We start from the raw sequence: 57,430 nt of genomic DNA on the forward strand, positions 1-57,430 counted from the left end.
ACGGCGTCAGGGGCGTGATCAACGGCAAAGCCCGCGCGACACAGGGCGTCTATGACGGCCTCTGCCAACGAAGGGTGATCCTCAACCAATAAAATTCGCATACGCTTTGCTCGAATCGAGTTTTGGAAAAGTCAGGTTACTGTGCCCCTGCTGTTATCATGCGTTGTTACTGATGTCAGGGCGATAGTCAGGCCGCAATAATATGCAGTTTATTGGCTTGGTGGGACAGAGTGAGCTTGCTGCGACGCTCTGCGGCAAGACTGCCCCTTAGTTAAAGGTAATAGATACGTGTGGGTATAAGACTGATAACTAGCCTGCGTCCGCCTTTCCTGTTGCTGGCGCTGGTCACCGTGCTGTTGGCCGCCGCCCTGGCGGGCGACTTTGCCTGGTTGACCTTTGCACTGGTGCTGATCGTGGCGCTGGCCGCCCATGGCGCGGTCAATGCGCTGAATGAATACGCCGACTTCCAAAGCGGGCTTGATCAAGGCACCGCGCGCACGCCCTTCAGTGGTGGCAGCGGCTACCTGCCAGCCCATCCCGCTGCCGCCAGGCAGGTGCTCTGCCTGGGCCTTGGTTTGTTGCTGCTGTGTTGCCTGCTCGGTCTGTATCTGGCTTGGCAGGCTGGCCCGGCCTTGCTCTGGATCGGACTTCCCGGTGTCGCTCTGGTAGCCGGATACACCCCCTGGATCACCCGTAACCGCTGGCTCAGTCTGGTTGCGCCGGGTATTGGTTTTGGCCTGCTGATGCTCTGCGGTGCCGAACGGGTCTTGGGCGGGCAGTATTCCACGGCCGGCTGGCTGACCGGTTTGATGCTGGCGTTGCTGGTCAATAACCTGTTGCTGCTTAATCAGTTGCCGGACCGTGAAGCCGACCGCAACGTAGGCCGCGACAATATCCCCCTGCGTTACGGTCTGGCTGTCAGCCGCCGGTTTTACGCGTTGCAGTGGCTGCTTGCACTGGGCTGCTATGCGCTGGCCCTGCTGCAGAACAGCGTCCCCATGCTGGCCCTCTTGGCACTGCCCGGCTTCGCCCTTGGCCTGCATGCCTGGCTGACCGTCTCAACCAACCTGCACGCCGCCCTGCGCAGCAACGTGCTGCAAACCCTGCTGGTGCCCGCGCTGATGGCCTTGGGGATTGGGCTTGGCTGAGTAACAAACCGCCTCGACAGCTCGGTGCTCAATTTTTTTCATCGCCGTTAAATTTTTTTTGAACCCATTACAAACTCGCCTCGACTCACTTGATGGAAACACCCACATCAACGATGGAGATCGACCCCATGAAAAATGCAAAACTGATTCCTGCCCTGTTTGCCGCCGTAATGGGCTTTTCTGGTTTGGCCATGGCCAACTGTGCTGATGACGCCATTGCCGTCTGCAATGAAAAGCACCCCAACCCCGATGCCAACTATGGCGCTTACAACCTGTGCATTCAGGCCCAGCTGGGTCAGAAGTGCCCGCATAGCGCCGTTGGTAACTCAGCGGCTACCCAGTTCCAGGCCGCGCAGCCAAGACCTTCAGTGCCAATGCAGCCGGTTCGCCGGGTAGAGATGCAGCAGGTCGCGCCTGAGCGTACTGGACGCTAAAGTAACCAGGCCGGGCTGCATAGCCTGGCCTGTTGTTGAGATGATCAAGGATGAACGAACCGGACAGCCGAAGAAACAAACACTTGGGCCAAGCAACACGGTGCGCTGACTAACGCCATCAGATCGCGTTGGTTTGCGGCGCTTCAGTGGGGTTGGGTTCATTGGTCGCCTGCTCGGTTTCCTGCGCTTGCTCCTCGGCCGGGGTCAGGGCCTCGTCAAGCCCTTCCTGCATGCCATCAATCTGTTCGTTGAGCTGTTGCATGGTCTCACCCACGGTCTCGTTCACCAGCTCACGGGCGGCTTCGGCGGTCTTTTCCATGGTCTCGTCCAACAGTTTCTGGGCCGATTCTTCTGCAGCATCACAGCCGGAAAGCAGGGCTAACGCCAGGCCCAGGCCCAGCAGCGATGCGTTACGTGTTTTACGCGTCATAGTGTCACCTCGTGGTTAGTTGAAATCGCAAGGCTCACCCGTCACCGAGCAAGCGTTAAAATTATTTGGCTGATACTCCAGTGGACAGAGCTTGGTTTGAGCTTTAAAGCCCGTCAGCAGCACGATACCTCAGCAACGACTGGCTCATGTTCAATTTCGGTGGGGAAAAACAACTGAGGGGGACCAGCCACAATGGGTTAGCTGGAACCAGAAAATTAGGACGTGGGAATATTTCCAGGGAATTCATGAGCCCCTCCTGACAGTCAAGTTGAACAGACTGTGATTCCGACATCGCGGTGTTAACCGCCAGAGGGGCCCGGCATCACGGGGCTAAATTAGCAGGTCATTCATGCCGCACAAGCAGCCATATGATACGGCGTGTGTCAGTCAGATCATGACGTCGCAGCTGGACAACACGCTGTATGGCTCAGGCTAATTTCACATTCATGGTGATGAGCGCAGTAGTGTTGATGAAAAACACTGCACTTATTGATATTAAAAATCATGTCACACACTGAGATGTTTTCTGTCCTAACCTGTTATGTTTAACCAAGCCGCTCTGCCAGTTTGCATCGGTGACTGATCAGTTTCATCACATCAACAGGGAAGTGATTTATGGCCTTAAGCGATTATTGGAATGGTCCTGCGCATCGGCAGCGGGCAGATGATCTGGATATCCAGCTGTCGGAACTTCAAGTACGTCATGCTCAGTTGCAAGCCCTAAACAAGAAGATTGGCGCAATGGATGTGCTTGAAGTCCAGAAGCTGATCGAGCAAGAGAAAAGCAGGCTGGCAGCCATTCGGAACTCGATCCAGCTCGCCGAGCAGGACAACAGCAATCTTGAAAAGCGCTCAATTGAACTTCATTCGCAAATCCTTGTTTGGGAGGAGGCGCTTCTATTGGAGAGTTTTGCGCTGTATGAACCCAAATTCAAGCTAAGTGCAAGTACTGAATACAAAGCTCGACTGGACAAAGTGCGTGAGCAGCAGAAGGCGATGATCAAGAGCGGCGATGCGGCCACTGGCAACAAGGACTGGTCTGTCAATGGTAGTAAGGCTCAAGGGAGAAAACTTGTTAACGACATGATCAAACTAGTTATTCGGTCGTTCAATAACGAAGCTGATTACTGTGTAGACAACGTAAAGTTCAACAACGTAGAGCTTGGTGAAAAACGTATTCTCAAATCCTTCGAGGCATGCAACCGCCTTGGCAAAATGATGAGTGTGGAACTATCAAGCAAATATTTAAACCTTAAGCTCGATGAGCTTCATCTTACGCATGAGTTTCAACTCAAAAAGCAAGAGGAAAAGGAAGAAGCAAAGCGCGCTAGAGAGGAACTTCGGGAGCAACAGAAACTTGAACAAGAGATTCGCGCCGCCCGGGAGAAGATAGCCAAAGAGCGCAAGCATTTCGATACTGCCCTGCGCGAGCTTCAGTCACGCCTGGACAAAGCAGAGACTGAAGACGAGCGCACTCTTCTTTCAATAAAACTGGCAGAGATTGAGCTTGGTCGGGCCGAGTTGGAAGGGGAAGAAAAACTCATCGATTATCGCGAGCAAAATGCTAAGGCGGGCTATGTATACGTCATTTCAAACGTCGGGGCATTCGGAAAGGATGTATACAAAATAGGCATGACCCGCCGTCTGGAACCAATGGACCGTATTGCAGAGCTCGGCGATGCGTCGGTGCCATTTTGGTTTGACGTGCATGCGATGGTTTTCTCAGACAATGCCCCCGCGCTGGAAGCCAAGCTGCACGAGAGATTTGCAGCAGGCCGGCTCAACAAAGTTAACGGACGAAAGGAGTTTTTCCGTGCCCGCATTGCTGAGATTGAGTCTGTAATCAGAGAGAGCTACGACGCTGCTGTTGAGGTCATCCACGAAGCACCAGCCGAACAGTACCGTGAAAGTCTGCGTATGGTTCTGCCTGCTGACCCTATCCAGCAATCAGAACGATCTCTGGCATCCAGTTAATGTTATTTACTAGTGACCTATTCAAATCGTTCGTGTTTGGATAGGTCACCAGAAAATAAATCCGAACAGTTTTTTTTGCTAAAAAAATTGTTAAGCCTGCTTGTCGATTAGGAATATGAATTCGCGGTTTGGCTCTTCTGCATCTCGCAACCACTCATTCGTCCATTTCATATCTGCCATCACATTTTTTTTGTAATCAATCTCTATTGTTTTAATCAATTTTCCATGGCGACTTAATATTCCGTTGAGTTCTTCTGCAGTGGCTTTTCCTCCAGAACTATAAGAGAGAGCCACATATTTTGCATTCGCGTTCTGAATAAGTCGTTCAATTGCTTTTACGGAAATGAAATGGCCATCGTTATCCTTGCGAAACTCTTCAAAAACTGTAGCGGCCACTCGATCCGATGTGTCCTCTCTACGAAGAGCTGCGCCGAAAACAGGAGGTTTATCATTTTTGCAGATAGTTGCCCACACATGATAGTAGGAGGCATAACGTACCCTTGAAGGAGGCATTTTTTCGTTATTGGAGCCATAGGGTGGATCAAAATACGCAAAGTCGACCGCAATATCTTTCATTGAATCAAAAATATCACCTTTTAGAACGACATTTTCTTCTGTGTTCTCAAAAATCTTCGGCACCTTAAGCCGCATTTCCTTATAGGAGCGTGAAGACCAATTCTTTAGATAAGAAGTGAAATGCCCAAGAGTGCTGTCAACCTCGTCCATTGCAAGAATAAGACTGGTTAAAGCAACTGCTTTTTCTATTTCTGGCAAACATAACGCATCAATTTCATCTCGTATTCCATCAAGTTTCTTCGTGTTATGGACTTGCCAAGGTTTTTTGGTGCCGTCTGGTTGTATTGCGCTACCTGAAAAATCTTGTCCACCATAATTTTCGGTGAACCAACCATCGTAACCCTTGATTGAATTCAAGTGCTCTATCAGCTCTTTATACTCGGATACTTTCTTCTTATTTTTTAAGTAGCATAACCCGAATACATATGACCATTCAGAAATATCGTTGCTTGTGACTTTGAATCCAGACTTTGCTAGCGCCTGAGATACACGAGTGGTTCCAGAGAATCCGTCGAAAACTGTTTTAACTTCAAGTTCATCAAATAGCGACAAAATGTGTGGAATTAGCTTCAGCTTAGAACCGGCGTACTTAACCCCTTGGGTTTCTGGAGTGTCAAGTATTGCGCCGCCAAATAAAGATAATGTTGATTTATGCATTTATTCCACTCGCCTGCTTTAACCTGGCTATGTCAGTTTTAATTTCTTCAAGTGCCGTTTCATGCCCTTTAGCGCTGGACACAAGCGCATGTGAAAAGAGTTTAACTAAAACCAAATTATGAGAATAGTCGACCCATCCGTTTGTTACACTGTCGAAAAATGGAGTTGCATTTTTTGTGTTTGTCCAAAGCCCGCGCTGTAGAGCGTTAGCTGTAGCGCTTCCGTATCTTACTTCACAAATATAACAGTCATTCTTATCGAAGAACCTATATGCAGGATGCTTGCGGCCAGCGCCCTCGGTCTCTTTCCTTATATAAGAAGTTTCGTTTCTTGCGCGCTCTGCGTCGAAAACCAAAATATTGCAGCGCTGTTTTTTTTCGTTGTAAATCAGAGGAAGAACGTTAATCTCGCTGAAGCATGAAAATGCCTCATTTTCAAATATACTTGATATTTGATCTTTATCTGTAATGAGCTCTCCAATACGTTCAAGTAAAGGGTACATCTGGAAATTTTTGTCCGTAGATAACTGAAGAGGTCCATCGCCATAGGCTTTAAGGCTAATAGGGAATTTTTCGTTTGTTATCTCGTTCTCAACAGTTATGTCTTCTTCTTTTGACTTGGCTCGGTAAAGATCTTTTCCTACGTGAATAGATTTGAAATCATACATATATTGGTTAATGAACTCAGAGATTGCAATTTCTGCAAGATCTCCATGTGTTTTATTGCCAATAAGACGCATAGTGAAAATATTGCTCAGAGTCATGGTTATAAGGGTTGGATGCTTCTTAATCAGAAGCCCAAAGCGTTTTGTGAAATCTTTATATGCGTCTTTACTCATAATTCCCTCAATGATTTCTTTATTCTTTTGCCAAGAGCAAGATCGTTAGTTTACACGGAGTCATATGGATGCGGGAACAACATCGTATTAGATAGTCGGCTGTATTTTCATATATCAGTAAGTTTTGTATGATCATGTTTTTGCCGGTTATGGACAAATAATCTTTATCTATAAAAATCAATTTGTTGCCTTTCTGGTAGCGACCTGCCCTAAGATCGCTTGACTTTTTTATTTTTTCACTCAATAAACTGTGTATCCAGTCAGTGCATTAGAATTTCAGTGCTTTCCAATCAAAATCCTGTGGTCTGGCTTGCAGATGCTCCTTTCGGTGATCAATCTCCAGACGCGCTACCCCTCGATCCTGATTTTGGACAAGTCGCGGTTTACTGTTCGGGTTGTACGGGGGAGGGCAGACTATCCGTGTCTTGCTTGGGGCTGACTGCAATCCCTTTCTGTTATTGAGAGTAAGTCAGGGTTGCTGGGCTGTCCAAGGCTTTTTGTCGCGCCAGAATTCAAGCAGCCCCCGGCAGCGTCTGTTGCCCCCCATCCACCCCAACAATACCCCCACATACGCTTTGGTAACTCAACTGGTCCCCGTGACCGGTGAGTTCTACACTGGTGCGACTTTGCTGAACGCCATGGAGCACCACTATGTCTTATGAAACCCTCGACTATCAGGTACAGGACGGCATTCTGACGCTGACCCTGAACCGCCCTGACCGCATGAATGCCTTTAACGGGCAGATGCGCCGTGAGTTGCTGGCGGCCTTTGATGCTGCAGATGCCGATGATGCGGTGCGGGTCATTATCATGACCGGCGCGGGCAGGGCCTTTTGTGCGGGTGCGGATCTGGAGAAGGGCGGTGACACTTTCAACCGCCATAAGCGTCAGGACCAGCCCGAAGGCGATGAGCTGCGTGATGGTGGCGGCACCGTGTCGCTGCGTATCTACGAATGCACCAAGCCGATAATTGGCGCGTTCAATGGTGCGGCGGTGGGTGTGGGCGTGACCATGACCCTGCCGATGGATATTCGGATGGCCTCGACCAACGCCAAGTTCGGTTTTGTCTTTGCCCGTCGCGGTATCACTATGGAGGCCTGTTCGAGCTGGTTCCTGCCGCGTCTGGTTGGCCCCATGCAGACCGCTGAATGGGTGCATACCGGACGGGTATTCGGCGCTGAAGAGGCGCTCAAGGGCGGGTTGATTCGCAGTATCCACGAGCCGGAAGAACTGATGCCGGCGGCCTATGCCCTGGCGCGTGAGATTGCGGATAACACCTCGGGTATGTCGGCCCTGCTGAACCGTCAGTTGATGTGGCGCATGCTTGGTGCCGATCACCCGATGGAGGCGCATATTGTTGATTCACGGGCGATTGCCTATATGGGCGAATCCGCCGATGCCAAGGAGGGGGTGAGTTCCTTCCTGGAGAAGCGCGCGCCGCAGTTCAAGCTCAGCCCGAGCAAGGATCGCCCGCCGTTCTATCCCTGGTGGGATGAGCGTAAATTTCGCTAAGGTATCCACGTCGATAGTCATCGGGAGCATGTCATGAGCCGCCATTTTGAATCTGCTACAGGACTGTGTGAGCAGCGTGATCCGGCTACGGAAGGCTTTGTATTCAATCAGACCATGCTGCGCATCAAGTCGCCGCAGGCGTCACTGGATTTCTATACCCGGATCATGGGTATGACGCTGGTGAAGAAGCTGGATTTTCCGGGCATGAAGTTCAGTCTGTATTTTCTCGCGGCGATTGACAGCCGTGATCTGGGTAACTGGTCAGATGATGCACAGGAACGGCTGGTGCAGACCTTTGGTCGACCGGCGATGCTGGAACTGACGCACAACTGGGGTACCGAGGACGAGCCTGATTTTGCCTATCACAACGGTAACGATGAGCCCAAGGGCTTTGGCCATATCGGTTTTGCCGTGCCGGATCTGGAGGCGGCCTGTGCGCGTTTTGAGGAGCTGGGTGTGAGTTTTGTCAAACGTCCGCAGGACGGCAAGATGAAGACCCTGGCCTTTATCCGTGACCCGGACGGGTACTGGATCGAGCTGTTCAGTCCGGGTGCGATGCGTGGCAGCTTCAGTTGATCTGACGTGACCAGAAACAACAAGGGCGCCAAATAGGCGCCCTTGTTGTTTTACTCACCTGCTGGCAAATCAGGCCAGATCGAAGCGATCGGCATTCATTACCTTGACCCAAGCGTTGACGAAGTCGCGCACAAACTTCTCGCGGTTGTCGTCCTGAGCATAGACCTCAGCGTAGGCACGCAGGATCGAATTGGAACCGAACACCAGATCTACCCGGGTGGCAGTCCACTTGGTCTTGCCGGTCTTGCGCTCGACGATGTCATACAGGTTGTTGCCTGTGGGCTTCCAGGTATTGGACATGTCGGTCAGGTTGACGAAGAAGTCCGTGCTCAGCACGCCTTCACGCTCGGTAAATACCCCGTGTTTAGTGCCACCATGGTTGGTCCCCAGCACGCGCATACCGCCAACCAGTGCTGTCATTTCGGGAGCGGTCAGCCCCATCAGCTGGGTACGGTCGAGCATCATCTCCTCAGGGGTGACAACGTAGTCTTTCTTGACCCAGTTACGGAAGCCGTCATGCAGTGGCTCAAGGACCTCGAAGGACTCAACGTCGGTCATCTCCTGACTGGCATCGCCACGGCCAGCCGCAAAGGGTACGGTGATGTTGACACCGGCATCCTTGGCCGCTTTTTCAACACCCGCAGTACCTGCAAGGACGATCAGGTCAGCCAGACTGACTTTTTTGCTCAGACCGGCCTGGATGCCTTCCAGCACCTTGAGTACTTTTTGCAGGCGGGCGGGTTCGTTGCCTTCCCAGTCTTTCTGTGGAGCCAGGCGTATGCGTGCACCGTTAGCGCCACCACGGCAGTCAGAGCCTCGGAAGGTGCGGGCGCTGTCCCAGGCGGTAGAGACCAGTTCGGAAACGCTCAGGCCACTGGCAAGGATTTTCGCCTTGATTTCAGCTACCTCTGAATCGCTCAGGGTGTAGTCGACACTGGGTACCGGATCTTGCCAGATCAGATCTTCAGACGGCACATCAGCACCCAAATAGCGGCTCTTGGGGCCCAGGTCGCGGTGTGTCAGCTTGAACCAGGCGCGGGCGAATACATCGTCAAAGTAGGCCGGATCCTTGTAGAACCGCTCGGAGATCTTGCGGTATTCCGGATCCATCTTCATGGCCATATCGGCATCGGTCATGATTGGATTAAGGCGGATCGAAGGATCTTCGACATCAACTGGCTTGTCTTCTTCCTTGATGTTGATCGGTTCCCATTGCCAGGCTCCGGCCGGGCTCTTTTTCAGTTCCCAGTCGTAGTTAAGCAGCAGATGAAAATAGCCGTTGTCCCACTGAGTCGGGTTGGTGGTCCAGGCCCCTTCGATACCACTGGTCATGGTGTCGCGACCAATACCCCTAGTTTTGTGGTTGTTCCAGCCCAGGCCCTGTTCTTCCAGCCCAGCAGCTTCCGGCTCAGGGCCGAGGTTGGCCGCGCTACCGTTACCGTGGCACTTGCCTACCGTGTGTCCGCCGGCGGTCAGTGCTACGGTTTCTTCATCGTTCATGGCCATGCGCTCAAAGGTAATGCGCACGTCATGGGCGGTTTTCAGTGGGTCGGGCTTGCCATCTACCCCTTCAGGATTGACGTAGATAAGACCCATCATCACGGCGGCCAAAGGGTTGGCCAGGTCGCGCTCACCGGAGTAGCGGCTGTTTTCGCTACCGGAAGGTGCAAGCCACTCCTTTTCAGAGCCCCAATAAGTGTCTTTTTCCGGATGCCAGATATCTTCGCGGCCACCGGCAAAGCCGAAGGTCTTGAAGCCCATGGACTCATAGGCCATGTTACCAGCCAGAATCATCAGGTCAGCCCAGGAGAGTTTGTTGCCATACTTTTTCTTGATCGGCCAGAGCAGGCGACGGGCTTTATCAAGGTTAGCGTTGTCAGGCCAGGAATTGATCGGCGCGAAGCGCTGGTTACCAGTACCGGCACCACCACGTCCGTCTGCAATCCGATAGGTACCAGCGGAGTGCCAGGCCATACGGATCATCAATCCACCATAGTGACCCCAGTCGGCGGGCCACCAGTCCTGGCTGTCGGTCATCAGTGCTTTGAGGTCAGTCTTGACGGCTTCAAGGTCAAGCTTTTTGAATTCATCCGCGTAGTTGAAGTGCTCTCCAAGCGGGTTGGTCTTGCGGTCATGCTGATGCAGGATGTCAAGATTAAGATTTTTTGGCCACCAGTCCATATTTGCATTGCCGGTGGCAGTATTGCCGCCGTGCATTACGGGGCACTTACCCTTGTTATCACTCATATCAGTCTCCAATGCCATCTGCGTAAACTCAGGCGGCGGATAGCCGCCTCAGGGTCATGTGTGGCCGGATCACAGCCACGTTTCACGATTCATTAATCAATTACTGCAGAAGGGTTAAATACCTCTGCCAGTATTGAGTCATTTAGTTTTAGCAACGATGTTTGATTACCGCCAGTAGGATTTTGACAGAACTCTGATAGATTTTTTATATAGATCAGGGCTGACAGGCTTGCGTAGCCTTGGTGTGAAACATCGCAAGCCCGGTAGTGAGGTGTTATTCGACCATCAGACGTTGCAGTGCATGTCGTGGTCCGGCCGGTATGGCACAGGACTGGTTGCTGCTGCGCTCAACAAAGACATGCACAAAGCGGCCGAGCGCACAGGCGTCATCTGTGCCTGACTTGAATACGGCCAGTTCATAGTGCACTGAGCTGTTACCCAGTTTGGTCACGCGCACGCCAATTTCAATGGCATCGGGGAAGGCAATCGGGGCGAAGTAATCGCAGCCGGAGCTGACCACAAAGGCGATCTGCTCGCCCTGATGAATATCCAGCCCACCCTGTTCGATCAACCAGCTGTTCACGGCACTGTCGAAGTAGTTGTAATACACCACGTTGTTGACATGGCCGTAGACGTCATTGTCGTGCCAGCGGGTGGTAATGGGGTGCAGGTAGGGGTAGGCGCTGCGTTGGGGTTTGTTGCTCATGTTCTGACGTGCTCTCTTTTGGTCGTATCGTGGGTACGCATTGGCAGATAGTGGTTATGGACACGCTGCAAGTACATCCCTGTAAGCTCGCTATGCCCATCCGACCGCCATGGATGGCGGAAGTGTCGAAAATGCAGGAGCAATTTTCGACCAGGGCATAGACGGTCCAGAACCGCTATCTGCCAATGCGTAGCCTCGGATTTGGTGGTTTTTGGTTCGGCATCGGCGGCCTTGGGCGACACCCTCCGTAGACACGCCGTAAACCCATCCCTGGGGGCTCGACTGCGCCCGTCCTGGGCGCAGACGGTCTACTGCGGGTATCACCCAAGGCCGCCTGGCATCGGTGTTGTCTGATGGAAAAAACTCAAAACGCTGCGCGATAAATCGCCAGTGCATCGGCTTCGGTCATGTCTCTTGGGTTATTGACCAGCAGGCGCTGTTGCAGCATTGCGTCCTTGGCCAGTTGCGGCAGACTGTCTTCCGGTACGCCTGCATCCCGCAGACGCGAGGGCAGGTTGCAGCGTGGGCTCAGATCGGCCAGTGCGGCGACCAGTTGTTCGGTCAGGCTGGCGGCGTTGCCAGGCTTGAGATCGGCGACCAGCAGCGGTGCCAGCTCGGCATACAGATGCTCGGCAGCGGGCGCGTTGAAGCCGATTACCGTGGGCAGTACCAGCGCATTGGACAGACCATGGGGGATATGGAAATGGCCACCCAGCGGATAAGCCAGGGCATGGACCGCCGCGACCGGGGCGTTGGCAAAGGCCTGACCGGCCAACAGGGCGCCGAGCAGCATGGCCTGGCGTGCTTCGCGGTTGCTGCCGTTGTGCACGGCTCCGTCCAGATTAGCAGCCAGCAGACGCAGGGCCTCGCGAGCGAGCATGTCGGACAGCGGGTTTTTCTTGATCTTGCTGGTATAGGCCTCGATGGCGTGGACCATGGCGTCAATGCCGGTGGCGGCGGTGACGGCGGGCGGCAGACCCAGGGTCAGGTCGGCGTCCAGCAGCGCCATATCCGGCAGCAAGATCGGTGAAACCACACCCATCTTGGTGGTTTCGCCGGTGGTGATAATGGAGATCTGCGTCACTTCCGACCCGGTACCGGCGGTGGTCGGCACCTGAATCAATGGCAGGCGCTGGCCCTTGGCATTACCGACGCCATAGATGTCACTGAGCTGTTGTGTGCAGTTGGGGTGGGCCAGAAAGGCGACCAGTTTGGCCACATCCATGGAGCTACCGCCACCAAAACCGACAACAAAGTCGGCCTGCATGGCCCGGCCCTGTTCTACCGCCGCCATGACCACCGCTTCCGGCGGATCAGCCTGCACGGCGTCGAAGATGTCTACTGCCATGCCCGCTTTGGTAAAGCCCGGCAGGATGTCATTGAGCATGCCGAGCTGGGTGATGCCCGGGTCAGTGACAATCAATACACGGCTGGCACCGCGCTCTTTGCACAGCTCAGCCAGGCGGATGGCCGAACCGGATTCGCAAAGAATTTGCGCAGTAGTGGCAAACAGAAAAGGGGACATGGGGACCTCGGTGACTGAGACAGTTTGGATTACTGTACAAGCTTCGAGCGGCAAGCTACAAGCCGCAAGCAGCAAGTAAAAACCTTTCGCGGCGGGGCCGCCGCTCCCACCCAGCATGAGTTTCACTTCACTGGTAGGAGCCGCGGCCTCGCGGCGAAGGGGTTGGGCTTGGTTTAAGCTTGCGGCTTGTAGCTTGCCGCTTGCCGCTTGTAGCGGCTGAGGAGCGCTCAGAGGAATCCTTCGAGCAGATCATTGAGAAACAACCGCCCGCGTTCGGTCGGGCGCAATTGCTGGTCCCAGGGTTCCAGCAGGCCTTTGCTGACGGCCTGGTTGAGCAGCGGCGCGATAGTCTCCAGCGACTGACCGGTGCGGTTCGGGTAGTGGCTGGCGGGGACGCCGTCTACCAGGCGCAGGGCGTTCATCAGGAAGTCGAAGGGCAGGTCGTCGGGGATCAGGTCCTTGCGGCCGGCGCAGTAGGCTTTGGTCGGGTCCAGGTAGTCCTTGGGCAGGCGGGTTTTCCAGTAGCGTTCGATGCGGCCATCCGGGTAACTGAGCTTGCCGTGGGCACCGGCACCGATGCCGAGGAAGTCGCCGTACTGCCAGTAGTTCAGGTTATGCCGCGCCTGGCGGTTGGCTTGGGCGTAGGCGGAGACTTCGTATTGGCTCAGGCCGATCTCGGCCAGTCGCGCCTGACCGGCTTCCTGAATAGCCCAGAGGGTGTCTTCAATCGGCAGGATTGGCGGCTTGTTGTAGAACACCGTGTTGGGTTCCAGTGTCAGCTGATACCAGGACAGGTGCTCCGGACTCAAGTCTATGGCCTGATTGATGTCCGCCAGGGCGTCGTCCAGGGTCTGATCCGGCAGACCGTGCATCAGGTCCAGGTTGAGGTTGTCGAACCCGGCCTTGCGCGCCATGGCGACGGCGGCCAGTGCTTCACGGTCATCGTGAATCCGTCCCAGTGCCTTGAGGTGTTTGGCGTTGAAGCTCTGGATGCCGATCGACAGGCGATTGATGCCGGCGGCGCGGTAGCCGGCGAACTTGGCCTGCTCGAAGGTGCCGGGGTTGGCTTCCAGGGTAATTTCAATATCGCGGGCAAAGCTCAGGCGACTGGCCATGGCCTCCAGCAGGCGGCCAAGGCTCGCGGCGGAAAACAGACTGGGCGTGCCGCCACCGAAGAAGATCGAGGTCAACTCACGGCCTTGCGTACCGGCCAGGTCCTGATCCAGATCGGCAATCAGCGCGTCGATGTACTGCGCCTCCGGCAGACCCTGGTCGCTGACATGCGAGTTGAAGTCGCAATAGGGGCACTTGCGCACGCACCAGGGGATGTGGATGTAGGCCGCCAGGGGCGGCAGCGGCAAGCGGCAAGTTGAAAGCGGCAAGCTGTCAGGGGTGTTCTTTGGGTTGGCTTGCGGCTTGACGCTTGCAGCTTGTGGCTTGTTCACACCAGCCCCAAGCGCACACGCAGTTGCGCCATGGCTTTGGCGCGGTGGCTCAGGCGGTTTTTTTCTGCCGGGCTGAGTTCGGCGCTGGCGCAGTTGGCTTCGGGCACCCAGAACAGCGGGTCGTAGCCAAAGCCCTGTTCACCGCGCGCTTCAGTGAGAATGCGTCCGTGCCAGATGCCTTCGCAGATGATCGGCGTGGGGTCTTCGGCGTGCAGCATCAGCACCAGCACCGAGATAAAACGCGCGTTGCGCTGTTCGGCGGGCAGGCCATCCAGCGCCTCGAGCAATTTGCGGTTGTTGGCCGCATCGCCGCCACTGCCGGCATAGCGTGCCGAGTAGATGCCCGGTGCGCCGCCGAGGGCGTCAACCGCCAGCCCCGAGTCGTCGGCCAGGGCCGGTAGGCCGGAGGCCAGGCAGGCGTGGCGGGCCTTGATAATGGCGTTTTCAACAAAACTCAGACCGTTTTCCACGGCTTCCTCGGCCACGAACTCGGACTGCGGCCGGACCTTGACCTGTTCACCGAGCATGGCCTGCAGCTCCCGCAGCTTGCCGGGATTGCCACTGGCCAGCACCAGTTGCTCGAAGGGCAGGGTGTTACTGGTCATCGGGGAAAAATTCCTGCTGGAAGCGGACGGTCTGCGGCGCGGCACCGGCGCTGCGGCGGAACTCCACCTCAAAGCGCAACAGACCGCGTTGGGCCGAGGTGTAATTGGCGACAAAGTAAACCGCTTCTCCTTCTTGCACGCGGATGAAGTCCAGTGGTGTTTTCTGTCCCAGCAGGTTGGTGACGCTGCCGTTGAGCAGGGCATCCACGGCTACCGGGCCGTTGTCGGTATCCTGCTGGATTGCCAGGTTCAGCACACCATGCCGTGGGCCGCGGATCAGGCCGGTGTTGGCGGCGATATCGGGTTGCAGATAGCTGCTGTTGAAAGTGTTGTGATAGACCAGCAGATCGCCAAAGCGTTGCGGGCTGACTTGCTGGGCCAGCAGCAGGGGGGCGTTCAGCAGCAACAGGGCACAGAGCAGGGCGCGGATCATCTCGAACTCCTAGCGGGTAACGCGGTAGATGGCAATTTCGCCGAGCAGATTCGGCCACAGCGCGCTGAGCCAGCTGCTGCGGTGGGTCTGATCCACCACCAGACGATCAAGGATGCGGATTGAGCGCTGTCGGCACAGGTCCTCGAAATCCTTGAAGGTACAGAAATGGATATTCGGCGTGTTATACCAAGTGTAGGGCATGAACTCCGAGACCGGCATGCGACCCTTTGTACCCAGATATAAACGGCAGCGCCAATGGGCAAAGTTGGGGAAGGTCAGAATCGCCTCGCGGCCGATCCGCAGCATTTCTTCCAGCACCTTGTCGGGGTAGTGCACAGCCTGCAGGGCCTGGGTCATGAGCACACTGTCAAAGCTGTTGTCACCAAAGTTGCTCAGCCCGCTGTCGAGGTTCTGCTCGAGCACATTGACGCCCTTGTCGATGCAGGCGTTGATTTTTTCGGGATCGATTTCCAGCCCGTAGCCGGTGACCTTGCGGTGATCGGAGAGGTAGCGCAGCAACTCGCCGTCACCACAGCCGAGGTCCAGCAGACGGCTGCCGGGCTTGATCCACTCCTGAATGATGTCCAGATCCGCACGCATGTCAGAGCACCTCGATACGGTTCATGTAGGCCTGAAAGGCCTCGATATAACGCGGGATGGGCAGCAGGAAGGCATCGTGCCCCTGCGCCGCTTCGATTTCCAGATAGCTGACCTGCTTGCCCGCCGCCAGCAGCGCATCGACCAGCTCGCGTGAGCGGGCCGGGGAAAAGCGCCAGTCAGTGGTAAAGGACATGACCATGCAACGAGCCTGCACCGGCGCCAGGCTGGCGGCCAGATTGCCGCCGTGGGCGCCGGCCGGATCAAAGTAGTCCAGCGCCTTGGTCATCAACAGATAGGTGTTGGCATCAAAGCGCTCGGAGAACTCCTGGCCCTGGTAGCGCAGGTAGCTTTCGACCTGAAACTCGACACTGGTGAAGTCGTAGTTGAGCACGTCGCTGCGCAGTTCGCGGCCAAACTTCGCGCCCATCGAGTCATCCGACAGGTAGGTAATGTGTCCGACCATGCGCGCCAGCATCAGGCCGCGCTTGGGAATCACGCCGAAGGCGGCGTAGTCGCCGTTATGAAAGTCCGGATCGGTAATGATCGCCTGGCGTGCCACTTCATTGAAGGCAATGTTCTGTGCCGACAGCTTGGGCGCGGTGGCGATGGCGACGCAGTTGCGTACCCGCTCGGGGTAGCGGATGGACCACTGCAGCGCCTGCATGCCGCCGAGACTACCGCCGACCACCGCGGCCCAGCAGTCGATGCCGAGCACGTCGGCCAGTTGCGCCTGACTGTTGACCCAATCTTCCACGGTGATCACCGGGAAGCTGGCACCATAGGGCTTGCCGGTTTCCGGGTTGAGGCTCGAGGGGCCGGTGGAGCCATGGCAACCACCAATGTTGTTCAGGCTGACAACAAAGAAGCGGTTGGTATCAATGGCCTTGCCTGGTCCAATGCAGGCATCCCACCAACCGGGCTTGCGTTCATCTTCGCTGTGGAAGCCGGCGGCATGGTGATGGCCGGACAGCGCGTGGCAGACCAGCACCGCATTGTTGCGTGTGGCATTCAGTTCGCCATAGGTTTCATAGACCAGCTCATAGCTGGACAGAGCCCTGCCGCAGGCCAGCTGCAGGGGCTCGGAAAAGGTCTGTCGCTGGGGTGTCACCAGACCGACGGAATCGGCGGGGAATCTGGACATGTTGAACCTGTTCCTGTGCTAGGTCGGCGGGGTGGCCCTTGAGGCGGTGCCGACAATCGAGGCGCCAGTCTAAAGAGGGTAGCGACCAGAGGCAATATATCAGCCGGGCTGTATGCCCAGTTCGGCGGGCAGTTGCTGTGGCCGGGCGATCAATAGGCGCTTTTGCCGGCTCAGTTCACCGCTGAGCAGGCTGATCTGACTCTTACGGACGCCAAACTGCTCAGCCAGAAAGGCCATCAGCAGCGCATTGGCCTTGCCATCCACCGGTGGCGCGCTGATACGGATTTTCAGGCGTTCGCCCTGTAGTCCGGCAAAGCCCAGGGTTTTCGCCCCGGGTTGCAGGTGGCAGTCGAGCAGCAGATCTTCGCCGCACCAGCGGTAGAAGCTGGGCGCGGCGGTCGCTAAAGCGGGCCCGGTTTCAGAGGGCAATGGTCATGGACCGGTACATACCCAGAGTAATAGCCGCAGGCAGCAGCACATAGGTGGTCAGCAAATGGATGGCGATAAAGGCAAAGATAGGTGACAGATCCAGGCCGCCGAGGGCCGGGATGATACGTCGAATCGGTGCCAGTGCCGGTTCACAGATCTGCTGGATCAGCATGGCACCCGGTGCGCGGCTGCCCGGTGCGACCCAGGAGAGGATGACACTGATCAGCAGGGCAAAGAAGTAAATCCGCAGGAACAGGGCGGCAACACAAATCACCGCCCAGCCAACAAAGCGCATCAGGTCCGGGAAGGCCGTGCTGCTGATCAGCAGAATGATCGACATCAACGCCAGTTGCACCAGCAGGGCCAGCACCAGCGAGGCAAAGTCGATACCGCCGTAGCCGGGAATAAAACGTCGCAGCGGCATCAGCAGCGGTTTGGTGATGCGCACGATAAATTGCGAAATGGGGTTGTAGAAGTCGGCCTTGGACAACTGCAGGATAAAGCGTAGCAGCACGGCAATCAGGTACAGGCTGCCCAATGTCTGGATCACAAAGATGACGGGCTCGATCAGACTGTTCATCGGCTTTCCTCAGGCAAGTTCTTGGGACATGGCGGCGGCGCGGTCGGCGGCGGCCTGCATGGCGCGGGCTACGGCGCCGGGCAGATCGTCACGGATAAAGCTGTTGATCGCCTGCTCGGTGGTGCCGCCGGGGGAGCATACGCGGCGCCGCAATTCAGCAGCGTCAACGTCACTGTGTACGGCCATATCGGCGGCACCCAGGGCGGTATACAGGGTCAGGCGTTCGGCGGTTTCCTTTGGCAGGCCCAACTGCTGACCGGCGGCAATCATGGCTTCCATCATCAGAAAGAAGTAGGCCGGGCCACTGCCGGAGACCGCGGTCACCGCGTCGATCAATTCCTCGCGCTCTAGCCACAGGCTGATGCCGACCGCGTTCAGAATAGCTTCGCTCTGTTGCCGTTGCGTGTCACTGACCTGGGTGTTGGCATACAGGCCGCTGACGCCCTGGCCGCGCAGTGACGGGGTATTGGGCATGCAGCGGACAATCGCGCTGTGCTCGCCCAGCCATTGCTCAAGACTGGCGCAACTGATGCCGGCGGCAATCGAGATGATCAACTGGCCGGGCTTGCGTGTGTCGGGCAGGGCGCGGCATACCGACTGCATGACCTGCGGCTTGACCGCCAGCACCAGGATGTCGCAGTCACGGGCCAATAGCGCGTTATCCGTGCCGGTGCGAATGCCAAACTGGATGCCGAGTTTGTCGGCCTGCTCGGGGCTATGGTCACTGGCCAGCAGCTGTTCGGCCTTGACGTTGCGTGCCAGCATGCCGCCAATCAGGCTGGTGGCCATGTTGCCGGCGCCAATGAATCCAATGGTCGGGGCTGTCATGCTTGTTCCTTGTTCGGGTTGTTGGGAGCGCTGGTCTGGCTGTTGCGGCTGCCAAACAGAGCAGTGCCAATACGCACCTGGGTCGCGCCTTCGGCGACCGCTTCGTTGAGATCATCGGTCATGCCCATGGACAGCGTATCCAGTGGCATCGCCAGTGACGCCATGCATTCGCGCAGGGCGCGCAGCGGTGCGCGGCGGCTGGCTTCGTCCTGGCCGGGGGCGGGAATCGCCATCAGACCGCGCAGACGCAAATTCGGCATCCTGGTGACGGCCTCGGCCAGCGCGGGCAATTGCTCTGGGCTGACACCGGACTTGCTGTCCTCACCACTGATATTCACCTGCAGGCAGATATTCAGCGGCGGCAGGCCAGCCGGGCGTTGATCCGACAGGCGCTGGGCAATTTTCAGACGATCGACGCTGTGTACCCAATCGAAATGCTCGGCGATCGCCTTGGTCTTGTTGGACTGGATCGGGCCAATGAAGTGCCAGGTCAGATCCAGGTCGGCAAGGCTGGCCTGTTTGTCGAGGGCTTCCTGCAGATAGTTCTCGCCGACATGGCGAATACCGGCGGCCCAGGCTGCACGAATATCCTCGGCCGGCCTGGTCTTGCTGACGGCGATCAGGGTGACGCTGTCCGGGCTGCGCCCGGCAGCGTGGGCGCAATGCCGAATACGATCACCAACGTTTGCAATATTCTCTGCTATCGTAGACATTACGGTCATTACACCTTGCCAATAGAACAATCGCTGCTGGCATTCTACATGCTTGCAGGCAGCAATGGGGAACCCTATGGATATTACCGAGCTGTTAGCCTTCAGTGCCAAACAGGGCGCGTCGGACTTGCACCTTTCGGCCGGACTGCCGCCCATGATCCGCGTGGATGGCGATGTCAGACGCATCAACGTGCCCGCCATGGATCACAAGATGGTCCACGGGCTGATCTACGACATCATGAACGACAAGCAGCGCAAGGATTTCGAAGAGTTCCTCGAGACCGATTTCTCCTTTGAAGTGCCCGGTGTGGCCCGCTTCCGTGTCAACGCCTTCAACCAGAATCGTGGCGCCGGTGCGGTTTTCCGGACCATTCCGTCCAAGGTGCTGAGCATGGAAGAGCTGGGCATGGGCGATGTATTCAAGAAGATTTCCGATGTGCCGCGCGGTCTGGTGTTGGTCACCGGGCCGACCGGTTCGGGCAAGTCGACCACCCTGGCGGCCATGCTCGACTATCTGAACAACACCAAATACCAGCACGTGCTGACCATCGAAGACCCGATCGAATTCGTACATGAGTCGAAGAAATGTCTGGTCAACCAGCGTGAAGTGCACCGCGACACCCTGGGCTTTGCCGAGGCTCTGCGCTCGGCCCTGCGGGAAGATCCGGACATCATTCTGGTGGGTGAGATGCGTGACCTCGAGACCATCCGCCTGGCCCTGACAGCGGCGGAAACCGGTCACCTGGTGTTCGGCACCCTGCACACCACCTCGGCGGCCAAGACCATTGACCGTGTGGTTGACGTGTTCCCGGCTGAAGAAAAGTCCATGGTCCGTTCGATGCTGTCAGAATCATTGACTGCGGTAGTGTCGCAGACGCTGTTGAAGAAGATCGGTGGCGGCCGGGTGGCAGCCCACGAAATCATGATCGGTACCCCGGCCATCCGTAACCTGATCCGTGAGGACAAGGTAGCGCAGATGTACTCGGCGATTCAGACCGGCGGTAACCTCGGTATGCAGACTCTGGACATGTGTCTGAAGACGCTGGTCGCCAAGGGTCTGGTCACCAAGGAAGCCGCCCGCGAAAAAGCCAAGTCAGCCGACAGCATGTAAAGGCGTACAGTCAGTCATTCGGCAGGGCTCAAACAGCGCTGCCATGCAGGTAGAAGAAGAGGCTTAAGATGGAGTTTGAAAAGCTGTTGCGTCTGATGGTCGAAAAGGGCTCATCGGATCTGTTTATTACCGCGGGTGTCGCGCCCAGCATGAAGGTGCACGGCAAGATTCTGCCCGTCACCAAGACCCCGCTGTCCCCTGAACAGACCCGTGAAACCGTACTCGGCGTCATGACCGAATCACAGCGCCGCGAGTTTGCCGAAAAGCGTGAGTGCAACTTTGCCATCAGTGCCCGGGGCATTGGCCGTTTCCGCGTCAGCGCCTTCTATCAGCGCAACCTGGTAGGGATGGTACTGCGCCGTATTGAAGTCAATATCCCCAGCATGGAAGAGCTGCGTCTGCCGGAGATCCTCAAGAAGCTGGCGATGACCAAGCGTGGTCTGGTTATCTTTGTGGGTGCTACCGGTACCGGTAAGTCCACGTCGCTGGCCTCGATGATCGGTTACCGCAACAAGAACTCCAGCGGTCATATCATTACCATCGAAGACCCGATCGAATTTATTCACCAACACCAGAACTGCATCGTTACCCAGCGTGAAGTGGGGATCGATACCGAGTCCTTTGAAGTCGCCCTGAAGAACACCCTGCGTCAGGCTCCGGACGTGATTCTGATTGGTGAGGTGCGGACCCGCGAGACGATGGACCACGCGGTAGCCTTTGCTGAAACCGGTCACCTGTGTCTGGCCACCCTGCACGCCAACAACGCCAACCAGGCGCTGGATCGTATCATCCACTTCTTCCCGAATGAGATGCACCAGCAGGTGTGGATGGATCTCTCGTTGAACCTCAAGGCGATTGTGGCTCAGCAGCTGATTCCGACGCCGGATGGCAAGGGTCGTCGGGCGGCGATTGAAGTGTTGCTGAATACCCCGCTGGCCGCCGATATGATCCGCAAGGGCGAGGTTCACGAGCTCAAGCCACTGATGGCACGCTCCAACGAACTGGGTATGCAGACCTTTGATCAGGCGTTGTACCGCCTCTACAGTCAGGGTGAAATCACCTATGAAGATGCCCTGGCCCACGCCGATTCGGCCAACGACCTGCGTCTGCTGATCAAGCTGGGTTCGGAAACAGACGGCAAGCATCTGATGGGCAGCAACAACGACTTTGCTCTGGAAGCCGACGAAACGGCCGACCACCGCCGCTGAGCAGTTATCAGGAAACCGCCAGAGCCTCAGGCCCTGGCGGTTTTTTTATGCCTGAAATACCAGTTTGCCGTTACACAGGGTGTGGCTGACCTTGCCCGGTGCGGTCTGGCCAATGAACGGGCAGTTGGCACCCTTGGATAGCCAGTTCTGGCCAATCTGACTGTCGCTGGCCGGGTTGAACAGGGTAATGTCCGCCCGTTCGTCCAGTGCCAGGCGTCCGGCGGGCAGATTCAGTGCCTGGGCCGGACCGCAGGTCAGGCGCGACAGCAGGGCTGGCAGTTCCAGCAGGCCGTCGGCAACCAGGGTCAGGGCCAGCGGCAGGAGTATCTCGATACTGCTGATGCCCGGTGCCGAGGCGGCAAAGGGGACGCGTTTGGCTTCCTGCTCGTGGGGCTGGTGGTGCGAAGCAATGGCCTGCACCACGCCACTCTGAACGGCTTCACGCAGGGCGCGACGATCCTGACTGCTGCGCAGCGGCGGTTGCACATGCAGCAGGCTGGAAAACCCCTGCAGGTCTTCGTCGCAGAGCAGTAACTGGTACATGGCCACATCGGCGCTGACGCGCAAGCCACGGGCTTGGGCGGTGGCCAGCATATCCATGGCGCGGGCACTGGTCAGGCCGCTGAAATGGGCCTGCACACCGGTCTGCTCGACCAGCAGCAGGTCGCGGGCCAGGGCCACGGTTTCAGCGGTTTCCGGAATGCCAACCAGACCCAGGCGCGATGCGGTCGGGCCTTCATGGGCGCTGCCGCCTTCGGCGATGTCGGCGTCCTGGGGCATGAAAATCACCGGAAGATCAAAGCCGGCAGCGTATTCCAGCGCCCGGCGCAGGATGCGGTTGCTCTTCATCGGTGCCAGACCCTGGGTAAAGGCCACACAACCGACATCACGCAGGGCCACCAGCTCGCTCAGGTGTTCGCCGTCGAGGCCGCGGGTCAACGCGCCGAGCGGGAATACCCGCACCTGACCGGCGCGCTCGGCACGATCAAGAATCAGCTCGGCTACCGCCGGGGTATCCAGCACCGGCTGGCTGTCCGGCAGACTGCACAGGCTGGTCACGCCACCGGCTGCGGCGGCGCGGGTTTCGCTGTCGATGGTGCCCTTGCGGCTGCGGCCCGGCTCACGCAGGCTGACGTTGAGGTCGACCAGTCCGGGGCTGGCGATCAATCCGCGGGCATCAATTTTCTGGTTGGCGACAAAGCCTTCGGGCGCGGCGCCGATACCGACGATATGACCGGCGGCAATATGCAGATCGGTGATCTGGTCAAACTGGCTGGCCGGGTCTATGACCCGGGCGCCTTCAATGCTCAGTCGCATGCTGTGCTTCCTGGTTATGCTGACGTTGGCTGCTCTGACCGGCCATGGCCATGGACATCACGGCCATGCGCACGGCGATGCCGTAGGTAACCTGATTGAGGATCACCGACTGCGGGCCGTCCGCCACTTCCGATTCGATTTCCACGCCGCGATTGATCGGTCCCGGGTGCATGACCAGCGCGCCTGGTTTGGCCAGCGCCAGGGTCTCGCGGGTCAGGCCGTAGAGCCGGTAAAACTCGCCTTCGCTGGGCAGTAGCCCGCTTTGCATGCGCTCCTTCTGCAGGCGCAGCATGATCACCACATCAACATCACGCAGACCGATGCGCAGGTCATTGAAGACCCGCACACCGTATTGCTCGATGCCTGAGGGCAGCAGGGTGCGCGGGGCGATCACGCGAATATCCGGACAGCCCAGGGTTTTCAGCGCCAGCATGTTCGAGCGCGCCACCCGTGAATGCAGAATGTCGCCGACGATGGCCACCGAGAGGTTGCGGAAGTCACCGGCATGCCGGCGGATGGTCAGCATGTCGAGCATGGCCTGGGTCGGGTGCGCGTGGTTACCGTCACCGGCATTGATGATCGCCACATCCGGGCACACGTGCTCGGCGATAAAGTGTGCGGCACCGGAGTCGCCATGGCGCACCACAAACATGTCGGCAGCCATGGCCTCAAGGTTGCGCAGGGTGTCGTACAGCGTCTCACCCTTGCTGGTCGAGGAGGTTTGAATGTTCAGGTTGAGCACGTCGGCGGACAGGCGCTTGGCCGCCAGCTCGAAGGTGGTGCGGGTGCGGGTGGAGTTTTCGAAGAACACGTTGCACACGGTCTTGCCGCGCAGCAGCGGGACTTTTTTAACCGCGCGTTCACCCACTTCGAGGAAGGAGTCGGCGGTATCCAGTAGCTCGGTCAGGATTTCGCAGGACAGGCTCTCAATGCTGAGGAAATGTCGCAACTGGCCCTGATGATTCAGTTGTAGGTGGCGTGATGGCGTACTCATGGGCCTCTCAGTGCTTGGCAGCGGGATTCAGGGTCAGTTGCAGCGGGTCTGGACCGGTCAATTTTATCCGTTGCCCGGCGGGCAGGGCCAGTGTTGCGCCAAGGATGTCGGCCCGGATCGGCAGTTGCCGCGCTTCGATGTCGACCAGGGTGACCAGCGTGACCGAGGCGGGTCGGCCGTAATCGAACAGCTCGTTCAAGGCGGCGCGAATGGTGCGGCCGGTCATCAGTACATCGTCGACCAGGATCAGATGGCGATCCTCGACGCTGAAAGGCAGGGCTGAGGGGCGCACGCCCTGGGGCAGGCCGTTCTGCTCGAAGTCGTCTCGGTAGAAGGCGATATCCAGGGTGCCGAGCGGCGCGTCCGGCAGACACAGGGCCTGCAGTTGCTCGGCAATCCACACGCCGCCGGTATGAATGCCGACCAGCGCCGGGTCATTGAATTGGCGCTTATGTAGATAGTCGGTCAGATCGCTGGCCATGCGCTGCAGCAGCGGTTTGACCTCGGGCAGGGTACTCATGGCATCTCCTTGGGTTGGTCACCTAGCCAGGTTTCCAGCAGCAGCGCAGCCGCCAGACTGTCGACCGGATTGTCGCGGTAACTGGCCGGTGTGCGGCCGCTGTCACGTACATGCTGTTTGGCTTCAAAGGTACTCAGGCGTTCATCAATGCAATGTACCGGCAGGTTGAAGCGGCCATGCAGGCGCCGGGAAAACTTCTCTGCCCGCGCGCTCATGTCGCTGGGGCTGCCATCCATGTTCAGTGGCAGCCCGACGACCAGGCAGTCGGGCTGCCATTCCTGGATCAGGCGGGCAATCTGTTCCCAGTCCGGGACACCATCACGGGCCCGCAACACGCTGACGGGTTCGGCCCGGCCGGTCAGGGTGCCCCCCACCGCCACACCGATCTGTTTGGTGCCGTAGTCAAAGGCCATGGCGCGGCGCGCTGCACTCATGCGTGCCCGGCCTGGCTGGTCAGCAGGTGCAGATCAACGCCCAGGCTGCGTGCAGCAGCGGCCAGGCGTTGCTCGCTGGGCAGGTCGAAGAGGATATGTTCATCCGCCGGGCAGCTAAGCCAGACGTTGTCGATCAACTCCTGATCAAGCTGACCGGCACCCCAGCCGGCATAACCCAGGGCGATCAATGCGCGCTGCGGGCCAATGCCGTGGGCGATGTCCGGTAGCACATCCCGCGAGGTAGTCAGGGTCAGCGGGCCGAGGTCCATGCTGGCTTGCCAGCGCTGGCCGCCATCATGCAGGACAAAGCCACGGTCGGTCTGTACCGGTCCGCCGTTGTATACCGGCAGGCTGCTGCGCAGGTCCGGGGTATCAATGGCAGGCTGCAGTTGATCGAGAATGTCGCTGAGGTCCAGCTCACTGGGTTGGTTGACCACCAGCCCCATGGCGCCTTCGGCACTGTGGTCACAAAGGTAGATCAGGCTGTTGACGAAACGCGGATCGGCCATGTGGGGCATGGCCAACAGAAAGTGGTGCTTGAGGTAGCTCGATGTGGTTTTGCTCATGACCCTAGTATTGGGCTTTGCAACCCAAGCTTCAAGCCTTGGCGCAGGTCGACCGGAATGGGCCGAGGCTGGCGCGAATTCAGAAGCTGGACACCCGGTCGCCCGGCTCGAAGCGCCAAGTGCGGATGATCTCCAGCACATCCACATCCATCAGGTCGCCAGTAAAAGGGGCGTAGGGCGAGGCCAGACGTACGATGCGGATGGCGGCATTGTCCAGTACGCGGTGACCCGACGACTCAAGGATCTGTACGTCGCGCAGGGTGCCGTCGCGGTTGATCGCCACCAGCAGGCGCAGACTGCCGTATATGCGGTTTTCGCGGGCTTCTGCCGGGTAGTTTTGATTGCCGATGCGTTCGACCTTGCGGCGCCAGTCATCCTTGTAATACGCACCTTTGTCCTGCATGGTCGAGGCGGCGTTCAGGCGGTGCACTCGAGGGCGATTGGCGTACTGCTGGCGCTCTTCTGCCAGTTGCGCCTCGAGACTGGCAATCTCGCTGCTCAGGCGCTGGATGTCGAAACGCTGATTGGCCGGGTTGGCCGGGACCGACTCCGTCTGTGGCGCCTCCAGCTGCAGGCGTTCAGGGCTGGGTGCACGGGTGGTGACAACCGGTAACGCGACCTGGGGTTCCGGTGGCGGTGCGGTGGCTTCCTGGGGGGGGCTGACCTCATTGATCTGGTCGCTCTGGAAAACCGCTTCTTCTGTGGTGCTGGGCGCGGCTTTATGTTCCAGGGTGCCGCTGCCTTCCTGGTTGACCTGGGCCAGATAGTCAGCCTGCTCCGGCGGTCGGTCACTGGGCTGGGTCGCCAGGGTGATTTCCAGAGTTTTCGACAGCTCGCTGGGGCTGGGCAGGTCAAAGGTGATGCCGAGGATGACAAGGGCATGCACGACCCCGGCGAGAAACAGGGTAAAACCCAGACGGTCACGTGCGGTCACCGTCACGCTGGCGGGGCTGTTAATCAAATCCGGGGCTGTCGCTGCTGTATTCATGCTGTCCATAGTGGCCGTTGCGGGCAATCCTGCCAAAGTCTGCCGCGCCGGCCGCTAAAAGTCTATGCACGCGTGCGTGCTTTGAGAAGCTGGTCAATGGCCTCCATCAGTTGGCCGCCGATGTCAGTGTTGTAGGCTGCATCAATTTCACGGATGCAGGTTGGACTGGTGACATTGATCTCGGTCAGATAGTCGCCGATCACATCCAGGCCAACAAACAGCAGGCCGCGTGCCTTCAGGCTCGGTCCTACCTGGTTGGCGATCCAGCGGTCGCGCTCGGTCAGCGGGCGGGCCTCGCCACGACCGCCGGCGGCCAGATTGCCACGGGTTTCGCCCTGTTGCGGAATGCGCGCAAGACAATAATCCAGCGGCTCGCCATCAATCATCAGGATGCGCTTGTCGCCATCGACAATCTCGGGCAAGTAGCGCTGCGCCATGATTTGCTGGCGGCCATGATCGGTCAGGGTTTCAATGATCACACTGAGGTTTGGATCGCCTTCGCGGATGCGAAATATCTGCGATCCACCCATGCCATCGAGCGGTTTGAGAATGACGTCACGGTGTTGTTTGGCAAAAGAGCGCAGAATGTCGCTGCGTCGGGTAACGATGTTTTCTGGCGTGCACTGGGGGAACTGGGTAGCGAACAACTTTTCGTTGCAGTCGCGCAGGCTGGCAGGTCGATTGACGATCAGCACGCCTTCGCGCTCGGCAGCTTCGAGTATGTGGGTGGCATACAGAAACTCGTTATCGAAGGGCGGATCCTTGCGCATCAGGATCACATCCAGCGAGGCGAGCGATTGCTGGCTGGCGTCACCCAGCTCAAACCAGCGTTGCGGGTCGGCAAAGACCTGCAGGGGGCGTATGGAACCCATGGCCTGGCCGTTGGCCAGAAACAGGTCCTCGGGCTCCATGTAGAAGAGTGTCCAGCCGCGTTTTTGGGCGGCGAGCAGCATGGCCAGGGAGCTGTCTTTCTTGTAGTGGATTGACTGAATCGGATCCATCACGATGCCAAGACGTATACTCATGCTATAAGGCTTCCGCTTCAAAGGGCTGGGAGTCACAGAGTGTACTCTCTGCTCGGGTCCGGGTGAAGGTTGACTAATGGCTCTGGATGTCTCATACCTGACGCATCGGGACAAAAAGCATAAAAACGCGTTGCTCAATAGATTGACTGGATAAACTATGTTAAAAGTACGCGAAAAGGGATTGGCTGGTTGTACGCTTGGCGCCATGCCGTTTGCGCAAACGACCCACCATCAATAACAAGGGCTGGTCATATGGAAGAAAATTTCGAAAGCCTGAAAGTCATGGTGATTGACGACAGCAAGACGATTCGTCGAACGGCAGAGACTTTGCTCAAGAAGGTTGGATGTACGGTCATCACCGCCGTTGACGGCTTTGACGCATTGGCCAAAATCGCAGACAACCACCCCGATATCATCTTTGTCGACATCATGATGCCACGGCTTGATGGATATCAGACCTGTGCGCTGATCAAGAACAACAGTGCGTTCAGGTCCACGCCGGTGATCATGCTGTCCAGCAAGGACGGCCTGTTCGATAAGGCCAAGGGGCGTATCGTTGGCTCGGATCAGTATCTGACCAAGCCGTTCAGCAAGGAAGAGTTGTTGGGTGCAATCCGCGCCCATGTTCCGCAATCTGATGATTTAGCGGGTGCCTCCGGGGTTTGATCCTGGAGTACCCATCGCCATATCGGGGGAGTCAAATGGCCCGCATTCTCGTAGTAGATGATTCGCCGACCGAGCTGTATAAGCTGACCGGCATGCTGGAAAAACATGGTCATGAAGTGCTCAAGGCCGAAAACGGTGCCGATGGCGTTGCCCTGTGTCGCCAGGAGAAGCCCGATGCCGTGCTGATGGATATCGTCATGCCCGGTCTCAACGGCTTTCAGGCCACCCGGCAGTTGACCAAGGATTCTGAAACAGCGCATATCCCGGTGATTATCGTGACCACCAAGGATCAGGAAACCGACAAGGTCTGGGGCAAGCGTCAAGGCGCGCGTGACTATCTGACCAAGCCGGTTGAAGAGGCTACGCTGATCTCGACCTTGAAGTCCGTGCTGGGAAGCTGACCTTCCCCGCACATTGCCGCATAACAACCAGAACAGGCTCGGCATGGCAGAAACAATACACCCCTTCGATATTCTTCGGCAGCTGGAGCAGCGGTGTCGCAGTCAGGCCATCGGTCTGCCTGCGCAGGACGTGCTCAGTGAAACCTGGAGCGGTGTCGGTTTCAGGGTGGCCGGCCAGCCCATGGTTGCGGCCATGGGGGAGGTTAGTGAAATCCTGCACGAACCCCGTTATACCGCCCTGCCCAGGGTCAAGACCTGGGTCAGAGGGGTTGCCAACGTGCGCGGCCGCCTGTTGCCGATCGTTGATCTCAGCCGTTTCTTTGGGTCTACCCTAACTATTCCACGCAAACAGCGACGCGTTCTGGTGCTTGACCGGGATGATCTGTTCGTTGGCCTGCTGGTGGATGAGCTTCTGGGTATGCAGCACTTTCCGGTTAACCATTTTTCTACAGACTTGCCCACCCTCGACGAGGTCTTTCGACCCTTCGTGGTGGGAGCTTATGTCCAGGACACCCCCACATTGGTGTTCAACTTCCGGGCATTGGCACGTGATCAGGCGTTTCTTGATGTGGCGATCTGATCAGGGGGCGACCGGCCAGTCCGGTAACGCGACAGACATGAGTAACAACAAGAACCATGTGGTAGGCCAGGTAGGGGCCAGATGATGAAAAAGCTCGATATACAGTTACTGTCCACCATGCGAAGCAATCGTACGCTCAGCGGCCTGTTCGTGGCGCTGATTCTTTCGTTGCTGCTGCTGTTCGTCAACTTCCTGTACCTGAACATCCAGAGTGGTTATGACACGGAATACATCGGTCACGCCGGTGAGCTGCGCGTACTCTCGCAGCAGATTTCCAAGACCGCGACCGAGGCCGCCGGTGGTAACGCCGAGGCCTTCGGCCAGCTGCGCGAAGCCCGTGACGACTTCCAGGCGCGCTGGAACTACCTGACCGATGGTCGCCAGGAAACCGGTCTGCCCGCCACGCCGTCGGCATTGCAGGAGCCGCTCGCACTGGCTCAGGCTGACTGGGATCGGGTACGGGTCAATGCTGACAGTATTATCTCCAGCCAGACCACGGTACTGACGCTGAATGAGGTTGCCCTGACCCTGGCTGACACCATTCCGCAGATGCAGATTGAGTACGAAGACGTGGTGGAAGTGCTGATCGATATCGGCGCGCCAGCGGACCAGGTCGCCATCGCCCAGCGCCAGGCACTGTATGCCGAACGAATCCTCAACTCGGTCAACAGTGTGTTGGCGGGTGGCGACGACGCCGTGATGGCGGCAGAGAACTTCCGGGTCGATACCAGCCTTTATGGTGAGGTTCTGCAGGGCATGTTGCAGGGCAATGCGACCATGGGTATTCAGCAGGTGACCGACTTTGAAGCCGTGCTGCTGCTGGAGTCGATTGCCGAGCAGTTCACCTTCGTATCCGATTCGGTTGAAGAAATTCTGCTGACCTCCCCCGAGCTCTATGACGTGAGCCAGGCGGCTACCAGCATCTTTGACGACTCCCAGTTGCTGCTGGAAAACGTATCGACCCTGACCCAGGGTTTTGAAGCCCGCAGCGATGCGCGCTGGATCAACACCCTGTTCGGTTACGTTTTTGGTCTGATCGCGCTGGGTAGCATTCTGCTGATCGGTGTGCAGATGACCCGCGAGACGCGCCTGCGTCTGGCCGAAACCGCCGAAAAGAATGACAAGAACCAGGCTGCGATTCTGCGTCTGCTGGATGAGATCGCTGACCTTGCAGACGGTGACCTGACAGCGGAAGCGACGGTATCCGAAGATTTCACGGGTGCCATTGCTGACTCCATCAACTTTACCATCGACCAACTGCGCGCCCTGGTCGGCACGATTAACGAGACCGCCTTGCGGGTATCGACGGCGGCCCAGGAAACCCAGGGCACGGCGATGCATCTGGCCGAAGCATCCGAGCACCAGGCGCAGGAAATTGCCGGTGCCTCTGCTGCTGTGAACGAAATGGCCGTGTCGATTGACCAGGTATCCGCCAACGCCGCCGAGTCAGCTGCGGTAGCGGAGCGCTCGGTAGCCATCGCCGGTCGCGGTAACGAGGTGGTGCAGAACACCATCACCGGCATGGATACTATTCGCGAGCAGATTCAGGACACTTCCAAGCGGATCAAGCGACTGGGTGAATCGTCCCAGGAGATTGGTGACATCGTAAGTCTGATTAACGATATTGCCGACCAAACCAACATTCTGGCATTGAACGCGGCGATTCAGGCCTCCATGGCCGGTGATGCAGGTCGAGGCTTTGCGGTGGTTGCGGACGAAGTACAGCGACTGGCAGAACGTTCCTCAGCGGCGACCAAGCAGATCGAGGCACTGGTAAAAACCATTCAGACCGATACCAACGAAGCGGTTATCTCGATGGAGCAGACCACCTCGGAAGTAGTTCGTGGAGCACGACTGGCACAGGATGCGGGTGTGGCACTGGAGGAAATCGAAAAGGTATCCACCAGCCTTGCAGCCTTGATTCAAAACATCTCCAACGCGGCACGTCAGCAGGCATCTTCTGCGGGTCACATCTCCAACACCATGAACGTGATTCAGGAGATTACCTCGCAGACGTCCGCGGGTACTACCGCTACCGCGCGCAGCATTGGCGATCTGGCCGCCCAGGCCGAGTCGATGCGCGAGTCGGTTGCCGGCTTCACGTTGCCCAATCAGTAATACCAGGAGCGCGGGCGGCCTCAGGGCAGCCCGCCAGCCGGCATGAGCGAAGGACATACTGTGCAAAGAACGCCTAATTGGTCATTGCAGCAACTGCCGGAGATGGATTCTCAGCAATTCCATCAGTGGCAGTCGTTGCTTGAGGCGCGAACCGGTGTTTGCGTCAATGACCAACGTAAGGTGTTCCTGCAAACCAGTCTCTGTGCGCGCATGCGGGAATTGCAGATCAGCGATTACCAGGCCTACTACGAGCACGTTACCGATGGCCCTACCGGTGCCATCGAATGGTCTGCCCTGATCGACAAGCTGACGGTGCGCGAAACCAGCTTCATGCGTCATCGTCCGTCCTTTGATTGCGTTTCCCGGCATTTGCAAAGTCTGCTCAAGACACGGCCGGCTGACCGCCCGCTGCAGCTCTGGAGTGTGGGTTGTGCCAGTGGTGAGGAGGCCTATTCACTGGCCATCATCAGTGAGCAGAGTCTGCTCAGCCAGCCCGTCGAGCAACGTCCCGGCTATGGCATCTGGGCTACCGATATCAGTCTCAAGGCCCTGGAGCAGGGCCGTGCCGGACAGTTCAGCGCAGGCCGCCTGGGTGGCCTGACCGAGCTGGAGCGGAGCAAATGGTTGCATCTTTCCGATAGCGGGCAGTACCAGATACTGCCGGCTCTACGTGAACGTATCTGCTTTACCAGGCTGAACATCCTGGAACTGGCCCAGGCCCCGATTCGGGACCTGGATATCATCTTTTGCCAGAACCTGCTTATCTACTTCCGCCGCTGGCGGCGTCGCGACCTGCTGAATCTGCTGGCCAAACGGCTGGCACCAGGTGGCATGCTGGTCATCGGCCTGGGTGAGATAGTTGACTGGAACAACCCCCTGCTGGAGCGTCTGCCCGATGAACGGGTACAGGCTTACGTGCGGCGGGATACTCATGAAAGTCTGGAGTGAATATGGGTGATCGGCATGATTATGTCGCCCTCGACTGGGTCAAAGGCGAAATTTCCGAGACGCTGAATCAGGCGCGTCAGGCCCTTGAAGCCTTTGTTGAGAATCCTGGCGACTCGACCCGGCTGCGTTTTTGTCTGACCTATATTCATCAGGTTCACGGCACACTGCAGATGGTCGAGTTCTACGGCGCAGCCCTGCTCGCTGAAGAAATGGAAAAGCTGGCACAGGCGTTGATGCACGGTGCTGTCAGTCGCGAGAGCGAGGCGCTGGATGTGCTCATGCAGGGCATCCTGCAATTGCCTACCTACCTTGATCGGGTCCAGAGCGGACGGCGCGATCTGCCGCTGGTTCTGCTGCCATTGCTGAATGACATGCGCACGGCCCGAGGGGAAAAACTGCTCTCGGAAAACGCCTTGTTCAGCCCCGACGTCGACACCGGTAATCCGATTGATGAGTCGGAGCGGCTGACCAACTTCAATGACGAACACACCATCTGGCAGTTGCGCAAACTACGCCAGGCCATGCAGGTGTCCCAGGCCGCGATCATTCGCTCGCAGGATGTGGAAGTCAACGCACGCCAATTAGGCAAAGGCTACGGTCGTCTGCAATCACTGTGTCAGGGTTCGGCCTATGCCGACCTGTGGGCGGCGTTTGCCGGCGTGGTCGAGGGGATTGAACACGGTACCATCGATAATGGTGCGGCTATTCGACAGCTGCTGCGTCAGGGTGATCGCGAAGTGCGCAGCCTGCTGGAGCAGGGCGCAGCGGCGCTGGACAACCCGCCAGCACCCGAGTTGCTGCGCAATCTGCTGTTCTATGTGGCGAAAAGCCCGGGCGGTAGCGTGCGTCTGGATGCGCTCAAGCAGCGCTATCAACTCAAGGCCCTGCTGACCGAGGACGATATTGCCAACCAGGCCACCGGCTCGCGCCTGGTCGGCCCGGATCGCAGTGCCATGAAATCAGTGGTTGATGCGCTGGGTGAAGAGCTGTTGCAGGTCAAGGATCAGCTCGATCTGTTTGTCCGCAGTGATCGCCAGCAACTGGATGGTCTTGCTTCGCTGGCACCGGCGATCAAACAGATTGCCGATACCCTGGCCATGCTCGGCTTGGGGCAGCAGCGTCGGGTTCTGCTCGAGCAGGTTGATCTGGTCGAACAGATGGTGGGCGGTCGCTCGGCAGTGAATGATGCCGGCCTGATGGATATCGCCGGTGCGCTGTTATACGTGGAAGCCAGCCTGCAAGGGATCCTGGGTATCGAGCGCAGCGACAACAGTGCGGCAGCCTCGGATATGCAGCGCCTGGCTGCCGCCCAGGATATGACCCTGGTGCACCAGCAGGTAGTTCAGGAAGCGCGTAATGCGCTGGAGCAGACCCGCGAAGCCATCAATGCCTTTATCGCCAGCCAATGGGATCACAGCCAGCTCGAGCCGGTCAGTGACCTGCTGAACAGTGTGCGTGGTGGTCTGGCCATGTTGCCACTGGAACGTGCCGCTACCACCATCGGTGCCTGTCGCCGTTATATCGATCAGGAACTGCTTGAACCGCGCAAGGTGCCAGGCTGGGTAGAACTGGACGCCCTGGCGGACGTGATTACCAGCGTCGACTATTACCTTGAGCGACTGGCTGAAGACGATGCTGAACGCAGTGACAATATTCTCACTGTTGCAGAAGATCGCCTGGCCACACTGGGCTATGGATTGAACGGCCAGCCGGCCAGGACGGACAGTGTCCAGCCGGTTGAAGACGAACTGGTCGATACCCTGCCGGATGTTGAACTGGAGCTATTGTCAGATCTGCCCGACCAGCCTGTCGAGGATGAGGCACCCGAGCTACTGGAATTCGATAGTCCTGATCTTGCCCACGAGCTGGACGAAACAACTGATGACATCTCGGATGAGGCGTTAGTACCGCCGGTCATCGAGGTGGAGGAAGAGCTGCTGCTTGACGCGGATGAGCAGACGCCTGCGCAAAGCGATGAGGCGGACAGCGACACGCTGGCGTTCGACTCCGCTACGCTTGAGTCAGGCCAGGAAGCCGAAGCCGACACACCTGCGCCGGTTGCCCCGCAAGTGTCCTCTGCTGAGGTCGAGGAAGACGAAGACGAGCTTGATGAAGAGCTGATTGAAATCTTTGTTGAAGAAGCAGGCGAGGTGCTCGACACCCTGACCGAATACACGCCGTTGTGGCAGGCTGATTCCGAGGATCACAAGTCCCGAGCCGAAGTGCGCCGTGCCTTCCATACCCTCAAGGGCAGTGGTCGGATGGTCAAGGCCAGTGTGCTGGCAGAGCTGGCCTGGTCGGTCGAGAACATGCTGAACCGGGTAATCGATCGCAGCATTGAGCTGACGCCGAGCATCTTCGAGGTGATGAATGCTGTACGGGGCTTGATGCCGCAACTGGTTGAGGACTTCTCCCAGGGTCAACAGCATATGTTGCCCGAGGTCGAGCGCCTGTCGCGCCTCGCCGATGCCTTGTCCCAGGGCGAGAGCATTGAGGATCTGACAGCGCTTGCCGAGTCAGAGAGTCCATCCGCAGAACATAATGAAGACCTGCTCGAAGAGCCGATCACAGGCGAAGAGATTGAAGCGGTTTCGCTATCGGACTTGCCGACGGACGAGCCGGACTGGGCGCTGCCAGAGGACGGGCAGGCGGACGCGGATGAAACGGATGCCGCGACTGAATGGGATACCCTGGGCGAGCTGCCAGTGGTTGAGGTCGAGGACCAGGAGCCGGTTGCAGAGACCCTCGATTCCGAATTCGAGGCGATTGCTGAACAGTCGGAAGAGCAGCCATTTGCAGCCGATGTCAGTACCGAGATAGTCGCCGAAACCGGGCTTGACCCGATTCTGCTGGATATTTTCCGCAACGAAACCCAGTCACATATCGAGCAGATCAACGCCTTTATCAGCCAGTGCCAACAGGCCTTGCCACGTCCGATCAGTGATGCCTTGCAGCGTGCCCTGCATACGCTCAAGGGCAGTGCACATATGGCTGGCATTCAGCCGATCGCCGTGGTGGCAACGCCGCTTGAACGATTGGCCAAGGACTTCAAGGCCAATCTGGTTCCGGCCGAGCAACCCCTGGTTGATTTGCTCAGTGAAGCAGTCGAGATGATTGAAGCCGGTATCGTGCAGCTTGAGCACGCGCCAGAGCTTGAACTGCCCGGCACTGAGAGTTTCCTTGCGCGGGTCGAAGCCCTGCGCGAAGCCGGGCTGGCTGCGCGGCACAGCAGCCGCAGCGACCTGGACGAAGGCAGCGTCGGGAATGTGGGTTTGCTGTCGATTTTCCTGACCGAAGGCATTGATCTGTTGATGGATGCCGCCGATCTGCTCGACAGTTGCGAGCCGGGTGATTTGTCGGTCATCGACCTGCGTGACATGCGGCAAAGTCTGCGTGCCCTGGGTGAAGTGGCTGCCGAGGTGGATCTGCAGCCGATTGAAGGCTTGTGCCAGGCCCTCGAAGATGTCTATGAAGCCGTCAGCAACACCAGTATCGACGCCGATCAGTCGGTTATTGACGCGCTGTCCGTTGGCCATGAACGCCTGATTGGCATGATGGACCAGGTGGCTGCCCATCAGCATATTGCCTCGGCAGCCAACGAGTTGGCTGCACTCCAGGCGCTGTTGCCGCATCCGGTCATCAGCGCGCCAAGTGCTCCGACGGCAAGCCCCGTATTGGCTGCGAGTGTACCGGCAGCGCTGGCGGGTGGTACCTGGAATCCCGGTGATGCCGGTACCGATGCCGAGTTGGTCGAGATATTCCTCGAGGAAGCACAGGAAATCATTGATAGCGCCTCTGCCAGTCTGCAGAAGTGGCTGAGCGATACCGGCAATACCCTGGCGGTAGAATCCCTGCAGCGTGACCTGCACACCCTCAAGGGTGGCGCGCGGATGGCCGAGATTCCGCCGGTGGGCGATCTGGCGCATGAACTTGAATTCTTGTATGAGGGCCTCTGTGCCCAGCGTTATGAGCCCAGCGAGGGTCTGAGCGAATTGCTGCATGCCTGTCATGACAGCCTCGCCGAGATGGTCGAGGGTGTGATTGCCGGTCGACCGATCAGCGATGGCAGTGGACTGATCAGCAGCATCAAGGGCTATCGGGCCAATCCGCACTTGTCGCCGCAACTACCGGGTAGCCTGCAAGCCGCTCACAACGAGCTTGCCCCAGTGTCTGAGGTTGAGCAGGCGAATACAGCAGAGCAAGCCGTGCAGAGCGCTGCGCCGAGTGATGATCCGCTGTTGGGCATGTTCCTTGAAGAAGCCCGTGAGCTGCTGTCACCCTGTCCCGATCTGTTGCTGCAGTCGGCGGAAGACAGTACCTCGGCAGCGAATCTGCTGCACCGTATCCAGACGCTCAAGGGCAGTGCCAGAATGGCTGGCCAGGCAGCGCTGGCCAACAGTGCGCGTGATCTTGAAGCGGGCTTGCAGACCGGCCGTGATCCGCAGATGCTGGGCGCCCAGTTGCAGGCACTGATGGCGGGTATCGAGCAGCTTGGTCAAGGGGTCAGTGATGCCCCGGCCAACTGGAACATGCCGCAGGTCCAGCCCGCCGCTACCGTTGCCGCGACTCCGGTGGTGGACGCCTCGCGCCAGACCCTGGCGCAGGTCAAGCAGATACTGCAGCAGGCCATGCAGAGCGGTGAAACCGCTGAAGAAGCCGCCAATCAGCGCGTCAGCGGGCAGGAGACCGTCAAGGTGCCGGCCAAATTGCTCGAAGAGCTGGTCAACCTGGCGGGTGAAACCTCGATTTTCCGCGGCCGGGTTGAGCAGCAGGTCAGCGATCTGGGTGCAACCCTGAACGATATGGACAGCACCATCGAACGTGTGCGCGATCAGCTGCGCCGTCTTGATATGGAGACCCAGGCGCAGATTCTGTCGCGTCACCAGGATGAAATCGCACAGCAGGGTTACGAGGACTTCGACCCGCTGGAAATGGACCAGTACTCGCAGTTGCAGCAGTTGTCGCGCTCACTGTTCGAGTCCGCGTCTGACTTGATGGACTTGAAGGAAACCATCGCCGCCAAGAGCCGCGACGCGGAAACCCTGTTGCTGCAGCAGGCGCGGGTCAATACCGAGTTGCAGGAAGGTCTGATGCGCACCCGCATGGTGCCCTTTGACCGCTTGTTGCCGCGCATGCGCCGCGTTGTGCGCCAGGTTGCCGGGGAGCTGGGCAAGCAGGTCGCGCTGGATATCGGCAGTGCCGAAGGTGAAATGGATCGCAGCGTACTGGAGCGGATGATTGGTCCGCTGGAGCACATGCTGCGTAATGCCGTTGACCACGGTATCGAAATGCCGGATCTGCGCAGCACCCGTGGCAAGGCCGTGGAAGGCAAGATTCGCCTGGATCTGCACCGTGAGGGCGGTGAAATCGTTCTGACCCTGTCCGACGATGGCGCCGGTATCAACCTGGACGCCGTGCGCCGCAAGGCCATCGAGCGTGGCTTGATGGATGCGGATGCCGACCTGACCGATCAGGAAGTCCTGCAGTTTATCCTGGAGGCCGGTTTCTCCACGGCGGACAAGGTCACACAGATTTCCGGCCGCGGCGTCGGCATGGACGTGGTCAATGCCGAGGTCAAACAGCTCGGCGGCAGCATGAGCCTGGATACGCGGCCCGGTGAGGGCAGTACCTTCAGTATTCGTCTGCCCTTCACCGTATCGGTCAACCGGGCGCTGATGGTGTATTCCGGGGATGATCTGTACGCCATTCCGTTGAACACCATCGAGGGTATCGTGCGGGTTTCCGGCTATGAGCTGGAAGCCTACTATTCGCCGGATGCGCCGCCCTTCGAATATGCCGGCAAGCGTTATGATCTGCGCTACCTCGGCGACCTGCTGGTGACCGGCCAACAGCCGCGTCTGAGTGGTCACAGCCTGCCCCTGCCGGTGATTCTGGTGCGCGGTGCCGATCATACGGTTGCCGTTCAGGTTGACTCTCTGGCTGGTTCGCGGGAAATCGTGGTAAAGGGTCTGGGCAAACAGTTTGCGGTAGTGCCGGGTATTTCCGGTGCGACCATCCTCGGTGATGGCCGTGTGGTGGTGATTCTTGACCTGCTGGCAGTGATTCGTGCGCAGCAGGCGTTGCAGTCGCAGCAGCGACTGGCTGCTGAGCGTGCCCAGGCCGCGATCGAGCTGGCCGATGAGCGCTCCACCCTGGTCATGGTGGTGGATGACTCGATCACCGTACGCAAGGTGACAACGCGCTTGCTGGAACGTCATGGCATGGAAGTCATCACCGCCAAGGACGGGGTTGAGGCTATCGCCCGCCTGCAGGATATTCATCCCGACATCATGCTGCTGGATATTGAAATGCCGCGCATGGACGGGTTTGAAGTCGCTACATTGGTTCGCCATGATCAGCGCCTCAAGGACCTGCCAATCATCATGATTACCTCGCGTACCGGTGAGAAACACCGTGACCGAGCCAGGAGCATCGGGGTTAATGACTACCTCGGTAAGCCCTATCAGGAAAGCCAGTTGCTGGAAGCGATTGGTAACCTGGTCAAGGTTCGTGACTGATCAGGCTGCGCCGGCCGTCGCCCTGTTGGCGGTCAACGCCGAAAAACGCGCGCTGTTACAGCGGGTGCTTAGTGAGTTTGGCTATCAGGTAAGTTTTGCCGGAGAGCCGAGTGGCCTGGACTGTGAGGCCCTGGCGAATATCTCGGCTGATCTCTGGTTGCTGGAACTGCCGGATGAGTCAGCGCTGTCCGATTGGCTGCTCGAACACAGTGATGTGCCGGTCTTGCTCGGTGCCGGAGAGGTGCCCGATCTGGACAGCGAGGATTATCCGCGCTGGGAACGACGTCTGTATGGCAAGTTGATCCCTCTGCTCGGAGAGGTGCCGGGCGGACGCATTCCGCGGCTCGCGGGAGGCCAGGATGCGCCTGCCACTGCCGGAGAACAGCCGCATCAGGCGCCCAGCGTCTGGTTGCTGGCGGCATCATTGGGTGGCCCGGATGCGGTCAAAGCCTTTCTTGACCGCCTGCCCGCCGAGTTACCCGTGGCCTTCGTGTATGCCCAGCATATCGATGCCGGTTTTGAAACACGGCTGCCGACCATCATCGGGCGGCACAATGCCTGGCGTGTGATCAACTGCGTTCAGGGCGCGCCGTTGCAGGCTGGCGAAGTCCTGATTGCACCGATCAAGCGACGACTGGGTTTCAGTCCACAGGGTTGCGTGGAATTACACGAGGACGGCTGGCCAGGACCCTACCAGCCGTCCATCGAAACCATGCTCGACGAGGTTGCCAGGGCCTTTGCTCCGGCCTGCGGGGCGATCATTTTCAGCGGTATGGGCGAAGACGGCGTGGCTGCCTGTGGCCGTTTGCGCAATCAGGGCATACCGGTCTGGACCCAGGACGCAGGCAGTGCAACCTGTGAGGTCATGCCCATGGCTGTAGCCGATGCCGGTTACAGCAGTCTGCAGGGCTCACCGCAGTTGCTCGCCGATGCATTGCGCGACTGGTTGGCGCAGGAATGGCCGCTGGCGCTGTAGTGCCCATTGAATCAAGAGGAAGTTAGGCATGTCCGATGCACTGGAAAGTTTGAACGGTCTGGTTGTTCCGCTGAGCGAGCAGGGCTTGTTATTGCCAAACGTCGCGGTAGCCGAATTGGTCGGTTTCAGGTTGACGCGGGTTGCCGACAACGCCCCGGCCTGGTTTCTCGGTTGGACCCAGTGGCGTGAGCAGGTTGTGCCCCTGGTCGACCCCTATATTCTGATGGGCCAGACGCCGGCAAGCAGCGAACGGCCACCGCGGACCTTGATCCTTAACGCAGTGGGCGAGCGTGCCGGCGTGAATTTTGTCGGTCTGCGCATCTTCAGTATTCCGCGGTCACGCAAGGTGGTTCGCGGTGAGATCAATGCGCTGGAGCTGCACGGCGAGTATATCCAGCAGGCCGTACAGCTGGCCGAAGAACCCGAGGTGCTGGTTATTCCGGACCTGGCCGCCATTGAGGACGAACTGGATAAAGCCGGATTGCTGCGCCCCTGAGTTTGTTCAGATCGGAAAGCTCAGGCGCGCTTCGGTACCGCCACCCGTGCGATTCAGCAGTTGTACCGTAGCACCATGTGCCTCGGCAATTCGCTTGACGATGGCCAGGCCCAGTCCCGTGCCCTTGGTCGTCCGGGCGCGGTCACCGCGGGTGAAAGGAGTAAAGAGTGCCTCGCACTCAGTTGGATCAATACCCGGTCCGCGGTCAAGCACGGCAACGACCAGATAGGGCTTGGCGGCTGAGCGGGTCACATAGGTACAGACCTCGATGCCATCGCGGCCATGGGTCAGGGCGTTTTCTATCAGGTTGGCCATCACCCGCTTCATTGACAGGCGTCGCAGCGGAATGCGCGGCACCGGCTCCAGACACAGTCTGACGTTCTCTTCTCCGGTATTCAGCGGCGCGATGACCTCGCGAATGATGTCGTTGATGTCTTCGGGATCAGCGGACTCGGTACTGCCATCGCGCATGAAGGCCATGAACTGGTCAAGAATCGCATCCATGTCCTCGATATCGCGAATCATGCCTTCGGTCAGGTCCGGCTCGGCGCTGGACAGCAGCTCGGTGGACAGGCGCATACGTGTCAGTGGCGTACGCAAATCGTGTGAAACGCCTGCCAGCAGCAGCGATCTGTCACGATTTGCCTGCTCCACATCATCGGCCATCTGATTGAAGGCGCGATAGACTTCGGCAATTTCCTTGGGGCAGCTGGTGTCAAGCAGGTGCACACTCTGGCCGCGACCAATACGCTGGGCAGCCTGTTCAAGCTTCTTCAAGGGTTGGTTCAACTGGCGCACAAAAATCCAGGCGGCGGCGGTCGACAACACACCAATCAGCCCCAGCCAGAGCACCACCATCCAGACCCGTGCGCCCCTTAGCGGATGCGCATAGAGTGGTACCTTCAGCCAATGGCCCTGGTGGCTGGGTTGATGCACCCAGATGGCCGGTTCACCCTGAATACGCACACGCACATCGGTCTGATCACCGAGTTCATGGCGCATCTGTTTGGTAAAAATGCCGGTGTAGGGCCAGTGGACTTCCCCGCGTGGCACCTGATCATGGGGGATCAGCTGCATGCCGGTCATCTTCTCAATGTCGTCCCGGGTTTGCTCGTCACTGGCCCAGTAGGCGCTGATCAGCATAGCCGTACCGTGACTGTACTGACGGTCCACCAGCAGGTCTTCATTGCTCATCAGATAGAGCATGGTCAGAAGCTTGGAAAACAGTGTGACCAGGAGTACCAGCAGGATGGTCCGGGCAAAAAAGCTACGCGGCAGCAGAGGGTGCCATCCCGGACCACCCTTCACGAATTTTTACCGTCCGGTACAAAAACGTAACCCACACCCCAGACAGTCTGGATATAGCGTGGCTTGGATGGATCGGGCTCGAGCATGCGGCGCAAGCGCGAAATCTGCACGTCGATCGAACGTTCCAGGGCGTCCCACTCACGACCGCGGGCCAGCTGCATCAGCTTGTCACGGGTCAGGGGTTCACGCGGATGTTGAACGAGGGCCTTGAGTACGGCAAATTCACCGGTGGTGAGCATGTGAACTTCATCGCCACGTCGCAACTCACGGGTAGCCAGGCTGAGAAGAAACTCGCCGAAGGTGACTTCTTCGTCTTCACCGCCCGGCGCGCCGGGCACTTGGGGTGCCTGACGGCGCAGCACGGCCTTGATCCGGGCGACCAGTTCACGCGGATTGAAGGGCTTGGGCAGGTAATCGTCGGCACCCTGTTCGAGACCGAGAATACGGCTGGTCTCGTCACCCTTGGCTGTCAGCATGATGATCGGCGTGGTGTTTTCCTGATCGCGCAAGCGCTTGCAGGCGGTCAGGCCGTCTTCGCCGGGCAGCATCAGATCGAGCACGATCAAGGCATACAGCTCGCGAGCCAACAGCCGGTCCATCTGCTCGGTGTTTTCCACCGCGCGAACACGATAACCCTGCTCGGTAAGAAAGCGTTCGAGCAAACGACGCAAACGCACATCGTCATCAACAATCAGGATTTTCTCGCCTTCGCTAGTCATACCCGTACTCACCTTGATTAAGTTGTAAGCATTGTGGCTGAAGCCACCTGTTTTGTTGCTCAGGCATTGTTACAAGAGGTTTCTTTTGTACAAGTTTTTGGCGCAAATGGCCATCCCCTGATGCGCACCCCACGGCGTGATCAGTCGGTTATACTGCCCGACCAGTCAGTTGAAGCGGATATTGTCAGTATGGATTCCATTGTCTCGCGCATCGCCAATGAACTTGCGGTCAAACCGGAACAGGTCGATGCCACCGTCAGGCTTCTTGATGAGGGTGCCAGCGTGCCCTTCATTGCCCGTTACCGCAAGGAGGTCACCGGCAGTCTGGACGACACACAGCTGCGCTACCTGGAGGAGCGTCTGCGCTACCTGCGCGAGATGGAAGAGCGTCGACTGAGCATTCTTGCCAGTATCACCGAGCAGGGCAAACTGACCGCCGAGCTTGAGCGTGATATCCGACAGGCGGATACCAAGACCCGGCTTGAAGACCTCTATCTGCCGTACAAACCCAAGCGCCGGACCAAGGGCCAGATTGCGCTGGAGGCGGGACTGGGGCCGTTGGCCGAAGCCCTGTATGCCAATCCCGAACTGAATCCGGAAAATGAGGCACAGGCCTTTATTGATAGCGACAAGGGTGTAGCTGACGTCAAAGCCGCCCTGGATGGCGCCAAATACATTCTCATGGAACGTTTCAGCGAGCAGGCCAGCCTGATTGACAGTCTGCGCCAGGCGCTGCGCCAGGATGGTCGGGTGGTCTCCAGGCTGGTGCCGGGCAAGGAAGAGGAGGGTGCCAAATTCCGCGATTACTTTGACTATGCCGAAGCACTCAGCAAGGTGCCCTCGCACCGTGCGCTGGCGATTCTGCGTGGCCGTAACGAAGGCATCCTGAGTATTGCCCTGGAATTGGGTGAGGCTGATACGCCATCCACTGCCATGCACCCCTGTGAAGGGATTATCGGTCAGACCGTGGGTATTCGCGACCAGGGTCGCGCCGCCGACAAGTGGCTGGCCGAAGTGGTGCGCTGGACCTGGCGGGTCAAGCTGCTCGGGCATCTGGAAACCGAACTGCTCGGTGACTTGCGTGAAGCCGCCGAAGACGAGGCCATTCGGGTGTTCGCCAACAACCTCAAGGATCTGCTGCTATCGGCCCCGGCCGGCCCACGGGTTACGCTGGCGCTGGACCCGGGTCTGCGCACCGGGGTCAAGGTGGTGGTGGTGGACGCCACCGGCAAGCTGGTGGACTACACCACCATCTTTCCGCACGCCCCGCGCAACCAGTGGCAGGAATCCCTGACCGTGCTGGCGGCGCTGTGCCAGAAACACAAGGTCAGCCTGATTGCCATCGGCAATGGTACGGCCTCGCGGGAGACCGACAAGCTGGCGGCTGATCTGATGACACTGTGCAAGATCCCCGGCCTGCAAAAGATCATGGTCTCCGAAGCGGGCGCCTCTATTTATTCTGCCTCGGAACTGGCGGCCAAGGAGTTTCCCGATCTGGATGTGACCTTCCGTGGCGCGGTTTCCATTGGCCGCCGTCTGCAGGACCCGCTGGCTGAACTGGTGAAGATCGAGCCCAAGTCGATCGGTGTTGGCCAGTACCAGCATGACGTATCACAGGTGAAACTGGCCCGTAGTCTGGACGCGGTGGTCGAGGATTGCGTGAATGCCGTTGGCGTGGACCTGAATACTGCTTCAATGCCGTTGCTGACTCGGGTGTCCGGTTTGAATCCGAGTATTGCCCAGAACATTGTGGACTATCGTGACCAGCACGGCGCCTTTCGCAGCCGCAAGGAGCTGCTCAAGGTCAGCCGCCTGGGTGACAAGACCTTTGAACAGGCTGCCGGTTTTCTAAGGGTGATGGATGGCGACAATCCGCTGGATGCCTCCGCCGTGCATCCGGAAGCCTATGTGCTGGTTGAGCGTATTGCCAGCCAGACCGGCCGTGATATTCGCAGTCTGATCGGTGATTCGGCCTTCCTGCGCAAGGTCGACCCCAAGGCCTTCACCGATGAACACTTTGGTGTGCCAACCATCACCGATATTCTCAAGGAACTGGACAAGCCCGGTCGCGACCCGCGTCCTGAATTCAAGGCCGCCGCCTTTCAGGAGGGGGTTGAGAGCCTGAAGGATCTGAAGCCGGGCATGCAGCTTGAAGGGGTCGTCAGCAACGTGGCCAACTTCGGTGCCTTTGTCGATATCGGTGTGCACCAGGATGGTCTGGTGCATATTTCCATGCTCTCGCACCAGTTCGTCAAGGATCCCCGCGAGGTGGTCAAGGCCGGTGATATTGTGCGGGTCAAGGTCATGGAGGTGGATATCCCCCGGCAGCGCATCAGTCTGAGCATGCGCATGGACGATGAGCCCGGTGCCGGCAAGTCCCAGCCATCCGAACGCGGCCGTCCCGAGCGGAGTCGTGAAGGGGGTCGCAATACCGCAGCTGCTGGCAAAACGCCTGAGCCGAGTGCTACCTTTGCCAACCTGTTCGCCAATGCCAAGAGTCTGAAGAAGTCCTGACATGAGTCTGCACCCTAATCTTGACGAGTTCGCGAGGAATCGCATGAGCGCTTTTACCAAATTGCTGGGGCTGGAGTTTCAGTCCATCGACAAGGGCACCTGTACCCTGTCGCTGGTCATTACCGAAGCGCATTTCAACTCCACCGCCCGGGTGCATGGCGGAGTGATTTTTTCCCTGCTTGACTCGGCCATGGGCGCCGCTGCCTTCAGCGTACTGGACCCCCACGAAAGCACGGCTACAGTGGAATGCAAGATCAACTACACGCGCGCCGTCACCGGTGGCGAGTTGAGTTGTGTTGGCAAGGTGGTGCATGCCGGTACCCGCACCGTGGTGGTGGATGGTGAAATCTGGCAGGACGGTGCCCTGGTAGCCAAGGCGCTCGGCACTTTTGCCCGGATCTGAACAACCGCAGCCGCTGACGCAAGCTGTGCGCCAGCGCAACTGACTTTCTGAGGAGTGGCAGCATTGTCACCAACGTTAAGCGATACCCTGATACTGCTGGCTGAACCGGCCCAGCGCGAACGCCTGCGCGGTTGCCAGCACGGCATCGAGAAGGAAAGTCTGCGCACCACCCCGAGTGGAGAGCTGGCGACCACAGCGCACCCGCTGTCCCTCGGCTCGGCCTTGACCCATCCGAGCATTACTACCGATTACTCCGAGGCCCTGCTGGAGCTGATCACGCCGGTCAGTACCAGTCTCGAGAGCTTGTTCGAACACCTCGACACGACCCACCGCTTTGTTTATGCCGAACTGGGTGATGAGCTGCTGTGGACCGAATCCATGCCCTGTCGGTTGCCCGAGGTAGACGCGGACATCCCGATTGCCTGGTATGGCACCTCGAATGTCGGCATGCTCAAGCATGTCTACCGGCGTGGTCTGGCGATCCGTTATGGCAAGGCCATGCAATGCATCGCCGGCATCCACTACAACTTTTCGCTGCCGCCACAGCTCTGGCGCATCCTGCAGGAGCAGGAAGGCGACACGCGCTCGGCGCAGGATTACCAATCCGATCGCTATATGCGGCTTATCCGCAACTTCCGACGCTATGCCTGGCTGTTGATGTATCTCTTCGGGGCCTCGCCAGCAGTCTGTGCGAGCTTTCTGCAGGGCCGCGACCACAAGCTGCTGCCACTGGGTGAGAAAAGCCTTTACCTGCCCTATGCCACCAGCCTGAGGATGAGCGACCTGGGGTATAACAACAATGCCCAATCCGGCCTGAACGTCTGCTACAACAACCTCGACAGCTACATTGACAGCATGCTCGAGGCCATCAGTCTGCCCTATGAGCGTTATGCGCAGATGGGCACCCATGATGTCCGGGGTGAGTGGCAGCAGCTGAATACCAACCTGTTGCAGATCGAGAACGAGTTTTACAGCCCGATCCGGCCCAAGCGCGTGACCCTGAGCGGCGAAAAGCCGGTGCATGCGCTGGCGTCTCGCGGCGTGGAATACATAGAAGTCCGCTGCATGGATATCGACCCCTTCGTGCCTCTGGGTATCGAGCCGTCGACCGCACGCTTCCTCGACAGTTTCCTGTTGTTCTGTGCGCTGGACCAGAGCCCGGCATTGACCGAGGACGGTTGCAACGAAACCTCGGCCAACTTTGCCCTGGCGGTCAAGCGGGGTCGTGAGCCAGGTTTGCAATTGCATGATGAGGGGCAGTCGCGGAGCTTGAAAGACTGGGGCCTGAGTCTGCTTGAGAGCATTGCCGCCTGCGCAGGCTTGCTGGACAGCACGCATCAGACCCAGGCCTATTCAGAGAGCCTGATAGTGCAGCGCAACAAGCTTGAGGATGCCGCGCTAACGCCTTCAGCGCGGGTGCTCGAAGCTATTGCGGCGCAGGGCAACAGCTTCTTCCGCTTCGCCCTGAGTCAATCCGAGGCACATCGGCGGTATTTTCTGGAGCGGCCTTTGAGTGCTGAACAGACAGCGCTTTTCGAATCTCAGGCAGCGACTTCTCTGGCTGCCCAGGCGGATCAGGAAGCGGCCGACGACGTGCCCTTTGCAGACTTTGTCAGACGCTTTCTGGAGCAGGGTGTAGACGGCTGAGCCCGGCTTACTGGGTGATCAGGTTGGTAAACAACAGATCATCCACCAACGGGGCACCTTCTTCTTCTTCCAATACACTGCGCACCGCAGCCAGGGCATCGGCGCGCAGTTTTTCCTTGCTCTCCAGGCTGGCCAGATCATCAGCTGTCTGCTTGCCGAACAGCGTAACCAGTGCGTTGCGTATCAACGGGTCATGGTACTGGATGCGCGCTACGGCAGCGGGATCGTTGACGCGCAACGCCACATCGGCTTTCAGGTACTGGATGCGTGGCCCCGGGCCAATGGTACCAACGAAGGATGGCGTCAACTCGATGTACTGGGTTCCGGCAGCGGGTGCCGGCGTCTCCGCCAGCAGAGATGAAGACAGGCTTACAAGCAGGGCAAACAGGGCAAATCGGCTTAGCATCCTGGGGACTCCTTTAGGTTGCAGACAGAATAGCCGACTCCGCCTGCATCGCCAAACGCCGTCAGGCCTTATGGTGTTTGATCAATCAACAGCATTGTGATTGACCCGGCTCCCCCGCTTACGACTAGACTGTGACAAATCCCTGATAATGGAGACATCATGAAAGCCGTATTGTGCAAAGCCTATGGCCCCGCCAGCAGCCTGGTTCTGGAAGAAACCGCCGACCCGGTAGCCAAGCCGAATGACATCATTGTTGATATCCACGCCGCTGGTGTGAACTTCCCGGATACCCTGATCATTGAAGGCAAATACCAGGTCAAGCCGCCTTTCCCCTTTTCTCCGGGTGGCGAGGCGGCCGGTGTCGTGGCCAGCGTGGGTGACAAGGTCAAGCATGTGAAGCCCGGTGACCGGGTTATGTGTCTGACCGGTTTCGGCAGCTTTGCCGAGAAGATCGCTGTGGACGCCATGCGTGCGCTGCCCATGCCGGCTGATATGGACTTTGTCACTGCGGCTGGCTTCAGCATGACCTACGGTACCTCGATGCACGCTCTGAAGCAGCGCGGCGAGCTAAAGCCAGGGGAGACCCTGCTGGTTCTGGGCGCCTCAGGTGGTGTGGGCCTGGCCGCTGTTGAAATCGGTAAAGCCATGGGTGCACGGGTCATTGCCGCTGCCTCCAGCGCCGAAAAACTGGAAGTGGCCAAGGCTGCTGGCGCTGACGAGCTGATCAACTACAGCGAAGTCAGCCTCAAGGATGCAGTCAAGGAGTTGACCAACGGCCAGGGCGCTGACGTGATCTATGATCCGGTCGGCGGTGATCTGTTTGATCAGGCTGTGCGCTCGATCAACTGGAAGGGACGTTTGCTGGTGGTCGGCTTTGCCAGCGGCCGTATCCCGGAGTTCCCGGCTAATCTGGCACTGCTCAAGGGCTCATCCATTGTTGGCGTATTCTGGGGCGCCTTTGCTGCCCGCGAGCCACAGGTCAACCTGGAGAACTTCCAACAGCTGTTTGCCTGGTTCAGCGAGGGCAAGCTCAAGCCGCTGGTATCGCAAACCTATGCCCTGAACGAATACGAAGCCGCGCTGGAGATTCTTAGCTCCCGCAAGGCAGTCGGCAAGGTGGTCGTCAAGGTACGTTAAAGGCAGCGGCAAGCTTCAAGCGACAAGCTGTCTGAGTAGGGTGGACGTATTGAGTTATTGCCGATAGAAAGCCGTTGACAGGCATAGCGCTACCCCCAAACTGATTACGCTTGCAGCTTGCAGCTTGCAGCTTGCAGCTTGCAGCTTGCAGCTTGCAGCTTGCAGCTTGCAGCTTGCAGCCCGGCGCGCCTAAAGCGCGCCGGTAAAACCCTGCTGGCGCCAGGCTTCGTAAATCAGGACAGCGGCACTGTTCGACAGGTTCAGGCTGCGGCTGCCCGGCATCATGGGTATGCGCAGCACCTGCTCGGGTGGCAGGCTGTCACGGACACTGGCTGGTAGGCCACGGCTCTCCGGACCAAACAGAAACAGATCGCCTGCGCCGAATTGCACCTCACTGAAACCCATCTGACCCTTGGTGCTCAGGGCAAATACCCGTGCCGGTTTGACGGCTGCCAGACAGGCATCCAAATTGGCGTAGGTCTTGACCGCAGCAAACTCATGGTAATCCAGTCCAGCCCGGCGCAGCCGCTTGTCATCCAGCTCAAAGCCCAGCGGTTCGATCAAATGCAACTGGCAGCCGGTGTTGGCGCACAGGCGAATGATATTGCCGGTATTGGGCGGGATTTCGGGTTCGAGCAGGGCGATATGGAACATGGGCGGCGCGCCAGTGAGTGCGGTGGTTGCGCAGTCTAGGTGTTCAGGCGAGGAGCGGCAAGTCACGAAGGAAGGCTTGAAGCGGGAAGCTTGAAGCTGAATGTGCTCCGTGCGGGTTGGGGGGTATGCGGATAAAACGAGACCTGCTTGACTTCTGGAACTCAGGCCCAAGACTTTTCCAGCTTCCAGCTTCCAGCTTCCAGCTTCCAGCTTCCAGCTTCCAGCTTCCAGCTTCCAGCTTCCAGCTTCCAGCTTCCAGCTTCCAGCTTCCAGCGGCTTTATCGCGACCATAAAAAAAGGCGACCCCAGCCTGCCTGAACCGGAGTCACCCCAAATACACCCAATTTATCTAAAGCATCAAGCGTGCCAAGTAGCCAAAGGCCAGCGGTTATTCGCTGTCGTCCTCGTCGCTACCGTCGATATTCATGCCCAGCTCCTTGATCTTGCGGGTCAGTGTATTTCGGCCCCAGCCCAGTAACTGCGCGGCATCGCGGCGTCTTCCGGCGGTGTGCTTCAGGGCCGTTTCGATCATGATGCGCTCAAAGGCAGGTACCGCTACATCAAGCAGATTGCTGACCCCGCGGGTCAGTTCCTGGTCTGCCCAAATGCGCAAACTGTGCTCCCAGTGGCCATCCGGTGCACTGTCGTGGTGCTGGGTGAGCATTTCCGGGGGCAGATCTTCAATCAGTACTTCGCGGCTGGAGGCCATCACAGTGATCCAGCGACAGGTGTTCTCCAGCTGTCGTACGTTACCCGGCCAGGGTAGATTGCGCAGGTAGTCCTGGGTTTGCTGCTTGAGCACCTTGGGCTCGACAGCCAGTTCCTGGGCCGCGCGGGCAAGGAAGTGCTGGGCCAGCGCCGGAATGTCCTCGCGGCGCTCCGAGAGCTTGGGAATATGAATGCGGATCACGTTCAGGCGGTGGAACAGATCCTCGCGAAACTTGCCGGCCTGGACCAGACCCTCTAGGTTCTGGTGGGTAGCGGCGATGATGCGCACATCGACCTTGATCGGCGTATGCCCACCCACGCGGTAAAACTCGCCATCGGCCAGCACACGCAGCAGGCGGGTCTGGGTTTCAGCCGGCATGTCACCGATTTCATCAAGAAACAGCGTACCGCCATCGGCCTGTTCGAAGCGTCCACGACGTTGTACCGCTGCACCGGTGAAAGCGCCTTTTTCATGGCCGAACAGTTCTGACTCCATCAGATCCTTGGGGATCGCCGCCATGTTCAGGGCAATAAAGGGATTGCGTGCTCTCGGGCTGTGGCGGTGCAGGGCATGGGCCACCAGCTCCTTGCCGGTACCCGACTCACCATTGATCAGTACTGTGATATTGGAATGCGAGAGGCGACCGATAGCGCGGAATACCTCCTGCATGGCTGGCGCTTCACCAATGATTTCCGGGGTGCGGGCCTGGGTCGATTCCGGCTCCTGCTCTTCCTGCTCGCGGCTGTGCGCCAGCGCGCGGCGCACCAGCGCGACGGCCTCATCGACGTCAAAGGGCTTGGGCAGATACTCGAAGGCACCACCCTGGTAGGAGGCCACCGCGCTATCCAGATCCGAATGCGCGGTCATGATGATCACCGGCAGTTTCGGGTGCTGTTCACGGATCTTGGCCAACAGTTCCAGCCCGCTGGTGCCAGGCATGCGGATGTCGCTGATCAGTACATCGGGATGCTGGCGCTGCAGGCGAGCCAGAGCACTGTCGGCGGTGTCGAAGCAGACCGGCTCCATGCCTTCCTGTTGCAGGGCTTTTTCCAGTACCCAACGGATTGATCGGTCGTCATCAACAATCCAGACATTTTCAGCTCGGCTCATAGGATTAGTCTCCCGGTACGGGTTCCAGAGGCAGGAACAGGGTGAATACGGTGCGGCCAGGCTTGCTCTCACATTCGATCAGGCCCTGATGCTGGCTGATGATGTTCTGGGTGATCGAGAGCCCCAGTCCGGTGCCTTCGGCACGGCCACTGACCATGGGATAAAAGATACTTTCAATAATTTCTTCGGGAATGCCTGGTCCGTTATCAATGACTTGAACCCGGCAGACCAGACGATGGCGCGTCTGGCCGATAGTGAACTGTCTGAGTGAGCGCGTGCGCAGGGTGATTTTCCCCTGCTCGAGCCCGACGTGTTCTGCCAGCGCTTGCATGGCGTTGCGCACGATGTTCAGCAGCGCCTGTATCAGCTGTTCGCGGTCGGCCATGATGTCAGGGATGCTCGGATCGTAATCGCGCATCAGCTGTAACTGGCCCTGGGTCTCCGCTTCGATCAGGCTGTAAACCCGTTCGGTGATTTCATGAATATTGATAGGCTTCAGGTTCGGTGGCCGGTAGGGTCCGAGCATACGGTCGACCAGGTTGCGCAGGCGGTCGGCCTCTTCAATGATCACATCGGTATAGTCGCGCAGCCCGGCATCCGGTAGTTCACGGGCAAGCAGCTGGGCCGCACCACGAATGCCGCCGAGGGGGTTCTTGATCTCATGGGCCAGGCCACGCACGAGCACCTTGGTGACTTCCTGCTTGGACAGCTGAGCCTCTTCCTTGGTGATGCGCAGCAAACGGTCACGCGGGTGCAGCTCCATCAACAGCCAGTGCATGTCGCCGGCCATGATCGGTGTGACTGAATAATCGACCATCAGCAAGTGACCATTATTCAGGCTCAGCTGTGCTTCGCGTTTGGTAAAGGGGTGGCCGTTATCAATCGCGTGCTGCAATGATTCCAGTGCTACCTGGGTGTCGTTGAACAGTTCGCCAATGTGCTGGTGAGAGACGCGTTGGCCGCTGACGGCGAGCAACATTTCTGCAGCTGGATTCATGTAGCTCAGGTGCAACCGTTTATCCAGCAACAGCACAGCTGTGGTCAGGTTATCGAGAATCTGGCGAAGAAAACGGTCTGGCAGCATAAGGGTTTCCCTGGTTTGAGCAGACAAATGCAAGAAGCGAACCAATTCAGGGCGCTGTTGCCATAAGCCGTCAGGCTATTGCAGCGGTAGCCAGCAGGTCAGCCCTTCAGGTCCCAGTCGTGCGCCGATAGATCAGCGTTAGAGCCAGTCTGGTCAAGGCTTTCTAACGCTGGAATCGATCAGCGAGCGGCTATTGGTAACCGCCATCAAGGTCACAATTGGGGCAGGTGTTTCTGGCTGCCGTAGCGGCGGCTGCACAAAATAGGACGCATGCACACGAGATTGTGCACTATATTAGTGCATGCGTCATCGATAATGCCCGGTGCTTATCAGGCGAGGCTGTCAGGGGGCTGGTTTGGGTGCGGGGGTTTGGCGGCTAGGTTGATTGATCGATATGCGTTGCAGGTGCACGGTGACACTGCTGCTGCGTTGCACTATCTCGCCACGGGCATTGACGACTACGGCGCTGAGGTTATGAGTACCACGATCAACATTGCTGATGCTCAGCGTGGCGCTGGTTTGGCCATTTGCCGGCAAGGCGGGGCCGACTAGCTGACCGTCGAGCTCCGCGCGCAGCAAATGGCTGGCATCCATGGCGGGTTCGATCTGCACTTGCAGATTGAGCAGGCCTTCATTGCTGCGGATCGACTCGTCATTGGCCGGGCTGACAATGCTCAGGTTGCTGTAGCTTGCCTGCTCGCTAGAATCGCCGTTCTCTGGTTGCCCATACCCATTGCTTTGGTAGGCCGGTTGTCGCGGGGGCTCAACCACGTTGGTTGCCGGCAGATCAATTGCCTGGGCATCCGGGTGTGGTTGATCGGAAAAGATCGTATTGCCTTCGGCATCTTTCCAGGTGTAAATCTGCGCCGTTGCAAGGTGCGATAGCAAAGCGAATGCGGTGCCAAAAAGAATCGGCATGATGATCTTGGACATGCTGTGTCACTCCTGTGAGTCTGTAAACAAGACTTGCACCGAATGGCCATGAAGGCAAGATGTGGCGGACAGGCGAAAAAAAAGGGCGTCCGAATGGACACCCTTTTTGTCTGCGCCGTAGCGCCAGAATCAGACGCTGTAGTACAGGTCGTATTCCAGCGGGTGCACAAAGGTGCGCACCTTGATTTCTTCAGCGGCTTTCAGCTCGATGTAGGCATCGATGAACTCATTGGTGAAGACGCCGCCCTTGGTCAGGAACTCGCGATCTGCATCCAGTGATTCCAGGGCTTCCTTCAAGCTGCCACAGACCTGTGGGATCTGCTTGGACTCTTCCGGCGGCAGGTCATACAGGTTCTTGTCGGCTGCATCGCCAGGATGAATCTTGTTCTGGATACCATCCAGGCCGGCCATCAGCAGCGCTGCGAAGGCCAGGTAGGGGTTGGCAGCCGGATCAGGGAAGCGTGCTTCGATGCGACGGGCTTTCGGGCTGGAAACGTAAGGAATACGGATCGAAGCGGAGCGGTTGCGGGCCGAGTAGGCCAGCATCACCGGAGCTTCAAAGCCGGGGACCAGACGCTTGTAGGAGTTGGTCGACGGGTTGGTAAAGCCGTTCAGAGCCTTGCCGTGCTTGATGATACCGCCAATAAAGTACAGGGCAGTGTCGGACAGGCCGGAGTAACCTTCGCCAGCAAAGGTGTTCTTGCCATCCTTGGAGATGGACATATGAACGTGCATGCCGGAGCCGTTATCACCATACAGCGGCTTGGGCATGAAGGTGGCGGTTTTGCCATAGGCATCGGCCACGTTGTGTACGCAGTACTTCAGGGTCTGAACTTCATCAGCCTTGGCGGTCAGGGTGTTGAACAGCACACCGATTTCGTTCTGGCCGGCCGTTGCCACTTCATGGTGGTGAACTTCGATGGTCAGACCCATTTCTTCCATGGCATTACACATGGCAGTACGGATTTCGTGGTCGTGGTCGACCGGAGGAACGGGGAAGTAGCCGCCCTTGACGGCTGGACGGTGACCCTTGTTGCCGCTTTCGAAGTCGGCGTCAGTGTTCCAGGAAGCCTGCTCAGAGATGATCTTGAACATGGAGCCGGAAATATCGGACTTGAATTTGACTTCATCGAATACGAAGAACTCGGGCTCGGGACCAACGAAAACGGTGTCACCAATGCCGGTCGACTTCAGGTATTCTTCAGCGCGCTTGGCGATGCCGCGCGGATCGCGCTCGTAACCCTGCATGGTAGAGGGTTCGATAATGTCGCAAACGATGATCAGGGTGGGTTCTTCGGTGAAGGGGTCGAGAACCGCAGTGCTATCGTCGGGCATCAGGATCATGTCGGAAGCTTCAATGCCTTTCCAGCCAGCGATCGACGAACCGTCGAACATCTTGCCTTCTTCAAAGAAGTCATCATTGACGTCACGGGCCGGCATGGTCACGTGCTGCTGCTTACCTTTGGTATCGGTGAAGCGCAGGTCAACCCACTTCACGTCAAACTCTTTGATCAATTGAATCGCTTTCGACATGGTTTCCTCCAGAAGGAATCGTTTGCCGGACATTGGGTCCGACGCTGCTAAATGCGAGCGGAACAGGCTTGAGCGTCCGCTTGCCTTATAAGTGAGCAAAAGCTGTGCCATTTCGGAGCATTTGCGCAAAGCCGCACGACAAAGGGCTTTCAGCGAAAGGCCGGGACAGATGCATCTGAATGAAGCACTAAATCGGTGCATTAATGCACTGATTCGCACCAAAGTAGTGCCTGCATGGCTACTTAATCGACCCCACACCTATGTGGGCCAACTATAATGCGCTGCTTTGCGACATCCTGCATCAACGGCGTGAAAAAAGGCAGGGAGACAGAGGCTTAAAGGCGGAAAATCCTCGAGCGCGTACAAAAAACATACACTGTCATCATCATCTCTGTATAATCCCATCCTCTTTTTTCAGTTAGTCCGGCCGTTGTCGGGCAATCCAGGATGTCCATTGTGATCGAAAATCTCCGCAATATCGCCATTATCGCCCACGTTGACCACGGTAAGACTACCCTCGTCGACAAACTCTTGCGCCTGTCCGGCACCCTGGACCGCAAGGAACTGGAAAGTGAGCGGGTGATGGACAGCAACGATCAGGAGAAAGAGCGGGGCATTACCATTCTGGCCAAGAACACCGCGCTGAAGTGGAACGGTTACGACATCAACATCGTGGATACCCCCGGTCACGCCGACTTTGGTGGTGAAGTCGAGCGGGTAATGAGCATGGTTGACTCGGTTCTACTGGTGGTCGATGCCCAGGATGGCCCGATGCCGCAAACCCGCTTCGTGACCCAGAAGGCATTCAAGGCCGGTCTGCGTCCGATCGTGGTTATCAACAAGATCGACCGTCCCGGTGCCCGCCCTGATTGGGTAGTCGACCAGATCTTCGATCTGTTCGATAACCTCGGTGCCACTGAAGAGCAGCTGGACTTCCCGATTGTTTATGCCAGCGCCCTGAACGGTATCGCCGGTATGGACCACGAAGCCATGGACGACCACATGGATGCCCTGTTCCAGGCCATCGTCGACCATGTGCCTGCACCGGCCGTGGATTCGGAAGGTCCCTTCCAGATGCAGATCTCCCAGCTTGACTACAACAGCTTCCTGGGTGTGATCGGTATCGGTCGTATCGCCCGTGGCAAGGTCAAGACCAACACTCCGGTGATCGCCATTGGTGCTGACGGCAAGAAACGTCAGGGCCGTATTCTGAAGATCATGGGTCACTCCGGTTTGCAGCGTATTGAAGTCAACGAAGCCCAGGCTGGCGATATCGTCTGCGTCAGCGGTATGGACGAGCTGTACATCTCCGACACCCTGTGTGACATGAACAACGTTGAGGCCCTGCCGCCGTTGTCAGTTGATGAGCCCACCGTATCCATGACCTTCCAGGTCAACGACTCACCTTTCTGCGGCAAGGAAGGCAAGTTCGTGACCAGCCGTAATATCAAGGAGCGCCTGGAAAAGGAGTTGCTGCACAACGTGGCTCTGCGCGTTGATGAGGGCGACTCGGCGGACAAGTTCAAGGTCTCCGGTCGCGGCGAATTGCACCTGTCGGTACTGATCGAAACCATGCGTCGTGAAGGCTTCGAGCTGGCGGTAGGTCGTCCTGAAGTAGTGATCAAGGAAGTCAACGGCGAGAAGCAGGAGCCCTACGAGAACGTCATCATCGACATCGAGGAAACCCACCAGGGTGCCCTGATGGAGCAGATGGGTCTGCGCAAGGGTGATCTGACCAACATGGTTCCGGATGGCAAGGGTCGTATTCGTCTGGAGTACACTATTCCGGCTCGTGGTCTGATCGGCTTCCGTAACAGCTTCCTGACCATGACCTCCGGCTCCGGCATCATGACCAGTACCTTCAGTCACTATGGTTCTATTAAGCTCGGTGAAGTGGGCCAGCGCCAGAACGGCGTTCTGGTCTCCATGGCCACCGGCAAGGCACTGACCTACTCGCTGGAAACCCTGCAGAGCCGTGGCAAGCTGTTCCTGGAGCCCGGCCAGGAGGTCTATGAAGGCCAGCTGGCTGGTATCCACGCCCGCGACAACGATCTGGTCATCAATCCGACCAAGGGCAAGAAGCTTGATAACATGCGCGCCTCCGGCAAGGACGAAGTCATTGCCCTGGTACCGCCGATCAAGTTCACCCTGGAGCAGGCGCTGGAGTTCATCGACGACGACGAACTGGTTGAAGTGACGCCCAAGTCCATTCGCCTGCGCAAGAAAGTACTCAACGAGAACGAGCGCAAGCGCGCCAGCAAGGGCTAAGCCCGGTTGTCCCAATCTGGCCTGCCTGCAGGTTGGATTGTCGCATCTCGATTGACATCAAGCCCCGCCGGTTTGCACCAGCGGGGTTTTTTGTGGCGGGCTATCGCAGTCAGGGAGTGGTATCGGCTTATGCCAGTGTCCTGTGCTTGTCAGCGGCTTTCCTGTTCCCTAGTATCAGCACCCAATTGCCTGTATCCATGGAAGGACGATCTGAATGTCATGGGACTCTTTTGCCTATCTGTGTCGCCGTGCTGCCCACGAACTGGGTGACGGCGAACCCCTTTCTGCCTGTTTCCAGCGTCTCTCGCAAGCACCCTCCGCCGGATTCTATGGTGCACGCCAGTTGCTGACTCGCTGACGGCAGACCTGCTTGCCCGGCTTGGGGCTGAGCCGGATCGGGACCGGGCCCTTATCGCCCTGCGGGCCTATGCCGGCATGGGTCAGCTGAGTCTGGTGGACCGGGCCATGCAGTTCAAACGGGTGCTGATTTACCTGGGCTTTGTTGCTGTGATTTTTTTCTTCATGAGCGCGATTTACCAGATCAAGGTATTGCCCGCCTTTATTGAAACCTTCAAGGCCTTTGATGTGCCTTTGCCCGCCAGTGTGTTCTTTCTGCATGAGTACTGGCACGTCTTTTCCTTGACCGTGATGTTGTTATTGCTGCTGGCGCTGTTAATCGGGCTGACCCTGCGCAGGTTGCTGCGTTTGCCGGTGGTGGCTGACAGGAAGCTGCCCCTGGGCT

The 57,430-nt window shown here is 58.1% G+C and carries 53 protein-coding genes (2 of these 53 cut by a window edge); 22 read left to right on the forward strand and 31 right to left on the reverse strand.

Going from position 1 to position 57,430, the window contains the following annotated elements; genetic code table 11:
* A protein-coding gene (locus AC27HQ_RS10525) for a response regulator (protein ID WP_487156118.1) crosses the window boundary here: on the reverse strand, window positions 1-101 show its beginning. Its footprint begins 586 nt before the window's first position; 101 of the gene's 687 nt are visible here — the first part of the coding sequence; the start codon lies at window positions 99-101; the stop codon falls past the left edge of the window.
* A gap of 189 nt (window positions 102-290) precedes the next feature.
* Here AC27HQ_RS10525 and AC27HQ_RS10530 point away from each other — a divergent pair, with 189 nt between their 5' ends.
* Both AC27HQ_RS10530 and AC27HQ_RS10535 read left to right on the forward strand, forming a co-directional pair.
* Window positions 291-1,148 carry a prenyltransferase gene (locus tag AC27HQ_RS10530; RefSeq protein ID WP_487156119.1) on the forward strand — a complete coding sequence of 286 codons (858 nt, stop codon included), beginning with the start codon at window positions 291-293 and terminating at the stop codon, window positions 1,146-1,148.
* Between the two features lie 128 nt (window positions 1,149-1,276).
* A complete protein-coding gene (locus tag AC27HQ_RS10535; RefSeq protein ID WP_487156120.1) occupies window positions 1,277-1,582 on the forward strand; it encodes a hypothetical protein in 306 nt (101 codons plus the stop codon).
* 118 nt (window positions 1,583-1,700) lie between these two features.
* Here AC27HQ_RS10535 and AC27HQ_RS10540 read toward each other — a convergent pair whose 3' ends face one another.
* Window positions 1,701-2,012 carry a hypothetical protein gene (locus AC27HQ_RS10540; protein WP_487156121.1) on the reverse strand — a complete coding sequence of 104 codons (312 nt, stop codon included), beginning with the start codon at window positions 2,010-2,012 and terminating at the stop codon, window positions 1,701-1,703.
* Window positions 2,013-2,627: 615 nt separating this feature from the next.
* Between AC27HQ_RS10540 and AC27HQ_RS10545 the strand changes: the two genes are divergently transcribed.
* Entirely contained in the window at window positions 2,628-3,986 is a 1,359-nt protein-coding gene (locus tag AC27HQ_RS10545; protein WP_487156122.1) for an SNIPE associated domain-containing protein, read from the forward strand.
* A 90-nt stretch (window positions 3,987-4,076) separates the two neighbouring features.
* On the opposite strand, the gene AC27HQ_RS10550 is transcribed toward AC27HQ_RS10545, so the two are convergent.
* Entirely contained in the window at window positions 4,077-5,219 is a 1,143-nt protein-coding gene (locus AC27HQ_RS10550; protein ID WP_487156123.1) for a DNA adenine methylase, read from the reverse strand.
* The gene (locus AC27HQ_RS10555; protein WP_487156124.1) at window positions 5,212-6,057 is read right to left on the reverse strand and encodes a hypothetical protein; all 846 of its coding nucleotides are present in this window, start codon (window positions 6,055-6,057) and stop codon (window positions 5,212-5,214) included. The genes AC27HQ_RS10550 and AC27HQ_RS10555 overlap by 8 nt, the downstream gene beginning before the upstream one ends.
* Window positions 6,058-6,708: 651 nt before the next feature.
* On the opposite strand from AC27HQ_RS10555, the gene AC27HQ_RS10560 reads away from it, so the two are divergent.
* Together AC27HQ_RS10560 and gloA are read left to right on the forward strand one after the other, a co-directional pair.
* On the forward strand, window positions 6,709-7,569 hold the full coding sequence (locus AC27HQ_RS10560; protein WP_487156125.1) for a crotonase/enoyl-CoA hydratase family protein: 861 nt from the start codon (window positions 6,709-6,711) through the stop codon (window positions 7,567-7,569).
* Between the two features lie 33 nt (window positions 7,570-7,602).
* Window positions 7,603-8,145 (forward strand): lactoylglutathione lyase, encoded by a 543-nt coding sequence (gene gloA, locus AC27HQ_RS10565; RefSeq protein ID WP_487156126.1) that lies wholly within the window; start codon window positions 7,603-7,605, stop codon window positions 8,143-8,145.
* Between the two features lie 69 nt (window positions 8,146-8,214).
* On the opposite strand, the gene katG is transcribed toward gloA, so the two are convergent.
* The 12 genes from katG to AC27HQ_RS10625 form a co-directional block, all read right to left on the reverse strand.
* Entirely contained in the window at window positions 8,215-10,392 is a 2,178-nt protein-coding gene (katG, locus tag AC27HQ_RS10570; RefSeq protein WP_487156127.1) for a catalase/peroxidase HPI, read from the reverse strand.
* Window positions 10,393-10,666: 274 nt separating this feature from the next.
* The gene (locus AC27HQ_RS10575; protein WP_487156128.1) at window positions 10,667-11,098 is read right to left on the reverse strand and encodes an acyl-CoA thioesterase; all 432 of its coding nucleotides are present in this window, start codon (window positions 11,096-11,098) and stop codon (window positions 10,667-10,669) included.
* Window positions 11,099-11,462: 364 nt separating this feature from the next.
* The gene (locus AC27HQ_RS10580; RefSeq protein ID WP_487156129.1) at window positions 11,463-12,623 is read right to left on the reverse strand and encodes an iron-containing alcohol dehydrogenase; all 1,161 of its coding nucleotides are present in this window, start codon (window positions 12,621-12,623) and stop codon (window positions 11,463-11,465) included.
* Window positions 12,624-12,850: 227 nt separating this feature from the next.
* Complete coding sequence (gene hemW / locus AC27HQ_RS10585) at window positions 12,851-14,005, reverse strand: radical SAM family heme chaperone HemW (RefSeq protein ID WP_487156223.1); 1,155 nt, start codon at window positions 14,003-14,005, stop codon at window positions 12,851-12,853.
* Between the two features lie 59 nt (window positions 14,006-14,064).
* Window positions 14,065-14,673, reverse strand: coding sequence for an RdgB/HAM1 family non-canonical purine NTP pyrophosphatase (rdgB, locus tag AC27HQ_RS10590; protein WP_487156130.1), 609 nt, complete (start codon window positions 14,671-14,673; stop codon window positions 14,065-14,067).
* Window positions 14,663-15,106: a DUF4426 domain-containing protein gene (locus AC27HQ_RS10595; RefSeq protein WP_487156131.1), complete on the reverse strand. Its 444-nt coding sequence runs from the start codon at window positions 15,104-15,106 to the stop codon at window positions 14,663-14,665. Before AC27HQ_RS10595 ends, rdgB begins: the two co-directional genes overlap by 11 nt.
* Window positions 15,107-15,115: 9 nt before the next feature.
* Entirely contained in the window at window positions 15,116-15,706 is a 591-nt protein-coding gene (metW, locus tag AC27HQ_RS10600; protein ID WP_487156132.1) for a methionine biosynthesis protein MetW, read from the reverse strand.
* Window position 15,707: 1 nt separating this feature from the next.
* On the reverse strand, window positions 15,708-16,847 hold the full coding sequence (gene metX / locus AC27HQ_RS10605; RefSeq protein WP_487156133.1) for a homoserine O-succinyltransferase MetX: 1,140 nt from the start codon (window positions 16,845-16,847) through the stop codon (window positions 15,708-15,710).
* 99 nt (window positions 16,848-16,946) lie between these two features.
* The gene (locus tag AC27HQ_RS10610) at window positions 16,947-17,276 is read right to left on the reverse strand and encodes a DUF167 family protein (protein WP_487156134.1); all 330 of its coding nucleotides are present in this window, start codon (window positions 17,274-17,276) and stop codon (window positions 16,947-16,949) included.
* Window positions 17,266-17,856, reverse strand: coding sequence for a YggT family protein (locus AC27HQ_RS10615; RefSeq protein WP_487156135.1), 591 nt, complete (start codon window positions 17,854-17,856; stop codon window positions 17,266-17,268). Before AC27HQ_RS10615 ends, AC27HQ_RS10610 begins: the two co-directional genes overlap by 11 nt.
* A gap of 9 nt (window positions 17,857-17,865) precedes the next feature.
* Complete coding sequence (gene proC, locus AC27HQ_RS10620; protein WP_487156136.1) at window positions 17,866-18,684, reverse strand: pyrroline-5-carboxylate reductase; 819 nt, start codon at window positions 18,682-18,684, stop codon at window positions 17,866-17,868.
* Complete coding sequence (locus tag AC27HQ_RS10625; RefSeq protein WP_487156137.1) at window positions 18,681-19,397, reverse strand: YggS family pyridoxal phosphate-dependent enzyme; 717 nt, start codon at window positions 19,395-19,397, stop codon at window positions 18,681-18,683. The genes proC and AC27HQ_RS10625 overlap by 4 nt, the downstream gene beginning before the upstream one ends.
* A gap of 76 nt (window positions 19,398-19,473) precedes the next feature.
* On the opposite strand from AC27HQ_RS10625, the gene AC27HQ_RS10630 reads away from it, so the two are divergent.
* The gene (locus AC27HQ_RS10630; protein WP_487156138.1) at window positions 19,474-20,508 is read left to right on the forward strand and encodes a type IV pilus twitching motility protein PilT; all 1,035 of its coding nucleotides are present in this window, start codon (window positions 19,474-19,476) and stop codon (window positions 20,506-20,508) included.
* Between the two features lie 68 nt (window positions 20,509-20,576).
* Window positions 20,577-21,716 (forward strand): PilT/PilU family type 4a pilus ATPase, encoded by a 1,140-nt coding sequence (locus AC27HQ_RS10635; protein ID WP_487156139.1) that lies wholly within the window; start codon window positions 20,577-20,579, stop codon window positions 21,714-21,716.
* A 45-nt stretch (window positions 21,717-21,761) separates the two neighbouring features.
* Here AC27HQ_RS10635 and AC27HQ_RS10640 read toward each other — a convergent pair whose 3' ends face one another.
* The 7 genes from AC27HQ_RS10640 to gshB form a co-directional block, all read right to left on the reverse strand.
* Window positions 21,762-23,033: a dihydroorotase gene (locus tag AC27HQ_RS10640; protein WP_487156140.1), complete on the reverse strand. Its 1,272-nt coding sequence runs from the start codon at window positions 23,031-23,033 to the stop codon at window positions 21,762-21,764.
* Window positions 23,017-24,027: an aspartate carbamoyltransferase catalytic subunit gene (locus AC27HQ_RS10645; RefSeq protein WP_487156141.1), complete on the reverse strand. Its 1,011-nt coding sequence runs from the start codon at window positions 24,025-24,027 to the stop codon at window positions 23,017-23,019. Before AC27HQ_RS10645 ends, AC27HQ_RS10640 begins: the two co-directional genes overlap by 17 nt.
* Before the next feature lie 7 nt (window positions 24,028-24,034).
* Window positions 24,035-24,547, reverse strand: a complete 513-nt coding sequence (pyrR, locus tag AC27HQ_RS10650; RefSeq protein WP_487156142.1) for a bifunctional pyr operon transcriptional regulator/uracil phosphoribosyltransferase PyrR — start codon at window positions 24,545-24,547, stop codon at window positions 24,035-24,037.
* The gene (ruvX, locus tag AC27HQ_RS10655; protein ID WP_487156143.1) at window positions 24,544-24,981 is read right to left on the reverse strand and encodes a Holliday junction resolvase RuvX; all 438 of its coding nucleotides are present in this window, start codon (window positions 24,979-24,981) and stop codon (window positions 24,544-24,546) included. Before ruvX ends, pyrR begins: the two co-directional genes overlap by 4 nt.
* Entirely contained in the window at window positions 24,978-25,547 is a 570-nt protein-coding gene (locus AC27HQ_RS10660) for a YqgE/AlgH family protein (protein ID WP_487156144.1), read from the reverse strand. The genes ruvX and AC27HQ_RS10660 overlap by 4 nt, the downstream gene beginning before the upstream one ends.
* Window positions 25,548-25,626: 79 nt before the next feature.
* Window positions 25,627-26,535 (reverse strand): TonB family protein, encoded by a 909-nt coding sequence (locus tag AC27HQ_RS10665; RefSeq protein WP_487156145.1) that lies wholly within the window; start codon window positions 26,533-26,535, stop codon window positions 25,627-25,629.
* Between the two features lie 62 nt (window positions 26,536-26,597).
* Window positions 26,598-27,560 carry a glutathione synthase gene (gshB, locus tag AC27HQ_RS10670; protein ID WP_487156146.1) on the reverse strand — a complete coding sequence of 321 codons (963 nt, stop codon included), beginning with the start codon at window positions 27,558-27,560 and terminating at the stop codon, window positions 26,598-26,600.
* A 252-nt stretch (window positions 27,561-27,812) separates the two neighbouring features.
* Here gshB and AC27HQ_RS10675 point away from each other — a divergent pair, with 252 nt between their 5' ends.
* The 8 genes from AC27HQ_RS10675 (at window position 27,813) to AC27HQ_RS10710 (ending at window position 40,263) form a co-directional block, all read left to right on the forward strand.
* A complete protein-coding gene (locus AC27HQ_RS10675) occupies window positions 27,813-28,226 on the forward strand; it encodes a response regulator (protein ID WP_487156147.1) in 414 nt (137 codons plus the stop codon).
* A 35-nt stretch (window positions 28,227-28,261) separates the two neighbouring features.
* Entirely contained in the window at window positions 28,262-28,627 is a 366-nt protein-coding gene (pilH, locus tag AC27HQ_RS10680; RefSeq protein WP_487156148.1) for a twitching motility response regulator PilH, read from the forward strand.
* A 43-nt stretch (window positions 28,628-28,670) separates the two neighbouring features.
* Window positions 28,671-29,207: a chemotaxis protein CheW gene (locus AC27HQ_RS10685; RefSeq protein ID WP_487156149.1), complete on the forward strand. Its 537-nt coding sequence runs from the start codon at window positions 28,671-28,673 to the stop codon at window positions 29,205-29,207.
* An 84-nt stretch (window positions 29,208-29,291) separates the two neighbouring features.
* Window positions 29,292-31,325 (forward strand): methyl-accepting chemotaxis protein, encoded by a 2,034-nt coding sequence (locus tag AC27HQ_RS10690; protein WP_487156150.1) that lies wholly within the window; start codon window positions 29,292-29,294, stop codon window positions 31,323-31,325.
* Window positions 31,326-31,385: 60 nt separating this feature from the next.
* Window positions 31,386-32,273, forward strand: coding sequence for a CheR family methyltransferase (locus AC27HQ_RS10695; RefSeq protein ID WP_487156151.1), 888 nt, complete (start codon window positions 31,386-31,388; stop codon window positions 32,271-32,273).
* A 2-nt stretch (window positions 32,274-32,275) separates the two neighbouring features.
* Window positions 32,276-38,791 carry a hybrid sensor histidine kinase/response regulator gene (locus AC27HQ_RS10700; protein ID WP_487156152.1) on the forward strand — a complete coding sequence of 2,172 codons (6,516 nt, stop codon included), beginning with the start codon at window positions 32,276-32,278 and terminating at the stop codon, window positions 38,789-38,791.
* On the forward strand, window positions 38,784-39,767 hold the full coding sequence (locus AC27HQ_RS10705) for a chemotaxis protein CheB (RefSeq protein WP_487156153.1): 984 nt from the start codon (window positions 38,784-38,786) through the stop codon (window positions 39,765-39,767). Before AC27HQ_RS10700 ends, AC27HQ_RS10705 begins: the two co-directional genes overlap by 8 nt.
* A 28-nt stretch (window positions 39,768-39,795) precedes the next feature.
* Entirely contained in the window at window positions 39,796-40,263 is a 468-nt protein-coding gene (locus AC27HQ_RS10710; protein ID WP_487156154.1) for a chemotaxis protein CheW, read from the forward strand.
* Window positions 40,264-40,269: 6 nt separating this feature from the next.
* Here the strand turns inward: AC27HQ_RS10710 and AC27HQ_RS10715 are convergent, their stop codons facing one another.
* Window positions 40,270-41,571, reverse strand: coding sequence for an ATP-binding protein (locus AC27HQ_RS10715; protein WP_487156155.1), 1,302 nt, complete (start codon window positions 41,569-41,571; stop codon window positions 40,270-40,272).
* Window positions 41,568-42,290: an osmolarity response regulator transcription factor OmpR gene (gene ompR / locus AC27HQ_RS10720; protein WP_487156156.1), complete on the reverse strand. Its 723-nt coding sequence runs from the start codon at window positions 42,288-42,290 to the stop codon at window positions 41,568-41,570. The genes AC27HQ_RS10715 and ompR overlap by 4 nt, the downstream gene beginning before the upstream one ends.
* A 189-nt stretch (window positions 42,291-42,479) precedes the next feature.
* Between ompR and AC27HQ_RS10725 the strand changes: the two genes are divergently transcribed.
* From AC27HQ_RS10725 to gshA, 3 genes are all read left to right on the forward strand, one after another.
* The gene (locus tag AC27HQ_RS10725) at window positions 42,480-44,804 is read left to right on the forward strand and encodes a Tex family protein (protein ID WP_487156224.1); all 2,325 of its coding nucleotides are present in this window, start codon (window positions 42,480-42,482) and stop codon (window positions 44,802-44,804) included.
* 43 nt (window positions 44,805-44,847) lie between these two features.
* Window positions 44,848-45,207, forward strand: coding sequence for a PaaI family thioesterase (locus AC27HQ_RS10730; protein ID WP_487156157.1), 360 nt, complete (start codon window positions 44,848-44,850; stop codon window positions 45,205-45,207).
* Between the two features lie 63 nt (window positions 45,208-45,270).
* Entirely contained in the window at window positions 45,271-46,854 is a 1,584-nt protein-coding gene (gene gshA, locus AC27HQ_RS10735) for a glutamate--cysteine ligase (protein WP_487156158.1), read from the forward strand.
* Window positions 46,855-46,861: 7 nt separating this feature from the next.
* On the opposite strand, the gene AC27HQ_RS10740 is transcribed toward gshA, so the two are convergent.
* Window positions 46,862-47,260: a flagellar basal body-associated FliL family protein gene (locus AC27HQ_RS10740; protein WP_487156159.1), complete on the reverse strand. Its 399-nt coding sequence runs from the start codon at window positions 47,258-47,260 to the stop codon at window positions 46,862-46,864.
* Window positions 47,261-47,419: 159 nt separating this feature from the next.
* On the opposite strand from AC27HQ_RS10740, the gene AC27HQ_RS10745 reads away from it, so the two are divergent.
* On the forward strand, window positions 47,420-48,397 hold the full coding sequence (locus AC27HQ_RS10745; RefSeq protein WP_487156160.1) for an NADPH:quinone oxidoreductase family protein: 978 nt from the start codon (window positions 47,420-47,422) through the stop codon (window positions 48,395-48,397).
* Window positions 48,398-48,586: 189 nt separating this feature from the next.
* On the opposite strand, the gene trmL is transcribed toward AC27HQ_RS10745, so the two are convergent.
* The 5 genes from trmL to glnA form a co-directional block, all read right to left on the reverse strand.
* Window positions 48,587-49,051 carry a tRNA (uridine(34)/cytosine(34)/5-carboxymethylaminomethyluridine(34)-2'-O)-methyltransferase TrmL gene (gene trmL / locus AC27HQ_RS10750; RefSeq protein WP_487156161.1) on the reverse strand — a complete coding sequence of 155 codons (465 nt, stop codon included), beginning with the start codon at window positions 49,049-49,051 and terminating at the stop codon, window positions 48,587-48,589.
* A 388-nt stretch (window positions 49,052-49,439) separates the two neighbouring features.
* Complete coding sequence (ntrC, locus tag AC27HQ_RS10755; protein ID WP_487156162.1) at window positions 49,440-50,870, reverse strand: nitrogen regulation protein NR(I); 1,431 nt, start codon at window positions 50,868-50,870, stop codon at window positions 49,440-49,442.
* Window positions 50,871-50,874: 4 nt separating this feature from the next.
* Window positions 50,875-51,954, reverse strand: coding sequence for a nitrogen regulation protein NR(II) (glnL, locus tag AC27HQ_RS10760; protein ID WP_487156163.1), 1,080 nt, complete (start codon window positions 51,952-51,954; stop codon window positions 50,875-50,877).
* Between the two features lie 342 nt (window positions 51,955-52,296).
* Entirely contained in the window at window positions 52,297-52,887 is a 591-nt protein-coding gene (locus tag AC27HQ_RS10765; RefSeq protein ID WP_487156164.1) for a DUF4124 domain-containing protein, read from the reverse strand.
* A 129-nt stretch (window positions 52,888-53,016) separates the two neighbouring features.
* Window positions 53,017-54,420, reverse strand: coding sequence for a glutamate--ammonia ligase (gene glnA, locus AC27HQ_RS10770; protein WP_487156165.1), 1,404 nt, complete (start codon window positions 54,418-54,420; stop codon window positions 53,017-53,019).
* A 456-nt stretch (window positions 54,421-54,876) separates the two neighbouring features.
* On the opposite strand from glnA, the gene typA reads away from it, so the two are divergent.
* The 3 genes from typA to AC27HQ_RS10785 all read left to right on the forward strand — a co-directional run.
* The gene (gene typA / locus AC27HQ_RS10775) at window positions 54,877-56,688 is read left to right on the forward strand and encodes a translational GTPase TypA (protein WP_487156166.1); all 1,812 of its coding nucleotides are present in this window, start codon (window positions 54,877-54,879) and stop codon (window positions 56,686-56,688) included.
* Between the two features lie 214 nt (window positions 56,689-56,902).
* Window positions 56,903-57,046 carry a hypothetical protein gene (locus AC27HQ_RS10780; RefSeq protein ID WP_487156167.1) on the forward strand — a complete coding sequence of 48 codons (144 nt, stop codon included), beginning with the start codon at window positions 56,903-56,905 and terminating at the stop codon, window positions 57,044-57,046.
* A gap of 77 nt (window positions 57,047-57,123) precedes the next feature.
* Window positions 57,124-57,430: the beginning of a hypothetical protein gene (locus AC27HQ_RS10785; RefSeq protein ID WP_487156168.1), read on the forward strand. The gene runs 308 nt beyond the window's last position; only the first 307 of its 615 coding nucleotides appear in the window; the start codon lies at window positions 57,124-57,126; its stop codon lies off the right edge, out of view.

Source organism: Halopseudomonas sp. 4NH20-0008, assembly GCF_057548395.1.

Coding starts and splice junctions, on each gene's coding strand:
- AC27HQ_RS10535 (WP_487156120.1), top strand. CDS start 1,277: ATGAAAAATGCAAAACTGATTCCTGCCCTGTTTGCCGCCGTAATGGGC.
- AC27HQ_RS10540 (WP_487156121.1), bottom strand. CDS start 2,012: ATGACGCGTAAAACACGTAACGCATCGCTGCTGGGCCTGGGCCTGGCG.
- AC27HQ_RS10545 (WP_487156122.1), top strand. CDS start 2,628: ATGGCCTTAAGCGATTATTGGAATGGTCCTGCGCATCGGCAGCGGGCA.
- AC27HQ_RS10550 (WP_487156123.1), bottom strand. CDS start 5,219: ATGCATAAATCAACATTATCTTTATTTGGCGGCGCAATACTTGACACT.
- AC27HQ_RS10555 (WP_487156124.1), bottom strand. CDS start 6,057: ATGAGTAAAGACGCATATAAAGATTTCACAAAACGCTTTGGGCTTCTG.
- AC27HQ_RS10560 (WP_487156125.1), top strand. CDS start 6,709: ATGTCTTATGAAACCCTCGACTATCAGGTACAGGACGGCATTCTGACG.
- gloA (WP_487156126.1), top strand. CDS start 7,603: ATGAGCCGCCATTTTGAATCTGCTACAGGACTGTGTGAGCAGCGTGAT.
- katG (WP_487156127.1), bottom strand. CDS start 10,392: ATGAGTGATAACAAGGGTAAGTGCCCCGTAATGCACGGCGGCAATACT.
- AC27HQ_RS10575 (WP_487156128.1), bottom strand. CDS start 11,098: ATGAGCAACAAACCCCAACGCAGCGCCTACCCCTACCTGCACCCCATT.
- AC27HQ_RS10580 (WP_487156129.1), bottom strand. CDS start 12,623: ATGTCCCCTTTTCTGTTTGCCACTACTGCGCAAATTCTTTGCGAATCC.
- rdgB (WP_487156130.1), bottom strand. CDS start 14,673: ATGACCAGTAACACCCTGCCCTTCGAGCAACTGGTGCTGGCCAGTGGC.
- AC27HQ_RS10595 (WP_487156131.1), bottom strand. CDS start 15,106: ATGATCCGCGCCCTGCTCTGTGCCCTGTTGCTGCTGAACGCCCCCCTG.
- metW (WP_487156132.1), bottom strand. CDS start 15,706: ATGCGTGCGGATCTGGACATCATTCAGGAGTGGATCAAGCCCGGCAGC.
- metX (WP_487156133.1), bottom strand. CDS start 16,847: ATGTCCAGATTCCCCGCCGATTCCGTCGGTCTGGTGACACCCCAGCGA.
- AC27HQ_RS10615 (WP_487156135.1), bottom strand. CDS start 17,856: ATGAACAGTCTGATCGAGCCCGTCATCTTTGTGATCCAGACATTGGGC.
- proC (WP_487156136.1), bottom strand. CDS start 18,684: ATGACAGCCCCGACCATTGGATTCATTGGCGCCGGCAACATGGCCACC.
- AC27HQ_RS10625 (WP_487156137.1), bottom strand. CDS start 19,397: ATGTCTACGATAGCAGAGAATATTGCAAACGTTGGTGATCGTATTCGG.
- AC27HQ_RS10630 (WP_487156138.1), top strand. CDS start 19,474: ATGGATATTACCGAGCTGTTAGCCTTCAGTGCCAAACAGGGCGCGTCG.
- AC27HQ_RS10635 (WP_487156139.1), top strand. CDS start 20,577: ATGGAGTTTGAAAAGCTGTTGCGTCTGATGGTCGAAAAGGGCTCATCG.
- AC27HQ_RS10640 (WP_487156140.1), bottom strand. CDS start 23,033: ATGCGACTGAGCATTGAAGGCGCCCGGGTCATAGACCCGGCCAGCCAG.
- AC27HQ_RS10645 (WP_487156141.1), bottom strand. CDS start 24,027: ATGAGTACGCCATCACGCCACCTACAACTGAATCATCAGGGCCAGTTG.
- pyrR (WP_487156142.1), bottom strand. CDS start 24,547: ATGAGTACCCTGCCCGAGGTCAAACCGCTGCTGCAGCGCATGGCCAGC.
- ruvX (WP_487156143.1), bottom strand. CDS start 24,981: ATGAGTGCAGCGCGCCGCGCCATGGCCTTTGACTACGGCACCAAACAG.
- AC27HQ_RS10660 (WP_487156144.1), bottom strand. CDS start 25,547: ATGAGCAAAACCACATCGAGCTACCTCAAGCACCACTTTCTGTTGGCC.
- AC27HQ_RS10665 (WP_487156145.1), bottom strand. CDS start 26,535: ATGAATACAGCAGCGACAGCCCCGGATTTGATTAACAGCCCCGCCAGC.
- gshB (WP_487156146.1), bottom strand. CDS start 27,560: ATGAGTATACGTCTTGGCATCGTGATGGATCCGATTCAGTCAATCCAC.
- AC27HQ_RS10675 (WP_487156147.1), top strand. CDS start 27,813: ATGGAAGAAAATTTCGAAAGCCTGAAAGTCATGGTGATTGACGACAGC.
- pilH (WP_487156148.1), top strand. CDS start 28,262: ATGGCCCGCATTCTCGTAGTAGATGATTCGCCGACCGAGCTGTATAAG.
- AC27HQ_RS10685 (WP_487156149.1), top strand. CDS start 28,671: ATGGCAGAAACAATACACCCCTTCGATATTCTTCGGCAGCTGGAGCAG.
- AC27HQ_RS10690 (WP_487156150.1), top strand. CDS start 29,292: ATGAAAAAGCTCGATATACAGTTACTGTCCACCATGCGAAGCAATCGT.
- AC27HQ_RS10700 (WP_487156152.1), top strand. CDS start 32,276: ATGGGTGATCGGCATGATTATGTCGCCCTCGACTGGGTCAAAGGCGAA.
- AC27HQ_RS10710 (WP_487156154.1), top strand. CDS start 39,796: ATGTCCGATGCACTGGAAAGTTTGAACGGTCTGGTTGTTCCGCTGAGC.
- ompR (WP_487156156.1), bottom strand. CDS start 42,290: ATGACTAGCGAAGGCGAGAAAATCCTGATTGTTGATGACGATGTGCGT.
- AC27HQ_RS10725 (WP_487156224.1), top strand. CDS start 42,480: ATGGATTCCATTGTCTCGCGCATCGCCAATGAACTTGCGGTCAAACCG.
- AC27HQ_RS10730 (WP_487156157.1), top strand. CDS start 44,848: ATGAGCGCTTTTACCAAATTGCTGGGGCTGGAGTTTCAGTCCATCGAC.
- AC27HQ_RS10740 (WP_487156159.1), bottom strand. CDS start 47,260: ATGCTAAGCCGATTTGCCCTGTTTGCCCTGCTTGTAAGCCTGTCTTCA.
- AC27HQ_RS10745 (WP_487156160.1), top strand. CDS start 47,420: ATGAAAGCCGTATTGTGCAAAGCCTATGGCCCCGCCAGCAGCCTGGTT.
- trmL (WP_487156161.1), bottom strand. CDS start 49,051: ATGTTCCATATCGCCCTGCTCGAACCCGAAATCCCGCCCAATACCGGC.
- ntrC (WP_487156162.1), bottom strand. CDS start 50,870: ATGAGCCGAGCTGAAAATGTCTGGATTGTTGATGACGACCGATCAATC.
- glnL (WP_487156163.1), bottom strand. CDS start 51,954: ATGCTGCCAGACCGTTTTCTTCGCCAGATTCTCGATAACCTGACCACA.
- AC27HQ_RS10765 (WP_487156164.1), bottom strand. CDS start 52,887: ATGTCCAAGATCATCATGCCGATTCTTTTTGGCACCGCATTCGCTTTG.
- glnA (WP_487156165.1), bottom strand. CDS start 54,420: ATGTCGAAAGCGATTCAATTGATCAAAGAGTTTGACGTGAAGTGGGTT.
- AC27HQ_RS10780 (WP_487156167.1), top strand. CDS start 56,903: ATGTCATGGGACTCTTTTGCCTATCTGTGTCGCCGTGCTGCCCACGAA.